Below are 57,671 nucleotides of genomic sequence, written 5' to 3'. Positions count from 1 at the left end.
TGAGGTCACGGCGGTCATGCTGCGGGCCTCTGCTCGGCACGCCCGTCACGCGACGTCTCGACGATGGCGATGAAGGCATCTTCCATCGTCGGTTGGCGTCCGTCCTGGGCCGTGGCATGGGCCCTGATCTCGGCCGGCGTGCCTTCTGCCAGGCTGCGTCCGGCATCGAGGATGATGATCCGGTCGCAATATTCTGCTTCCTCCATGAAATGCGTGGTCACGATCACGGTGACGCCCTGCTCGGAGAGCGCCGTGATCCGGCCCCAGAATTCGCGCCGCGCGATCGGATCGGCGCCGCTCGTCGCCTCATCGAGGAAGAGGATGTCCGGCTCGTGCAGCAGGGCGGTGCCCATCGCGAGGCGCTGCTTGAAGCCGCCCGGCAATTGCCCGCTCGGCAGCCGGGAGAAGGCATCGAGCTCGAATTGCTGCTTCGCCCAGGTGATCCGGTCCGCCTTGCGCCTCCCACGCAGCCCATAGGCACTGGCGAAGAAATCGAGATTCTCGTCGACGCTCAACTGGCCGTAGAGCGAGAATTTCTGGGCGACGTAGCCGAGCCTGCGCCGCGCCTCGGCACGAGATGTCCGCAAATCCGCGCCAGCGACACGCAGCGTGCCGTGCGAGGCTGGCAGCAGCCCGCAGAGCATCCGGAACGTGGTGCTCTTGCCGGCGCCGTTGGGGCCGAGAAGCCCGTAGATCTCGCCGCTCCGAACCTCGAAGCTGACATGATCGACAGCGGTGAAATCGCCGAAGGTGCGGACGAGGTCACGCACCTCGACCGCCATGGCGCCGGAACCCGGGGAGGTGGGCTGGTCGAGCGTCATGGCACTGCTGCGTGTGCGCTCGGCGACGGCAGCAAACAGCACCATGAACCCGTCCTCGAAACGTGGCGGCACGCGGCGATGCCGAAGCGTGCCGTCGCCGAGGGGCAGGGCGCCCGTTTCGCTCGGAGCTGCGAGCACGACGCGGACTTGCCCGGCTTCGGGCACGGCATCGATGACGCCGTCCTGCTGAAACAAGCGTGCCTGCAGCGAACGTGCCGGCATTCCCTTGGGCGTCTCGATGATGAAGGTGCGGCCTTCAGCTTTCGCCGTGATCTCGCTCGGCGTGCCCTGCGACAGCACCTTTCCGGCATGCATGACGACTGCATGGTCGCAGAGCTCGGCCTCGTCGAGATAGGAGGTGCTGACGATGACGGTGAGCCCATCCTCGCGCACCAGCTTGAGCACGATCGCCCAGAGCTCGCGCCGCGACAGTGGGTCGACGCCGACGGTCGGCTCGTCCAGCAGCAGTAGTTCGGGAGCACGGACGAGGGTGCAGGCGAGCCCCAGTTTCTGCTTCATGCCGCCGGACAGCTTCCCGGCCAGCCGCTCGCGAAAACGCCCGAGCTGGGTCATCTCGAAGAGGCGAGGGTAGATGTGCTCGCGTTGGTCGGCACCGACGCCGTGCAGATCGGCATAGAGATCGAGGTTCTCCTGGACGCTCAGATCCTCATAGAGCCCGAATTTCTGCGGCATGTAGCCGATGCGGTCCTGTACGGCCTGGGGATCGTCAGCGACGACAATGCCGAGAACGTCGAGCATACCCTCATCGGGTTTCATCAACCCGGCGATCAGCCGTAGCAATGTGGTCTTGCCGGCACCGTCGGGGCCGACGAGGGCGGTCAGCGTGCCTTCCCTGGCTTCGAAGGAGACATCGTCGAGTGCCTTGACGGTTTCGCCGGTGGCCCGGCGGAACGTCTTGTGGAGGGTCCGCGCCGTGACGGGTGAGACGGGCGCGGCGGGGGTCATGGCTTGGTCTTCCCGGTCTCGGGTACAGCAGCGCTGTTTGCGACCGCAGCCTCGGCTCCCGGCAACATCTTGATGGTGGCTGGCATGCCGAGGCGCAGCCTGTCCTGCGGGTCCTCGACGAAGACACGCATCTCGTAGACGAGGCTCGTGCGCAGATCCTCGGTCTGCACCGTTTTCGGGGTGAACTCGGCGACGGGTGAGATGAAGCCGATCCAGCCTTCGAGCGGCTGGTTCGGAAAGCTGTCCGTGGTGACCTGCATCCGCATGCCAGAGCGGACCTGTCCGAGCTTCGGCTCAGCCACATAGGTCCGCACCCATTTCGTGCCGGTCATGGCCAGTGAAAGCACCGGGCGGCTGGGYGAGGCCATCTCGCCGGGTTCCATCAGCCGCGAGCGAACCACGCCGTCGAAGGGAGCAAGCAGCTGCGCATCGACCAATTGGCGCCGGGCGAGCGCAAGCTGCGCCTGGTTGCCGCGGAGCTGTGCCTCTGCCTGCGCGATGTCCTCCGAGCGCGGGCCGGCGAGAGAAAGGTCGAGGGCGCTCTTTGCGACATCGAGCTTTGCCTTGGAGGTCTCGGCAAGAGCCTTGGCGGCATCGAGGTCCTGCTGGCTGACGGCATTCGCGGACAGGGCGCGCCGCCGCTCATATTGCGCGGCKGCGTTGACCGAATCCGCCCTGGCCGATTCCAGGTTGGCGCGGGCCTGGGCGATCTCCTCGGGGCGAGAGCCGTTGCGCAATCGATCGAGTGCGGCCTTCTGGGCCCCGACAATCGCTTCCATCTGGTCGATCTGCGGTTGCAGGCGGCTCGTATCCAGCTTCGCAAGGACCTGGCCGCTGCGAACGACATTGCCCTCCTCGACAAGGATCGCGGCGATGCGTTCGCTGCCGTTGAAGGCCAGCGAGGCCTGCCTGAGATCGACATTGCCGTAGAGGACCAACTCGGATGTCGCGGCGGGGCGGTGGCTAAACCACCAGGCGCCTGCGGCCCCCAAGAGGGCGATGACAGCCAGTATGCGCGGTGCCTTGCTCATGCCTTCAAGGATAGGCGCGTGGTGCAATATGTCAAATCTGAATTTAAATTCTATCTTTCAAATATTCTTGATCGGCGTTAAGCTCGGGTCATGAAACGAGCGATTCCTCAAAAACGACCCGGTCGCCGCGAGGACGGTGCGGCCACCAAGGCGCAGATTCTCGATGCGGCCGGAGAGGTCTTTGCGGAAAAGGGCTTTGATCGCGCCACCGGCAAGGAGATCGCCGAGCGGGCGGGCAGCAATTCTGCTGCCGTGAATTACTATTATGGCGGMATCGACGGGCTCTATGCCGAGGTGTTGGTCGAGGCGCATCGCCGCCTGCTGACCTATGATCGGCTGCTCAAGCTGGCAGAAGCCCCAGGGACTCCGGAGGACAAGCTTCGCACCCTCATTGGTCTCGTGGTCCGCACGATCATGGGGCCCGCCTCCTCGAGCTGGTCCTTGCGGGTCCTGAGCCGTGAGGTGCTGGCTCCAACACMCGCTTTCGCAGTGCTGCGGGATCGCGAGATTCTCCCGAAGAAGCGCATCGTCACCGGGATCGTCGGCGAAATCCTGGGAGTGCCGCATGATCACCCCGTCGTTGCCCGGTGCTGTCTCACTGTCATCGCCCCCTTCGTGGTGATGCTCGTCGGCAACCGCCAGGTCCTCGCGCAGGTCTTTCCCGACCTGGCGTCGGACCGGGGCGCTGTCGACGAGATGGTCGCCCATTTCCAGCGCTTCGCTTTCGGCGGCATCGCTGCCGTGGCAGCGGAACTCGATGCGCGGGAGGAAGCTCGTTCCGCCTGAGGTGATGTGCTGCCGATCAGGCTTGCATCCATCCGACCTCCAACCGTCGGATCCCGCGCCATTGCCTGTGGTCATCGCTAGACACCATCGTCGCATGACTGCCCGCTCCAAAGCTCCATCCGCTGAAGCGTGGAAATCCGAGCTTCTGTGATCTGCGTCATTGAGTGCGGCCCGGCGCAGGCGCAGAATTCTTGTGGCGGGGGGCTGAGAGTTCATGACCCATTCGGGAGGAACGATCATGCAAGCCCAGAGCCTCACGACACTGGCGGCCGGAACGAAATCCATCAGCGCCTCAGCCATCGAGGCGCTCGCCGCGCAGCTTCACGGAAGCGTGCTCGACGAGACTGATGCCGCATATGACGATGCACGCGCGATCTGGAATGGGATGGTCGATCGCAGACCTGGCCTGATCATACGCTGTGYGGTGGCTGCCGATGTCGTCAGCGCTGTGCGATTTGCGCGTGACAACGGACYATTGCTCTCTGTGCGTGGCGGCGGACACGGCATTGCCGGAAATGCCGTCTGCGATGGCGGCCTGATGATCGACCTGTCACCGATGAAATCGGTCCGAGTCGACGAAGCATCGCAGCGCGCCTGGGTCGAGCCGGGCGCTACCCTGGCCGATGTCGACAGGGAAACCCAGGAATTCGGATTGGCGGTGCCGACGGGCATCAATTCGACCACGGGCATTGCCGGCCTGACGCTGGGCGGCGGCTTCGGCTGGATCACGCGGAAGTTCGGGCTTACCCTGGACAACCTGCTGTCGGTCGAGGTGGTGACGGCTGACGGCGAGCTCAGGCGCGCTAGCCAGTCGGAAAATCCGGACCTGTTCTGGGCCCTGCGCGGCGGCGGCGGAAATTTCGGGGTGGCCACCGCGTTCGAATTTCGGCTTCACAAGCTTGGCCCCCAGGTTTTGGCTGGCCTTGTCGTGCATCCCTTCGATGATGCCGAGGCCGTCCTGAAGGAATATCGTCAGGCGCTCGAAGTGGCGCCCGACGAGTTGACCTGTTGGGTCGTGATGCGGCAGGCGCCGCCCCTGCCGTTCCTGCCGGCCGAGTGGCATGGCAAGGAAGTGCTGGTGCTCGCGATGTGCTATTGCGGCGACATCGCCGAAGGCGAAAAGGCAACCGCCAGGCTGCGTTCCATCGGAAAACCGATCGTCGACGTGGTGGGGCCGGCGCCTTTCGCGACGTGGCAACAGGCTTTCGATCCTCTGCTCACAGCCGGTGCCCGCAACTACTGGAAGAGCCACGACTTCACCGAGCTCTCGGACGCGGCGATCAGGATCCTGATTGGCGCGGTGCGTCGCCTCCCGGGGCCGGAATGCGAGATCTTCATCGGCCATGTCGGTGGGGCGGCCGGCCGCGTTGCGGCGGATGCGACCGCCTTTCCGCAGCGCAGCTCCCATTTCGTCATGAATGTTCATGCGCGCTGGCGCGAACAGGGCATGGATCAGGCCTGCATCGCCTGGGCGCGCGCGCTCTTTGATGCCGCAAGGCCGTATTCAGCTGGAACGGCCTATATCAACTTCATGCCGGCAGACGAGATGGACCGCGTCCAGGCGGCTTACGGAGGCAGTTACCATCGCCTTGCCGAGCTGAAGCGGCGCTACGACCCGATGAACCTGTTTCGCATGAACCAGAATGTGAAGCCGACGGCGAGTTCGCAGGCCGCCTGAGCCCAGCTGCCTGAGCAGTTAGGACGAGGTTGGATGGCTGGCCCAGGCCGCAGGGATCGACGCGTATTGTGTCCCTGCGGGCTGGTGCGTCTCCATGGCTTAATGAGACTCTCCGCCGGCGCCGGGCCGGCTCTCCAAAGCGTGCCTTAGGTCCTAGGCGCAATGCGGCAAGCTGGAGCGCCGCTGGATCAGGTCGTCCTTGGCGAAGAGCTCGGCCAGCCAGTCGACGAAGACACGCACCTTGTTGCTGAGATGACGGTTCGGTGGGTAGACGATGTGCAGCGGCTTGGGGGTCGAGCACCAATTCGTCAGCAGCGGTACGAGCCGGCCGGCGGCGATATCCTCCTGCACCATGAAGGTTGGTGCCTGAACGATGCCGAGCCCCGCCAGCGCGGCAGCGACGTAACCAGCACCTTCGTTCAGCGATACGACGAAACGTCCCCTGATCTCGTGGCTTTCCTTACCGTCGGCATAGGTGAAGGGGGCTGTGCGACTGGTCCCGGCATAGCGGTAGCCGACGATGAAATGATCGCCCTCGAGGTCGGTCGGATGCTGGGGCTCGCCATGGCGCTGGACATAGGAGGGGGAGGCGCAGGTCACGAGATACATCTCGCCGATGCGCCGGGCGATCAGGCTCTGGTCCGTGAGCTCGCCGGCCCGGACGGCGCAATCGAGATTTTCCGCCAGCAGATCGGCAGGTCGGTCACTGAGGCCGAGGTCGAGCTGGATGTCGGGATAGCGCGCATGGAATTCAGGCAGGTTCGGGATGATGACGCGCATGGCCAGCGGCGCGCTGACGTCGACGCGCAGGCGCCCGCTCGGCCTGGCCTGTGACGAGGCCATGCTGCCGTCGAGCTCGTCGATTTCGTTCAGGACCCTGAGCGCGCGCTCGTAATAGGCCGCCCCGTCCATCGTCACCGTCACGCGCCGTGTGGTGCGGTTGAGGAGTTTGGCGTGGAGATGCGACTCAAGCTGCTGGATCTGCTTGGTCACCGTCGGCTTGGGGATGTCGAGCAGATCGGCAGCACGGGTGAAGGTGCCGGCTTCGACGACGCGGACAAAGGCGCGCATGGCGCTGAGCTGGTCCATGGCTTTTTCTAACAGGTCGCTTCTTCGATTGTTTCCATATGGAAATAATGAATGAGCTTTACGGGTATTTATTGCCGAAACACGATGGTCTAAATCAGGTTGCATTGCAACAGAAGCCGCCGGGACACGCCATGTCCGCTCAAACCGCCACCCTCGATCGCCCCATCTCCGTCACATGGCGGGACGAGGTGATCGCTGCCAAGCCAGTCTCGCTGGCAGCGCGTGTGTTCATCCMGGCAGAGCTCAACCGCAACACAGCGCTCGTCATGCACCTGCATGGCGGCACCTTCAACGAGGGCTCGCTGGCAAGCGGAGAGGCGGTCGCGACGATCCTGGCTCGCGCCGGTGCCGCTGTCGTTTCGGTCGATTATCCGCTCGCGCCAATGCACCGTTTCCCCGATGTGCTGGAGGCCGTATTTGGYGGCTTGCTGGCGCTCTACAAGGCGCGCAGCCGCTGGGTCGCGAAAAGCGCCCCATTCTACGTCGCTGGCGAAGAAGCCGGCGGCAACCTGGCCGCGGCTCTCGCCATGATGGCGCGGGACCGGCAGGGACCGCCGCTCGCCGGGCAGATCCTGCTCTCGCCGATGCTGGATTCCTGCCTTGGGACCTATTCGCTGCGCGAGGCCGATGCCGGTCCGGTGGGATGTCGCTGGGCCGATGGCTGGCACGACTATCTGGGTTCGCCTGACAAGGCGGCTCATCCCTATGCCGCGCCGCTCAACGCCTCCCGGCTTGCCGGGCTGGCTCCTGCCCTGCTGATCACGGCGGAGGATGATCCGCTGCGTGACGAATGCGCGAGCTATGCCTGTCGGCTGCAGGAAGCGGGTGTCGCGGTCAGTCGCTACGTGCAGACTGCGCCAACCAATTGGCCCGGTGCMTATGCCGAGGCTCCCAAGGAAGGTTCCTGCCTCTGCCTGGCATGTGACCATGTAACCGAGTTCTTCAAATCCACCGCGCCGTCCTGATCGGGGCCAACGCGACCAACTCGATCCTCTCTTCTCTCGCAAGGAATGAACCCATGATTCAGGGAACGATCCGTCATGGCCTGCTGGGCGGAAGCCTGGCCGCCACCATCTCTCTCGCCGCCGTCCTGCTTGTGATGAACGGCTCCGACAAGGCCCAGAGCGATACCGCTCCGGCGGCCGCGCAGGCGACCCCGGTTTTGGTCGCGCTCGTCGAGCAGCGTGAGCTGACCAACTGGGCCGAGTTCTCCGGCCGCCTGGAGGCGATCGAACGCGTCGATGTGCGCTCGCGCGTCGCCGGCGTCGTCGAGGCCGTGCACTTCAAGCAGGGCAACCTCGTCAAGCAGGGCGACCTGCTGATCAGCATCGACCAGGCGCCCTATCTCGCCGAGTTCGAACGCGCCCAGGCCCAGGTCCTGGCTGCCGAAGCCCGGGTGGCGCTTGCCGCCAACGAGCATGAGCGCGGTCAGAAGCTGATGACGACGCAGAACGTGTCGCAGCGCGATCTCGACGCCCGTCTGAATGCTCTTCGTGAAGCGCAGGCCAATCACCGCGCGGCCCAGGCGGCCCTGCAGACAGCGCGGCTGAACCTCGACTACACCCAGATCAGGGCGCCGATCAGTGGCCGGATCGGGCGGCTCGAGGTCACTGTCGGCAATCTCGTCGCAGCCGGGGCGGGGGCTTCGCTGATGACGACACTGGTCTCGGTCGATCCGATCTATGCCAGCTTCAATGCCGACGAGAACACGGTGCTGAGGGCTCTCGGCTCGCTGCCGGCCTCGGATGGTCCGCGTGCGCTGGAGCGCATCCCGGTTCAGATGGGCACGGCGACGCAGGACGGCACTCCGATCAACGGCAGGCTGCAATTCGTCGACAACAGTGTCGATGTCGGCAGCGGCACCGTTCGGGTGCGGGCGATCTTCGACAATCCCGATGGCACGCTGATGCCGGGCCAGTTCGTGCGCCTGCGCATGGGCCAGGCCCGGACCGAGCCTGCGCTGGTGATCAATGAGCGCGCGATCGGCACCGACCAGAACAAGAAGTTCGTCTTCGTCGTCGGCGAGGACCTCAAGGCGAGCTGGCGTGAAGTGACGCTTGGCTCGGCCAATGAGGGGCTGCGCATCGTCACCGCCGGGCTCAAGCCGGGCGAAAAAATCGTCGTCAACGGCCTGCAGCGCATTCGTCCGGGCGCAGCTGTCGCTCCCGAGCAGGTGCCGATGGCCGAGAAGTCAGAGCTGCGCCGGGTGGCCGGTGCAGGACCCACGGAAATCGCCCAGCGCTGAGCTGGGACGCCTATCAGAACTCGGGTGCTGACGACGTCGCGTGATGGCGCCCGTCGTCAGGCCTGAGGCGCCCGAAGGGGGCATCTCATGAATCTCTCCAAGTTCTTCATCGATCGCCCGATCTTCGCGGGCGTGCTGTCGGTTCTCATCCTGGTCGCCGGCCTGCTCTCGCTGCGTGTGCTGCCGATCTCGGAATATCCCGAAGTCGTGCCGCCGACCGTGGTGGTGCGCGCGCAATACCCGGGCGCCAATCCTCGCGTCATCGCCGAAACCGTGGCCACGCCGATCGAGGAGCAGATCAACGGCGTCGAGGGCATGCTCTACATGTCCAGCCAGGCGACGACCGACGGCGTGATGACGCTGAACGTCACCTTCAAGCTCGGCACCGATCCCGACAAGGCACAGCAGCTCGTGCAGARCCGCGTCTCGCAGGCGGAGCCCCGCTTGCCGGAAGAGGTGCGGCGCCTCGGCGTCACCACGATCAAGAGCTCGCCGGATTTGACGATGGTGGTGCACATCACCTCGCCGAACGATCGCTACGACATGACCTATCTGCGCAACTACGCAGTCCTGAACGTCAAGGACAGGCTGGCGCGCATCGACGGCGTCGGCCAGGTCCAGCTCTTCGGCTCGGGCGACTATTCGCTCCGCGTCTGGCTCGATCCGCAGAAGGTCTCCGAGCACGGGCTCTCGCCGAGCGACGTCGTGCGCGAGATCCGCGCGCAGAACGTCCAGGCTGCTGCCGGCGTCATCGGCGCCTCCCCGAACGCCCCGGGCCTCGATCTCCAGCTCTCGGTCAATGCCCAGGGGCGCCTTCAGAATGAGGAGGAGTTCGGCGAGATCATCATCCGCACCAGCCCGACCGGGGCTGTGACGCGGCTGAAGGATGTCGCGCGCATCGAACTCGGCGCGGCCGACTATGCCCTGCGCTCGCTGCTCGACAACAAGTCGGCGGTCGCGGTGCCGATCTTCCAGGCGCCGGGCTCGAATGCCATCGCCATCGCCGACAACGTCCAGGCGGTGATGCGCGAGATCAAGCAGAACATGCCGGAAGGCGTGGACTACGCGATCGTCTACGACACGACCCAGTTCGTGCGCGCCTCGATCAAGGCCGTCATCACCACGCTGCTCGAGGCCATCGCGCTGGTCGTGCTCGTCGTCATCGTCTTCCTGCAGACTTGGCGGGCCTCGATCATCCCGCTGGTCGCCGTGCCGGTCTCGGTCATCGGCACCTTCGCCGTGATGTATCTCTTCGGCTTCTCGATCAACGCGCTCAGCCTGTTCGGCCTCGTGCTCGCCATCGGCATCGTCGTCGACGACGCCATTGTCGTGGTCGAGAATGTCGAGCGCAATATCGAGCAGGGGCTGGAGCCCCGCCAGGCGACCTACAAGGCGATGCGCGAGGTCTCCGGCCCGATCATCGCGATCGCGCTGGTGCTGGTCGCGGTTTTCGTGCCGCTCGCCTTCATCAGCGGCTTGACCGGCCAGTTCTATCGCCAGTTCGCGCTGACCATCGCGATCTCGACGGTGATCTCGGCGATCAACTCGCTGACGCTGTCGCCGGCGCTGGCAGCCCTGTTGCTGCGTTCGCACCACGCCCCGAAGGATGCGCTGACCCGCGTCATGGACAAGCTGTTCGGCTGGTTCTTTCGTGGCTTCAACCGCTTCTTCAATCGCAGCTCTCAGGCCTATGGCGGCGGCGTGCGCCGCATCCTGACCCGCAAGACGGCGATGATGGCGGTCTATCTCGTGCTCGTCGGCCTGACGGTCGTGCTGTTCCGCACTGTCCCGGGCGGCTTCGTGCCCGGCCAGGACAAGCAGTATCTCGTCGGCTTCGCGCAACTGCCCGACGCCGCCACGCTCGACCGCACCGAGGACGTCATCCGCAAGATGGGCGAGATCGCCCTGAAGCATCCCGGCGTCCAGAGTGCGGTGTCCTTTCCCGGCCTCTCGATCAACGGCTTCACCAACTCGTCGAATGCCGGCATCGTCTTCGTGACGCTGAAGCCCTTCGAGCAGCGCAAGGACCCCTCGCTCAACGGCGCCGCGATCGCCATGCAGCTCAACAAGGAGTTCGCCGGCATCAAGGAGGCATTCATCGCGATGTTCCCGCCGCCGCCGGTGCAGGGGCTCGGTACGATCGGTGGCTTCAAGCTGCAGATCGAGGACCGCGCCGGCCTTGGCTACAAGGCGCTCGATGAAGCGACCAAGGCCTTCATGGCCAAGGCTGCGACGGCGCCCGAACTCGCCGGCATGTTCTCGAGCTTCCAGGTGAATGTTCCGCAGCTCTATGCCGATATCGACCGCACCAAGGCCCGCCAGCTCGGCGTGCCGGTGACCGATGTCTTCGAGACGCTGCAGATCTATCTCGGCTCGTCCTATGTCAACGATTTCAACAAGTTCGGGCGTACCTACACCGTCCGCGTCCAGGCTGATGCGCCCTTCCGGGCCTATCAGGAGGATATCGGCAAGCTCCGGGTCCGTTCGACCTCAGGCGAGATGGTGCCGCTGAGCGCTGTGCTGAACGTGCGTGCCGATGCCGGGCCGGAACGGGCGATGCGCTATAACGGCTTCCTGGCCGCCGACATCAATGCCGGTCCGGCACCCGGCTTCTCGTCGGGGCAGGCTCAGGCGGCGGCGGAGCGCATTGCCAACGAGACGCTGCCGAAGGGCTTTGCCTTCGAATGGACGGACCTGACCTATCAGGAGATCCTGGCGGGCAACTCTTCGCTGATCGTCTTCCCGATCGCGATCCTGCTCGTCTTCCTGGTGCTGGCGGCCCAGTATGAGAGCCTGACGCTGCCGATCGCGATCATCCTGATCATCCCGATGGGCCTGCTTGCCGCCATGGCTGGCATCTGGTGGAGCGGCGGCGACAACAACGTCTTCACCCAGATCGGTCTCGTCGTGCTGGTCGGGCTATCTGCGAAGAACGCGATCCTGATCGTCGAGTTCGCCCGCGAACTGGAGTTCGAGGGCAAGACGCCGGTCGAGGCCGCGATCGAAGCCAGCCGTCTGCGCCTGCGTCCGATCCTGATGACCTCGCTCGCCTTCATCATGGGCGTGGTCCCGCTGGTGATCTCGACCGGTGCCGGCGCCGAGATGCGTCAGGCGATGGGCATCGCGGTCTTCGCCGGCATGATCGGCGTCACCGCCTTCGGCATCTTCCTGACTCCGGTCTTCTACGTGCTGATGCGGGCCCTGACCGGAAACAAGCCGCTGAAGCATGTCGAGGCGGAAGCGGAACTGGCGCAAGCCGCCTGACCGGGGCACAGGCTGCCCTGAGGGGGAGTCTGACGGCTTCAACCAGCCAGAACGCGCCGGGCCCTGTCCGGCGCGTTCTGCTGCGAGGCGCCGGTATTGTCAGCCGTCGGCTCGAGCCAGCCGCGATAGTGCACAACCAGTCCGATTAGCGGCAATGCGATCGGGACATCGAAATGGAAGCGGCCATCCTCCTCCCATTCGCGCGCCAGCGATCGAGGCGCCAGGGCAAGTGGCATGGGGACGGGGCCCAGCCACCAACGCTTCAGGTGCATCGCGAGCCCCTTGTCGTCAGCGAGCAGATCGAAGCCGAAGCGCAGCGGGCCAAAGCGCTCCATGAGCAGCCGCCCCTGCTGCGACAGCCGGCTGCTGAAGCGGCGGCCCGAGAAGTCGCGAATCCAGGTTTCGACGCCGCCACTCTCCGCAAAGGCGACGTGCAGCCCATGCTCCCCTTCAGGCGGAAAGCCGAATAGGGCCGCTATAGCGCGTGCAACCGGGTTGTGCCCGCGCGTCACCATCGCCCGTCCATGGGCGCCGCGATCGCGGAGGACAGTGTGGATCGCGCGGAGGGCCGCAGGCAGGGTCGCGAAGGCATCGCCGAGGACCCGGGCATAGAGCGGGGGAGGCTGCGGCAGCTCTGCCATCTCGTGCCGGATCGCCAGTCGCGTGAAGGCCGGCTCGAACTCTGGCAGTGACAGCATCTCGCCGGCATCGCGGGCCCCGGCTGGAACGTCACGCCTGGCGAGCCTGTCGACGAGGATTGCGGCCGCCAGGCCTGGAATCTCCGGACCATCGCCCTTGCTCGCGATCAATGTCCATCGCCGTTCGACACCCCGGCCGTCAGCGTACCCGAACAGTCGAACCATCATGCCGGAGCGATCGCTGCCCCATGAAGAGCTCAGCCGCTGCGCTTGAAGGACCAGGGGCGCAAAGCGGGTCAGGTTCTCGATCCAACCCCATCGAACAGGCCAGCTTGCCAGCCAAAGCGCACGGTTCTGCCAGCGGAGCTCGGTGCCGGCTCTAAAACTGACGGAGGGCTTTCCCGGAAGGCGATCGGGCAGGAGAGTGAGATCGGGCACATCTGCCAGGGCCACGAGGCGGCCAGCAAGAGGTGGCTCGCCGGCAATCGTAAAGTCTTCGCGCCTGATGTCCTGCCAGCCAAAGCCGTTCGCCCGGCGCGCTGCGCGCCAGAGCGGGATCGGCTTGCCGATATAGGAGAAGATTGCCTTCGTGACCGAAGCGCCCGCGGTCGCGCGGTTTGAAGCGCTGATCGCGAGCTCGACGGCGCTGAGCTGATCCATACCGTCTGCGAGGGCGCGAACCACAGCGCCCGACAAAGCAGGGACGCTGGAGGCGCCCGAGACGACGACCACGTCGGCGGCCAGGGCCGCTTCAGCGAGAGACCCGATGCCGGTGACGAAATCGCGCGCATCGGCGATGTCGAGATAGTGGCACCGCGCGGCGATACAGGCGCGAGCGACCGCATAATCCAGGCCCTGAAAGGGGCCTGCGGCGTCGATCAGGACAGCAGGGCGGTGCTCGGCGAGCGCCAGCGCGATATMGCGGTCCCGGTCCAGGAGAAGCGGGGTGAGGCGCAGTCTGCCAGCGCAGAAGCGTTCCGCCTTCTCCAGGCTGCGCCCGGCGACCAGGACTTCGTGCCCCGTATCGGCCAGCCGCCGCGCGATGCGGGCACCGAAGCCGCCATAGCCACCGAGCAGGAGAACCTTCACAGGATGCGGTCCGCCATATCCGGGGTGGGGCGCCAGCAGGTTTCGCGTCGGCCGAACCAGCGATAGCGATTGCGGGCAACAAGGCGATAGAGCCGGTCGCGGAGCGGTCGTGGAATGACGCGTGCCGCCAGTGCGATGCGCCAGGGCCAGCCCAGCCCTGCCGCAATGGCGATGACAGCGTCCGACCGGCCCAGGATTCGCCCGCCCTCGATCAGCAGCATCGTCTCGAAGTCCGACTTGGGAAGGCCGAGGCGGTGATAGAGTTCCTGGCCAAGGGGCCCTTGCGCGGTGGTGAGCGTGAAGCGGCGTTCATRGTCATTGCGCATGACGAATTGTGCCTGTTGCGAGCACATCACGCATTCACCGTCAAACACGATCACGCGCCTGCCTTGGGTCTGCGCCTCGATTGCGTCGCCCAGCGTGATCGCCGCTGGGGCGGGCAGCCCGAGCCGTTTCAGGGGTGCGCCGATCAAACCGCTGACCATCGCCGCCAGGATGGCAGGGGCCGGCCAGATCCGGGCGAGCGGCCCGACGATCCGATCGCGGAGCAGGGGCAGGATCCGGCTGTCGGATTGATAGACCGGCGTGAACATCGCGCTCATGGTCTGATAGAGCCGGACATGTCGGCGACGCGCGGCGATGGCAAAACCTGGCGCAGTCGTCGTCTCGTTCCCGTCGCGCAGCGCCTTTGCGAGCGCGAAGGCGTCGAGCAACGCCATATTGGCTCCCTGACCGAGCTGCGGGCTCGTCGAATGCCAGGAATCGCCGATATGGATCAGGCCAGGCTCCGTTGGGACGGGCGTGGTCCTATGGGCATAGCGTGCGAAAGTCAGTTGATCCGGCGTTTCGATCTGCGCGAGCAGGGGCGCAGTTGCCGGCCATAGCTTGAGGACGTCCGCCTTCCACGCCGCAAGTCCGGAGCGTTGCCAGTCCGAGAGACGGTCGCAGCGCAGCGACCAGAAGAAGGCTGCCTTTGCGGTCGGCGCTTGGGCCAGCCGGCCGATGGGTAGGACCCCGACCATCGTGCTCGCGCGGATATAGCGCTGTTCCAGCGTCGCCATGTCGAAGCCCGCGTCGTCGGGCCAATCGAGGCTGGCCCAGAGCGCGCCATAGGCCAGCGGCCGGCCCTGATGGCGCGCGAGCGGGCTCATGGTGCCAAGGGCATCCACGACAAGGTCGAAGGGCTCCGTCCGTGTGCCGTCGGCAAAGATGAGCGCGCGCCTGTTCGCCCCGACGATTTCGCTCGAGGCCACGCTGCGGCCTCCCTCGATCGCAATTCCGGCCTCTCGTGCGGCGTCGTGCAGGATGTCGAACAGTGCAGCGCGATGAATGCCGATGCCATGGCCGGCATCCTGCCCAAGTGCCGCATAGCGCACGTCGAGTACGATGCGCTGCGACGGTTCGGCGCGCCCGAAGAGCCGGTCGATCCTGGCCCCCGCCGCGAGGGTGGCTTCGGCGAGCTTCAATTCCCGGAGGACGGCGAGACCGGTCGGCTGGATCATCAGACCGGATCCGACCGGACGAGGCGTCTCGAAGCGCTCGAACAGCCTGACGCGATGTCCGTCGCGATGCAGCATCAGTGCGGCCGCCAGCCCTGCCGGGCCGCATCCCGCTATCGCGATATCCTTGGCTGGCATGAAACCCGACTTGGAGGAAACTGAACCCTTGCACGATAGGCAGGGCGAACCCCGCCGGCAACGGGGCATGCCGCTCGTTTCGCCATTCGGGGGCCGCAACCTGTCCGTGCAATGTTCCAGCAAGCCAACGCGCCGACCACTCCAGGTGATTCACCGTGGAGATTGGGGCGATGCATCTCAGGGAAGAACGATCAGCGGGCCTCGCGGGGCGCGCGTTGCATGCGTATCTGAATCTCGTGGCGCAAACCACGCGCTTCAAGCCGGTGATCCCCGGCGCGCGGCCCTGGGAGCGCAGCCGCGAACCGTTCATCGCCATGACCTGGCATGGCCAGCAGATGTTGAGCCTTGTCGCCCTGGACGGGGCGCCCAAGACAGCCGTGCTGGCCTCGCTCCATTTCGACGGTTCGGTGGTCGCCTCGGCGATGGAGCGCGCCGGCTACCGCGTCATTCGCGGCTCGGGCACGCAGAGCCGGCTGAAGATCCAGGCCAAGCGCGGCGTTCCGGCCTTCATCGAGATGCGCGACGCGCTGCGCGGCGACACCAGCGTGCTGTTGACGGCCGATGTGCCGAAGGTTTCGCGGGTTGCCGGCAAGGGGGCCATCCAGTTGGCGCGGGCGTCGGGCCGGCCGATCTATCTCTTCGCCGCAGTGACGACGGCACGCGTCGATCTCGACAATTGGGACAAGGCCAGCATCGCCTTGCCGTTCGGACGCGGGTGCGTGGTCTGGTCCGAACCGCTCTATGTCCGGGCATGCGCCGATGAACGCGAGATCAACCTGACTGCGCTGGAGATCACCGCCCGGCTCGACGAGTTGCATGCCCTGGCGCATCAGCATCTCGGACATCGCGCCTGACGCGCGCGAGGCGTTCGGTCCGACCGTGCTCGTCTTCCTTTTAGCGTCGGCCCGGCGGTGGGCAATCGGCCGGGTTTGCGCAGATGTTTGCAGGAGGGCGCAGGACGCCGCGATCATTCGCAGGCTCGATGCGGATGCGGCTGAGTTCCCCCGACAATCGCAGGCCGAGCCCGGAGGAGATCAACACGATCCGGGCTCGGTCGGAGGCGAGGACCATCGCATTGGCGCCGGCCACAAAATGCGCGCCGCCGCCGAGGCTGGCATAGACCCCGAAGACGTCTTCATGTCGGTCGAGGCCGTAGACCAGCATGATCACCCGCCCGTAATCGGCCCCGAGCCCGATCCCGACCGAGAGGGCCGACCATGTCACCGGGGAGGGCATGCCGTCGGCGAAGCGAAGCTCACCGACGCCGTGTCGGCCGCCAACGACGAAGGAGCCACTGACCTCTCCGCCGACAATATAGGCGTTCGGCTCTCCGAAGAGCGAAAGGGAGCGCTCGACGGGGATGCTGACCGTCTTGGAAGCGGTGTCGAAGGCCCGTTCGACGAGACCCAGAATGTCGCGCCCCGGGGCGGTCGGCAGTTGCCCCGGCCTGATGGTCTCCTCAGCCCGGGCGCCCTGCGTCAGGCCAAACAGCAGCGCGAGCATGGCGGCCAAGGCGAAGCGCAAGCGCAGCTCTCCCGATCTGGCTCTGTGCGCACTCATGAGACAAGCAGACTCGAGGGAGGGTTGAACGAAGATGGGGATGCAGTCCATGGACATGGACTGCGGGCGCGGTCCCCGGATTCGCAAGCCATAACCGCACAGAGGCTCCGTGACGATTCATAGCTCGACGAGCACCACGACAGTGAAGCGCCTGACGCCCCAGCGCAATCGGGTGCTGTCCGATCCGTGCGCGGCAAATCTTCGCTCCGGGGGCTGCCGGTGATCTCGCTCTCACGCGCCCTGACGATCCGGCTGACGCTTCTCGGCTTCGCCCTCTTCGCGGCGGTCATCGCCGCTGTGCTGGCCTTTACTTTCATTACCGAGGATCCTGGGGCGCTACGCAACGATGTGACCTCCGAGATCATTCGGCAAGGCGTGCGTCAGACTGCGGCTGACGGGTTGCGGGTGGAGAAGACGCCGACCCTGATCAAGATCGAGAGCGCCAGCCCCAGACTCTGGTATCTGGTTTCCGACGGACGGTCCGTTGTCGAGTATGCCCCAGAATTGCGGCCGAGCCTTCCCATCGATGTCAGGCTCGATGGACCGACGATTGCTGCGCAGATGCGGGTCGGTGGTGGCGGCGACAACGGCCTGGCCTTCGACATCATCGAGATGGAAGGCAGCCGCGTCATCGTCGCGACGGGCGGCGGACGTCCGGGATGGGACCTGATTCTTGCCTATTTCCTGCGGGCCATCGCGATTCCGGCGCTGGTCATCTCTTTCATATTCGGGGTCATCATCGCCTCGGCGATCGCCATGTCGGTCTCCTATATCACCGCGCGGCTGCGGAGTGCGGCCGAAGCTGCGGCCAGCATCGATCCCAGGGCGCCGCGAGGCCTGCTGCCGACACAGGAAACGCCGGTCGAGCTGATGCCGCTGACGACGGCGCTGAACTCAGCGCTCGACCAGATCGCCAGCAACATGGATGTGCAACGGCGCTTCATGAACAACGTCGCGCACGAATTGCGCACGCCGCTCGCCGTCATGCGGACCAAGATCGACACTGTTTCCGATGGCGTCGTGCGCACCGCATTGGCGACCGATGTGAACCGGCTGACGACGATCGTTTCGTCGATGCTGCAGCTCGCCCGGCTGCACAGCACCGATCTGCCGTTCGAGCCGGTTCAGCTCAACAGCGTGGCCCGTGACGTACTCGTCGATCTCGCGCCGCTGATCCTGCAGAACGCGATCGACGTGGCGCTCGAGGAGGAGGGCGACGACACGCGAACGATCATGGCCAACGAAGCCACGGTTCGCGCCGCGGTGGCCAATCTGATCGACAACGCACTTCGTCATGCCCAGGCGAAATCCAGCATCATCGTGCGGGTCATCGATGGCGTCGTGCTGGAAGTGGCGGATGACGGGATCGGCATCGCGGCAACCCAGCGTTCGGAAGTGACGGAGGCGTTCAACCGCATGTCGCCGCGCTCGACCGGAGCGGGGCTCGGCCTCACCATCGTACGGGACATCATGACCGCACATCGCGGGACATTGACCGTCCTGGCGACGCGCGGCGGTGGCACGACCGTCCGCCTGCTGTTCTCTGAAGGAGAATGACGGGCTCAACCATCGGCCCGAAACGGGGAATGCGGAGTTCGGGAAAGCCGATGCAAGCACGGACGGCCAGATCATCAGGCCCGATACGATATCTGGACTGATGATCTTGGTCGATTGGTGACAGGGACCGAGCCCGGCGGCCTCACACGGGCTGTTCGGACTTCCTCAGGATGTAGCCGATGCCGCGCAGCGACGAGATCTCGACATTCGCGGCAGCCTCCTTGAGCTTGCGGCGCAGCCGCGAGATCTGGGCTTCGAGCGTGTTGGACTCGATCAGGTCATCGAAGCCATAGACCGCTTCGATCAGGACGTTGCGGGTGACGACACGCCCGGCGCGCTGGACCAGCGCTTCCAGGATCAGCGCCTCGCGCCGTCGCAGGTCGAGCGGAACGGCCGAGACCGAGGCGTTGCGACCCTCGATGTCGATCGAGAGGTTGCCTGCCGAGATCACCAGCGAGCGGCCGGGATAGCGGCGCCGCGCAATGACCCTGATGCGGGCGATCAGCTCGCCCGGTTCGAAGGGCTTGACCAGGTAATCATCCGCGCCGCCATTGAGGCCGTCGATCACGTCGGATTTCGCATCTCGCGCGGTCAGGATCAGGAAGGCTGGACGGGGTTCCGCCGTCTTCATCGCCTTGACGATCGACAGGCCGTCGCCGTCCGGCAGACGCCGGTCGACGACGGCGATGTCGAAGGGCGCCGTTTTGAGGGCGGCCAGCGCCGCTTCGACACTGCTGGTGCGGTCGACAATAAAACCTGCACCAAGCAGGAGGGACGACAGGAACGACATCAGCTCCGGTTCGTCTTCGACAATCAGAGCGCGCATGTCGTTCCTGCCGTAGGCCATGGCTGGAACGCGTCGCAGAAAAGCTCGGGGCAGCTCTTCAAACGCATCACATCCCATCCATGCTCATGAACGGCCCTCTGGGCCGTAGGTTATTCGGGCCCGGAGCGACCGGGCCCCGGATAGTCTAGCGGATCAGAACCGGTAGTTCACACCGGCTTTGACCAGATGTTCATTGACACCGACCTTGGTGCGGGCCGAGCCGAACTGGAAGTTCTGCTTGCCGAGCGAGACGTAGTTGTACTCGACCTTAGCCGACAGGTTCTCGGTGATGCCGTACTCGACGCCGCCGCCGAGGACATAGCCGACCTTGCTCTTCGTCTTCGAGATCCCGTTATTCGTCGCCTTGATGTTGCCATAGGCAAGACCGCCGGTGGCATAGACGAGGACGCGGTCGAAGGCGACGCCGGCGCGGGCCTTGGCGGTTCCGACATAGCGCGTGTCGGCGCTGGTGCCGACGGTGCTGCGCGACGAACCCTTGCCGAAGCCGTTCATCGAGATATCGCCCTCGAGACCATAGACCATGCTGCCGGTCTGGACGTTGTAACCGATCTGGCCGCCAAGCAGCGTCTCGTTGCGGCTCTTCCTGGTCACTCCTGTGAAGCGGTCGAATGCGCCGCCAGCGTGAATACCGGCATAGACGCCGTTCCAATTATAGCGAAGCGGCTGGGTGTGGGTCGGCCATTGCTGGGTGCGCGGCACCGGGCGATCCGCCGCAGCCGCTGGGACCRCAAGCACTGCCAGCAGGCAGAGGCTCATGATCGGGATTGAACGATGCATCGATAACTCCTCGCGGCAGCCGGGGGCCTCGCCGCGTCTCCTTGCTCCCGAATCCGTGGATCGGATCAGTCGAACACCGCGCAAATTGCTGGTGAAGATTACGGCAACGTTGCCCGCCATGCGTGCAGCGGCGGAAGCGCTGGGATGGTGAACGAAGGCTTATCGCGCAGGGGCGGTGCGCGGGCGCCTGGTCCCGATCCAACGCCGGACGCGGCGCTGATAATCGCGATAGGGTTCGCCGAGCGAGGCTGCGAGCACGCGCTCCTCGATCCTGACCTGCAGGGCGATCGCCGCGAATAGCGCCAGCGTCAAAGCAATCTGGATCAGATTGGGCAGCACGATGAAGAGGCCGGTGAACAGGACGGCCTGGCCGACGAAGACCGGATTGCGCGAGATCGCGAAGGGACCGCCATCGACGATGGGTCCAAGCTCGCCCTCGGCCGCGCCGATACGCCAGGACACGCCCATGAAACGCTGCGAGATGATGGCGATGCAGGCGCCGACGACAACAAGAAGATGGCCGAACACGTCGAACCAGGGACCGTCGAGCCAGATTGCCAAAGGGTCGGCCTTGATCGGGTTGCCGAAGATCGCCAGGCCGAGGGGCCAGAGCACGCCGCCGATGAAGGCGATCCGGAAGAGCAGGGCCGGCACGCCCTGCGGCTCCGAGCCCTTGCCGAACAGCCAGATCGGCCGTCCGGCCTCCTTCGCCAGGATGGCCGACATCGCGAGGAAGCTGATGACGTAGACTACGACCATCAGATAGCTCGCGATCTCCATCGGACTCATGGGCAGGCTTCCGTTCCCTTGATCAGCCGGCCTTGCCTGCGTCGAAACGCAGAAGGCGCAGTGCATTGGCCGTGACGATCACGGTCGCGCCGGTATCGGCGAGGATCGCGACCCAGAGCCCGGTATAGCCGAGCACGCTGGTGACCAGGAAGACCGCCTTCAGCCCGAGCGCAATCGTGATATTGGTGCGGATATTGCCCATCGTGGCCCGCGCCAGCCGGATCATCGCAGCGATGTCGCGCACGCGGCTCTTCAGCACCGCGCCATCGGCGGTCTCCAGGGCGACATCGGTGCCGGACCCCATGGCGACGCCAACGGATGCTGCCGCGAGCGCCGGGGCATCGTTGATGCCGTCGCCGACCATCATCACAGGCGCGTCGGCGCCGAGCGCCTTGATCGCCGTGACCTTGTCGTCGGGCATCAGCTCGGCCTTGTGATCCAGGCCGAGTGCGCGGGCGATGGCCGCGCCGGTGCGGGCATTGTCGCCGGTCAGCATGATGGAGCGGACGCCGAGATCCTTCAGCTCTGCGACCGCTGTCGCGGCATCGGCTCTGGGCTCGTCGCGCAGCGCGATCAGGCCGGCGAGAGCGCCGTTCGCGATCACGGCCGCCACTGTCTTTCCAGCCGATTCGAGCTGTTCGACCGCAGCGCTCGCCTTGGCGTCGAATTCGGCGCGCCTGGTCGCGTGACGCGGTGCGCCGACGAAGATCGAGATGCCATCGAGCGTGCCGGTGACACCCTGGCCGGGGATGGCGGCTGCCTCGGAGGCGGGGCGGATCGCGATGCCATCCTGCTTCGCACGTGCCAGAACCGCCTCTGCCAGCGGATGGCTCGAACCGGTCTCGACCGCAGCGGCCAGGGCGATCACATCGGCCTCGGTCTTGCCGAGGCTGATGACCTCGGTGACGCGCGGGCGCCCCTCGGTCAGCGTGCCGGTCTTGTCGAAGGCGACGATCCCGGTCTTTGCGGCGGTTTCGATGACGACGCCGCCCTTCATCAGCAGGCCCTGTCGGGCGCCGGAGGAGAGCGAGGCGGCGATCGCGGCTGGAACCGAGATGACGAGCGCGCAGGGGCAGCCGATCAGCAGCAGCGCCAGGGCCCGATAGACCCAGACCGCCCATTCACCCCCGAAGAACAGCGGCGGGACGAGTGYGACGGCGAGCGCAAGACCGACGATCGCAGGCATATAGACACGCGAGAACCGRTCGATGAAGCGTTCGGTCGGTGCGCGTGCTTCCTGCGCCTCTTCGACCAGCCGGATGATGCGGGCGATGGTGTTGTCCTGCGCCGCCTTGGTCACCCGCACACGCAGCGCGGCTTCGCGATTGACCGAGCCCGCAAAGACCGGTTCGCCGACGCCCTTCGTCTTCGGCACGGATTCGCCGGTGACCGGGCTCTCGTCGATCCCGGAGATACCGTCGGTGATGTCGCCGTCKGCAGGGATGCGGTCACCCGGACGGACGAGGACCGTCTGTCCGATCGCGAGCTTGGCCGCATCGACCTGGCGGGTTGCGCCGTTCTCCTCGACGAGGGCGGTCTTGGGAACGAGGTCGCCAAGCGCGCGGATCGAGGCACGCGCGCGATCGGCGGCGACGCCCTCGAGGACCTCACCGACGGCGAAGAGGAAGACGACGAGGGCCGCCTCCTCCGCTGCGCCGATGAAGAGCGCGCCGGCGGCAGCGATCGTCATCAGCATTTCGATGGTGAAGGGCATGCCGGCGCGGGCGGCGGCGAAGGCGCGGCGTGCCACGGGAGTGACGCCGATCACGCAGGCGAGAATGAAGGCCCAATGGGCTGCGGCCGGCCAGATCAGGCCCGCGGTCCAGGCGCCGCCGAGCAGGGCGCCGGTGCCGAGAACGAGCCGGCCCTTGTTGGTCTGATACCAGGAGACGCCCTTCGGCGTCGCTTCGTGAACATGGCCGGGCAGGCCGTGCCCCTGGTCAGCCGTTCGTGCCGCAGCTTTCGCTTCGCCTGCATCCGAACGGGCATGCGCGTGGCCGTGATCATGATCAGGGTGGCCATGATCGTCATGGGAGCAGCCAGGGCCGTGAACATGCGCCGGCTTGGGTGCGGCGTGGCTGTGATGATCATGGTCGTCATGGGAGCATCCGGGACCGTGAACATGGGCCGGCTTGGGTGCAGCATGGCTATGATGGTCGTGGGCCTCGGAGCCATGATCGTGCCCGCATCCTCCGGGCGCAGCGGTCTCAGCGACGGGCGCTGCTTTCGCCTGGATCGAGGTCGTGGTGTAGCCAAGGCTTGCGACGCGCTTTTCGATTGCCGCCGGCTTGGTGCGGCTCTCGTCGAGGGCCAGCGACAGCGTCTCGGCCATGACGGAAAGCTTGACCTCGCTGACGCCGGGCAGGCGCTCCACCGCGCCACGAATGGTCGCCGCGCAGCTTGCGCAGTCCATGCCGCCAACCTTCCAGCTCAGGAGCTGCGGTTTGGCTTGGGCAGTGCTGGACATGACTTGTCTCCGCTTGACGGGCTTGTGAGACACCCCATGTACAATCTGGAGTGACTAGAGGTTCAAGAGGGAAATCATGCTCGAGGCAAAAAAACTCGAACGGGTGGTTCCGATCGGCGGACTTTCCGATCGGACCGGCGTCAAGGTCGAGACCATTCGCTATTATGAGCAGGTCGGGCTGCTGCCGCCACCCGAGCGTTCGGAAGGCAATCAGCGCCGCTACGGACGACGCCATATCGAGCGGCTCGCCTTCATCAAGCACGCTCGAGATCTGGGTTTCCCCGTAGAAGGCATCCGGACCCTGCTCCGCCTCTCCGACAATCCGGCGATGGCCTGCGATGAAGCCCATGCGATCGCGGTCAGCCATCTCGACGAGGTCCGCGACAAGATCGCGAAGCTGCGCTCGCTGGAGACCGAGCTCGCTCGCATCGCCACCACTTGCTCGGGCGGCGTCAAGGCTTGCGACTGTGCGATCATCGAGGCCTTGGCCGATCACGGACAATGTCGCCACGGTCATTGACAGGGTTGAGCCCGAACCGTCCGGGATTGCCGGCGGTTGCCGAGCATTGCGCGACCGGAGGACCGGGGGTCGACAGCCACTGGCGCTTGCTCCGGGCTCAGGAGCCGTCCTTGGCGAAGGCCAGGGGGATCGCAGTTGTCGACTTGAGCTCCTCCATTGCGAACATGGAGGTCACGTCGTTGAGGTCGACGCGTGAAATCAGCTTCTTGTAGAGGGCGTCATAGGCCGCGATATCGGGCACGAAAGCCTTGAGCAGGTAATCGATTTCGCCGCTCATCCGATAGAAATCGACGATCTCGGGCAGGTCGGCGACGGCGGCGTGGAAGCGCTCGAGCCACTCCATCGAGTGGCGGCTCGTCTTGACCGCGATGAAGACGGTTACGCCGGCTCCCAGCCTTGTACGGTCGAGCAGCGCCACCCGCTTTCGAATGAGGCCGCTGCCTTCCAGCTTCTGCACGCGGCGCCAGCATGGAGTGGCCGAGAGGCCAACCTCTGCGGCCAGCTCGGCCAGCGGCATGCTGGCGTCCCTCTGCAGGCAGGAGAGAATTCTGAGATCGAACTCATCCAGCTTGGCCATGGTCCCTCATGCGATCGCGCGATCCGGTTGCCCATTTGATCATGGAATGGGTAACAGATTTCAAGGACAGAGAACAAATTGGTATGAGTTTCTAGAAGTGGGGAATTTTTGACCGAGATCGCAAACGCGTTTCCCGTCTCCCGAGTTATCCTTGCTGCAAGCGATGGAGAGGGGAGTTCGCGTCATGCAGGGGTTCTTGAGCGAGGGCAGGCGCGCAGACGTGCTGCAGGTCCTGCGGACGGATAGCGGCACGCTTTCCCGCGATTACCTCAAGGCGGCCCGCGCGGTGCTCGAAGAGATCGTTGCCAATCCGGAAGCCATTCTGCGCCTGCCCCTGGAGCGCAAGCCCGGCAGCTATGCCCGGAACCTTCTCGTGGGTGACGATGGCGTCAGCGTCTGGGCGATGGTCTGGAGCCCCGGCGCAGCGACGTCGATCCACGATCACCATTGCTCCTGCTGCTTCGGGGTGGTCAGCGGAACGGTCACCGAGACCTGGTATCGCGCCGTCGACGAGAGCCGTGCCGTCCCCACCCAGGAGCATGCGCGCATGCCGGGCTTCGTGGGCTGCATGCTGCCCTCAGGTCCCAATATCCACCGCATGCAGAACMTCGGCAGCACGGACGCGATCTCGATCCATATCTACGGCTTCGATCATCAACGCCACGCCTCGTCGATCGAGACTGAGTTCACCGTCCTGACGAACTGAACTGCGCTGCAGGCGAGCGCGGCCGGCAGGGATCGAGGCTTAGGCCAGGCGCCTCGGTCGGCGGACGGCTCTCACCTTGCCACTGTTTCCGCCTCCGCAGAAGAACTGATCACCGCCATCGGCCTCGAGCCCTGACACGCCCATGCCGGGCGGCAGATCGAGCACCTCCAGGACCTCTCCCGTTCGAGGGTCGACTCGTCTCAAGTCGCTCTCGTCACCGTCCCATGTGCCGTGCCAGAGTTCCTGGTCGCTCCACGTGACTCCGGTGACGAAGCGATTGGATTCGATTGTGCGAAGAATCGTCCCGGTCTCGGGATCGATCTGATGGATTTTGCGGTCCCGGTACTGCCCCACCCAGAGTGTCCCTTCGGCCCAGGCGAGCCCCGAGTCGCCGCCGCCGCCCGGAGCGGGGATCGTCGCAAGCACATGACCGGTCTTCGGATCGATCTTCTGAATGCGGCTTTCGGCAAGCTGAAACAGGTGTTGGCCGTCGAAGGCCGTTCCGGCATGTGCTGCCACCTCGATCGAGCGAACCGTCTTCCCGCTGGCAGGGTCGAGCGCGCTCAGCTTGTCGCCGGACGCGAACCAGACGTGCTGGCCATCGAAGGTCAATCCGTGGACGTGGTCGACACCCGGAAAGGGACCATACTCACGGAGAATTTCGGCTGCTGATTTTTCCATGCCTCTCATCCTAGTCGCTTGGCAGCGGAGCGGGGAGTAACAAGGTTGTCGTGAATCCCGGCATCGGCGGGGTGATCCAGCGCCGCGCCCGTCCGTGACCGAAGGATTGCACCTTTCCGGTTGCCGCAAGCGCGTCCAGCGCCCGCTGCACGGTCCGCTGGCTGGCGCCAAGCGCAAGCGCGAGCGCGGAGCTCGACCACGCCTCACCATCGGCAACGAAAGCCAGCACGTCCGCATGCCGTTCCTCAACGGGCCGGGCCAGGACGGCGACATCGCCAGCGTGGTGCAGCGCTAGCGAGAAGCCTTGTTTCGTCGCGCTTAAGCCGGCCAGCCCCCGCAGCAATCGGCGCAGCCGCCCAATTTCGACCCGCAACCGGGCGCGGTGCGATTCGTCGGCCTGCTTCGCTCCGAAGGCCCGCGCGACGAGCATGTCGCGCGATACGTCCCCGGGCCACGCTTCGGCCAGTGTCCGTGCCAATGCGAACAAGACCGGGCGGGTGGCGAGTGAGACAACCCTGTGCGGGGCGCGCACCACATATCGGCACGCATCCACCACGAGAGCATCCGACGCCTGCAGCGTCTCGACATCCTGGAGCAGGAGCGGGCGCTCCTCGCCACGCGCGATCAGCCGTGCTGCCGTTGTGCTCAGCAGGAGGGCCGCGCTTTCGACCTCTGCGGTCAGCGCCGGGATACCGGCACGGCGCGCCGCATCTTCGGCATGCGCAAGCGCAACACGCGCCGCCTTCGTCCGGAGGCGTCGCATCGCGATTCCTGCCGCCACCAGTTCGTGGACGGTCCGCGATGCGGGCGGAAGGGGGATGGGGTCGAGTTCGGCAAGCTTGCGCTCGGCCTCGTCGAGGCGCCCGATCAGCAGGAGCCGGCGCACCTCGAGATGCCGCGCATGGGCGCCGTTCAGCCGGTCACCGTGCTCCTCGAGTGTCGCGCGCGCTGCATCGAGCGCCTTCGCAGGCCAGCCGAGATCGCGGGAGGCGAGCGCGATCTCGGCCTCGGCGACAATGCACCGTGCTCTCGCCACGGCCTCTTTCGGGCCGAAGGAACGGGCCGCGCGCCGCAGGAGACCCTTCKCCCGAACGAGATCCCCGAGCTGGGCCATCGCGATGCCCCGCAGCGCGAGCGCGGGCGCATCGTCGCGCAGCGCAACCCGGTTCAAGGCGCCGAGGGGATCGCCTGCGGCAAGCGCGCGCGCCGCCGCGGTGATCAGAGAGTCCATCGGAATCCCGTCACATTTGTCACTCCCACCCCTCGAGGCGCTGTCCCTATCAATCTCATCACCGCCGACCACCCGTCGCTTCGCAAGAGGGGCGAGCGGCGAAGGTCACCTGACGACAGGAGCTGCGACAATGACGATACATATCACCGGGACGCGTGAAGAGTGGCTGGCCGCCCGGCTCGGGCTGCTCGATGACGAGAAGGACCTGACACGGCGCAGCGACGAACTGGCGCGGCGGCGCCAGGAACTGCCCTGGGTGCAGGTCGACAAGGAGTACCGCTTCGAGACCGATGATGGCAGCGCCGCACTGACGGACCTCTTTCGAGGGCGCTCGCAACTCCTCGTCTATCATTTCATGTTCGGGCCCGACTACAAGGCGGGGTGCCCGTCCTGCTCTGCAATCGCCGATGGGTTCAACGGCTTCTACCTGCACCTCGCGAACCACGATGTGACGCTCACGGCGGTGTCGCGGGCGCCGCTCACCAAGCTGCAGGCCTACAAGCAGCGGATGGGGTGGACGTTTCCCTGGGCATCCTCGGCCGGCGGCGACTTCAATTACGACTTCAACGTCTCGTTCACCGAGGACGTGCAGCGCGCGGGGGCGATAGACTACAACTATCGGCGCAGCGGTTTCGTAATGGACGCACTGCCGGTCACGGGCCCCGTCGCCGATTTCGCGGCCATGTCCGGGACCGATGTGCCGACATATACGCGCGACAGGCCGGGCATGAGCGCCTTCGTGCGCGACAATGGCGTCGTCTACCACACCTATTCCACCTATGCGCGCKGGGTGGATGGCATCTGGGGCATGTATCCCTGGCTCGACCGCGCACCCAAGGGGCGCAACGAGGCCGGTGGTCCCTGGTGGCGCCGCCACGACGAATACGAGCAGGGGTGAGTGAGGTCATGGCGATCCGTTCCGAAAGCGGCGGCGTGGCGGCTCACGGTGCTGCCGACTGGCTATGCCTCGCGGCAGCGCCGACCTTCGCGGTCATGGCGCTGCTCACCGGCATGAATGGCGGTGGTCAGCTGGATATCCTCTGCACGGCCGCACAAGGCGCATCTCCGTTGAACGGAATGGTGCCGATGTACGTGCTGATGAGCGCTTTCCACATGGCGCCCTGGCTGAAGCTGATCGCCAGTCGGCAGGAGCGGCGGCGCACGCTGAGGACTTGGCGCTGACGTTCACGATGACGATGGCGGACACCGGCCATAATGCCCGAGTCCGGCTTTGCGCCACAACGGCCTCCCTGCGGGGGGCATCAAGCGATTTCGTGCCGTTGGTATCCGCTCGCACGCCGGTGCGCGGGCGGTTATCCCCGCCGGAGCTCACCCGGGCATCGCGTAAGCCGCGCGGTCGATGCCGTGACGGGCGAGCTTGTCGTAAAAGGTCTTGCGCGGGATGCCCAGCATCTCGAGGGTTGCGCGGACATCGCCGCGATTGGCTTCCAGCGCCTCGCGGATCAGGTTCGCTTCGATCGCGGTGAGGCGCTCGGGCAGGCTGGAGGGCACGGCATCCTCGCGCGCCTGCGCAGCCGGCATGTCGCCGGAGAGCCCGAGCGCCACGCGTTCGGCGAAATGGACCAGCTCACGGACATTGCCCGTCCAGGCATTCTCGACCAGGTGACGCTCGACGCTGCGGTCCAGCGCCGGCACCTCGCGCCCGTATTTTCGCGCCGCCCGGGCGAGGAACTGGGCAAAGAGCAGCGGCACGTCGCGGCGCCGCTCGCGCAGGGGAGGGATGCGCAACGTGACCACGTTGAGGCGGTAATAGAGATCCTCGCGGAAATCGCCGCGCTGCGCGGGGTCGCCTAGATCGAGCTTCGTCGCGGCGACGACGCGCAGGTCGACGCGGCGCAGGTCGTTGGAGCCGAGCGGCGTGATCTCGCGCATCTCCAGCACGCGCAGCAGCTTGACCTGGGCTGCGGGCGGCATGCTCTCCAACTCGTCGAGGAAGAGCGTGCCGCCGCTGGAATGCTCGATGCGGCCGATCCGTCGCTTCTGCGCGCCGGTGAAGGCGCCGGCCTCGTAGCCGAAGAGCTCGCTCTCGATGACGCTCTCGGGCAGCGCGCCGCAGTTCAGCGCGACGAAGGGCTTGTCGCGGCGGCGACCGAGCCGATGCRGCAGATTGGCGACGACCTCCTTGCCCGTGCCGGTTTCGCCCAGCACCAGGACGTCGACATCGACATCGGCGAGATCGCGAATGGTCTGGCGCAGGCGCAGGATGGCAGGCGCCTCGCCGAGCAGCGCGGTCTCCTCGTCGGAGCTGGCGGCAAGCGCACGCAGGCGACGGTTCTCGATGATGAGCGCGCGCTTCTCCACCGCACGGCGCAAGGTTTCGACCAGGCGCTCGGTCGAATAGGGCTTGGCGATGAAGTCATAAGCGCCTTCGCTCATCGCCTCGACCGCCATGGCGATATCCGCATGACCGGAGATCACGATCACCGGAATGTCCGGATCGAGGGCGCGCAGTTGCCTGGACAAGGCGATGCCGTCCATGCCGGGCATACGTACATCGGTCACGACGACGCCGGCATAGTCCGGGCCGATACGGTCGAGCGCGGCCTGGGCCGAGCCCAGTGGCACCGCACGGAAGCCGGCGAGGCGCAGCGCCTGCGCATTGGCGTCTCGCAGATCGGGATCGTCATCGACGAAGGCGACCTCGATGATGCCGTGGGTGCTGTCGGGACCGGTCATGCGGCTCTCTTCAGGCTGATCGTGAAGGTGCTGCCTTTTCCGGCGCGGCTGGCGACATTAAGCGTGCCGCCGAAGGCCGCGACGATGTCGTGGGAGATCACCAGCCCGAGGCCGAGCCCGCGCGATTTCGTGGTGCGGAACGGGGTGAAGAGCGCCGCCAGGGCCTCCGCGTCGAGCCCCGGTCCGTTATCGACGATGGCGATCTCGACGTGCTCGGCTTCAGTTGCGATGCTGATGGCGAGCCGCGGTGCCTGCCCGTTCCGGCGCTGGGCCATGGCCTCGATGGCGTTGCGCATCAGGTTGACGAGGACCTGTTCGAGTTCGACCGGGCGGGCAAGCACCGAGACCGGCGGGGTCAGCGCCGGGACCACCGGCGTGACGCCGGCCTGGCGCAGCGCGGCATCGAGGATCATCAGCGCGCCGTCGATCGCCTCTCGAAGATCGACCGGCCCAAGCGGCCCCCCGCCGCGCCGCGCGAAGCCGCGCAGCGTGTCCGTGATGGTGCCGATCCGCTCGGTCAGCCTGACGATCTTGCCCAGCGCGCCGTCGACGCTGGCCGCATCCGTACGCTCGAGGAAGGCGCGGGCATTCTCGGCATAGGTCCGCATCGCGGCGAGAGGCTGGTTGATTTCGTGGGCGACGCCGGCCGTGACCTGGCCCAAGGTTGCGAGTCGGTTGGCCTTTGCCAACTCCTCGCGCGCATCGGAGAGGCGCTCCTGCGCCCGCGTGCGCTCCGCCATCTCTTCGACGAGCCGGGCATTCGCTCCGGCGAGCGCGGYGGTGCGCTCGGCGACGCGCCGTTCGAGCTCGTCCTTGATCCGCGCCTCGGCGCTGCGCCTGGCGAGGTTGACCTGACGGCGGCGCAGCGCCAGCGCGCCGAGCGCGGCGCCCGGCATGAGCAGGAGYGCGATGAGCGTCTGCAGTTCCGCCCGCTGGTCGCGGATCGCCTGGTCGACCGGGAGGAGCACCTCGAGCCTCCAGTCGGTGGTCGGGATCGGGATACGCGAGGCGACATGCGCTCCGGCAACAGCGCCGGTGCCGCGGACGATTTCGTCCTCGCGCTGCAAGGGCAGCAGCGTCAGCGGCGCGGCGCCGAATTGCAGGGACTGCCGGATCTCAGCTGCTGTCTGTGGGGCCAGGGCCTCTTCGACCCGGAAGCGCCAGTCCGCAAATGTGGAGAGCAGCACGACGCCGCGCTTGTCGACGACGAAGGTCTGCCCGCCGAGCGCCCGCCAATCGGCCTCGACCTGGTCGAACTCGACCTTGACCACGATCACGCCGAGCGCGGTCTCGCCGTCATCCACGCGGCTGGTGATGTAGAGGCCGGGCGCTTGCTGACCGTGCCGAGCGCAAACTGCTCGGCCGCGCCGCCGGAGACGGCAGCGCTGAAATAGTCGCGGAAGGCGTAGTCGTTGCCGACAAAGCTCGTCGGCTCGCGCCAGTTGCTCGCGGCGATCGTGATCCCGTCCTTGCCGAGCACATAGATCACGGCGGCGCGGGTCTCGCGCGCGATCGCCTCCAGCTTGCTGTCGAGGGCCTGCCTGTCGCCATCGACCAGGGCCGCGCGMACATCGGGATCGCGCGCCAGGATGACCGGCAATGCGCGCTGCTTCTCCAATTCGCCGCGCAGGATCGCGAGCGCCAGCGTGCCGGCATCCTCGGCGCGAGCGTGCGTGGTCGCGATGGCGCGGTTGCGGCCGATATCGCCGGCGATCACGAAGGCGACGACGGCGATGACCGCGACAAGCAGCCCGAAGGCGATCCAGCGGCGCCTGGCCGCCCAGCGGTCGCGCTCTTCCGGCGGGGGTATGGTCATGTCCCATCATGTGCGGAAATCCGCACAAATCAACCTTTCGCTGTGCGGGGGATCGCCAGGGTGCATCGCCGCGAGAAGCGCGTGGCCGGTCAAGCCTTTGAATATACGCAATTAAATTCGTCTTCAGGGCTTGGCACGGCGATTGCCAACAGCGCGGCCAAGCGGCGTCCAGAACAGCAAGAACACCGCGAGACCGACCCCAAGGAGGAAGTCATGGCGATCACGCTCGACCAGGCGCCGGCCCAGCCGGCCCCTGCCAGGAAATTCTATCAGCATCTCTATGTGCAGGTGCTCGCGGCCATCGCGGCCGGCATCCTGCTCGGCCATTTCTGGCCGGAGCAGGGCGCTGCCCTCAAGCCGCTCGGAGACGCCTTCATCAAGCTGGTGAAGATGATCATCGCGCCCGTCATCTTCCTGACGGTCTCGACCGGCATCGCCGGAATGAGCGACATGCAGAAGGTCGGGCGCGTCGCCGGCAAGGCGATGATCTACTTTCTGACCTTCTCGACGCTGGCGCTGATCATCGGGCTTGTGGTCGGTAACTTGCTGCAGCCGGGCGCCGGCCTGCACATCAACCCCGCCAGCCTCGACGCGAAATCGGTGCAGGGCTACGCGACCCAGGCGCATGATTCCAGCGTGGTCGGCTTTCTCCAGAACATCATCCCGAACACGATCGTCGGCGCCTTCGCCTCCGGCGACATCCTGCAGGTGCTGTTCTTCTCGGTGCTGTTTGGCCTGTCGCTGTCGATGGTGGGCGAGCGCGGCAAGCCGGTGGTCGACTTCCTGCAGGCCCTGTCGGCGCCCATCTTCAAGCTCGTCGCCATCCTGATGAAGGCGGCCCCGCTTGGCGCCTTCGGCGCCATGGCCTTCACCATCGGCCGCTATGGCATCGGCTCCGTCGCCAATCTGGCGATGCTGATCGGCACCTTCTACCTGACCTCGGCGATCTTCGTGCTCGTCGTGCTCGGTGCGGTCGCGCGCTATAACGGTTTCTCGATCCTGGCGCTGATCCGCTACATCAAGGAAGAGATCCTGCTGGTGATCGGCACGTCCTCCTCGGAGGCAGCGCTGCCGACCCTGATGGAGAAGATGGAGCAGGCCGGCTGCAAGCGCTCCGTCGTCGGCCTCGTCGTGCCGACCGGCTACTCGTTCAACCTCGACGGCACCAATATCTACATGACGCTGGCGGCGCTCTTCATCGCCCAGGCCATGGACATCCACCTGCCGCTCGGCGACCAGATCCTGCTGCTGCTGGTGGCGATGCTGAGCTCGAAGGGAGCGGCCGGGATCACGGGCGCTGGCTTCATCACGCTGGCCGCCACCCTGTCCGTCGTGCCGGCCGTCCCGGTTGCCGGCATGGCGCTGATCCTCGGCATCGACCGGTTCATGTCGGAATGCCGTGCGGTGACCAACTTCATCGGCAACGCCGTCGCCACGATCGTGGTGGMGCGCTGGGAGGGCGAGCTTGATCAGGACCGGCTCAAGGCCGCGCTGAGCGGCGATCTGCCGGACCTGCTCGACGAGCCCTTGCTCGCCCCGGCCGAGTGATCCTTGCCGCCGCTGGCACGTGAGCGGACCGGCCCCAGCCGGGCTGCGATCTACAGGCGGCGATCGGCCGCTCCTCCCTTGAAGGCCGCGAGCGCGATGGCGACGAAGGCGCCGACGCTTCCGAGGCTGCGGGTCTCCCGGCGCGTGACCAGATACTCTCCGGCCATGACATCGAAGTCGCGGACGGTCAGCGCGCGCAGCCGGGGGTCGAAGCCGCGCTCGCGGTCGAGCACGATTCCGACGCCGATGCCGGCCGCTACGGCCTCCTTGACCGCCTCCCGGCTGCCAAGGATCAGATGCGGCGTGATCTCGATGCCGTGGTCGGCCAGCGCCGTCTCGAAGAGATGGCGGGTCATTGAGCCGGCCTCGCGCGTKACGAGGCGCTGACCCACCAGTTCGGCTGCCTCGACCTGGCTGCGCTCCCACCAGGGATGGCCGGCATGGACCAGGATCTCCAGCCGCTGATCGAGCAGAAAGTTGCAGGCAAAATCCGGATGCGGCTCGCGCAGGGTCGCGATGCCGATGTCGACGCGGTGCTGCGCGACGAGGTCCAGCAGGTTGCTGGAATTTTCGAGCCGCAGGTCGAGCTGCACTCCCGGATGCTCGACGGCAAAGCGCTTCAGGATCGGCATCGCCACATAAGGCGCGCATAGACCGATGGAGAGATGACCCACGGCAAGGCTGCGGCCGTTGCTCATCCGGGCTGAGATATCGTCGAGCATGAGGATTGCCTGCCGGACTCTCGGCAACAGGTCGAGTGCGTCCGGCGTCAGTTCTACACCGCCCGCCATGCGCAGGAACAGGCGCGTCCCGACGGCATCCTCAAGGGATTTCACGTGCTGGGTGATCGCAGGCTGGCTGACGCCCAGCGCCTGGGCGGCGGCTGAGAACGTGCGATGGCTCGCGACGGCGTGGAAGGCACGGAGTTGGGACAGGTTCATGGGGCGGGCCGGCGTTAGAATAAGTGAAGCTTCATTTCAGTGTCACACAATTTAGCAACACTTATATCACGACAGCTCCTAAAGGCACGGAGACATTCATGCCAAGCCCCAGCATCAAAGGCCTCACACGGATCGCCGCCATCGCGGCGGCGGCGTTCACCCTGGCAGGCGGCGCCGCACACGCCAGGGAGGTCGTGATCTACAACGCCTCCGACAGCGTCAACACCGCGCTGGTCGGCGCCTTCAAGAAAAAGCATCCCGATATCGAGGTGAAGTTCGTATCGGGTTCGACCGGCCCGATCGCCGAACGCGCGATCGCCGAGAAGGCCAAGCCCCAGGCCGACGTCGTCTATCTCGTCAACAACGCCGCTCTGGAGCAACTCAAGCAGGCCGGCGTATTCGAGCCCTACGAGCCGAAGGGCTCGAAGATCCTGCCCGCCTTCCGCGACGCTGATGGTTTCTACAACAAGTACTTCGCCACGACGATGTGCATGGTCGTCAACAAGGAACGGTTGGCGCAGAAGGGCCTGCCGATGCCCGCGACCTGGGAAGACCTGATCAGGCCGGCTTATCGCAAGGAGATTTCGCTGCCGTCGCCGCTCAAATCGGGCACCGGCGGCGCCATCCTCACCACTTTCGTCGACGCYTTCGGCTGGCCSTTCGTCGAGAACCTGAACGAGAACGTCTACCAGTATTCCGATGGAGGTTCCGGTGGCGCGCAACTGGCCGGCGCGGGCGAAGTCGCGATCGGCCTGACCTTCGATACCACCTGTTTCGAGACCAAGGCCTCGGGCAAGCCGGTCGAGATCGTCTATGGCCGGATCACGCCCAACGTCACCGAGGGCGGTGGTCTCGTTGCCGGCGGTCCCAACCCGGCCGAGGCCAAGGTCTTCCTCGATTTCATGGCGAGCGACGATGCCGCCGCTGTGCTCGGCAAGGTGGTGGGCGCGACCGCGGTGCCCGGGCACGGTCTGGTCGATCTGAAGCAGATCACGCTCTGGCAGATGCGCCGCCCCGTCGACATGACAGCGTTCCGGCGCGAATTCGCCAGCCGCATCCTCAAGCAGTGACGGATTTGGCCACCGTGATCGAACTGGCGGCCTCGCCCTTTGCCGCAGAGCGACCGGCCCTCGTGAGGGGCCGGCCGCATCTGGCCGTGCGCGACATCGTCAAATCCTATGGCGGTTCCGCCCGGGCGGTCGATGCCGTCTCGCTCGATCTCGCCAAGGGAGAATTCGTGACCCTTCTCGGCGATTCCGGCTGCGGCAAGACGAGCTTGCTCCGGATCATCGCCGGCTTCGTGCGGCCGGATGGCGGGCGCGTCCTGCGCGCGGAGCAGGATGTCACCGACATGGCTCCAGCGCGGCGGCGCATGGGCTTCGTCTTCCAGTCCTATGCGCTGTTTCCGACGAAGACCGTCGCCGAGAATATCGGTTTCGCGCTCATGATCGCCTCGCGCGGCCGCGATGAACGGGAGCGCCGCGTCGTCGAATTGGCACGACTCGTCGAGATGGAGCGACTACTCGAACGCTATCCGCACGAATTGTCGGGCGGTCAGCAGCAGCGCGTCGCACTGGCGCGCGCGCTCGCATCCGATCCCGAGGTGCTGCTGCTCGACGAGCCGATGTCGGCACTCGATGCTCGCATCCGCGTCAAGCTGCGTAACGAGCTGCGGTCGATCATCGACAGGCTCGGCATCACAACCCTCTATGTGACGCATGATCAGGAAGAAGCCCTGGCCCTGTCCGACAGGGTCGCGGTGATGTGCAACGGACGCTTCGAGCAGATCGGCACGCCCGCGGAAATCTATCACCGCCCCGGTTCCCTCTTCGTCGCGCAGTTCATCGGCGTCTCGAACCTGATCGAAGGGCATGCGGTGGCCGGCGGCGTGGACGCCTATGGCGAGATCTGGCCCATGGCGCTCCCGCCCGATATCCGATCCGGCGAACGCGTCACCGCTGTCTATCGGCCCGAGCATATTGGGGTCGCCTCAGCTGCCCACCCTGGGGTAAGCGGGCTCCCTGGGCGGATCGCGGGCGCGGCCTTCCTTGGTGCCGTCGTGCGCCTCACCGTGACGCTGGACTCCGGGCGGACCGTCATTGCCGATTGCCCGTCGCACGAGGCTGAGCGGATCGGCACACGCGGCGCGCCGGTCATCGTCATGCCAGATGCTCGGCGCGCGGCGCTGATACCGGCGCGGGGCCGGTCATGACGCGCCTGCTGCGCCAAGTGCCGCGTGCACTCGCGAGCGGCGTCGTCACGCTGCTGCTGCTGGTCTTCATCGGCGTGCCGATCGGCGCCGTGCTCGTCAATAGCTTCGTCATCTCCGGTCCGATGCCTCTGGTGCGCCTGAAGGCGGTCACGGTCGAGGCCCTGGACCAGCTACCGACGGAAGACAGGGCAATCCTGATGCGCCGCTGGAGCGAGACGGCGACCGAGCCGGAACGCGTCGAAGGGAGCGCTGCGGCCTTCCGGCTCGCCGGGCTCACCCCGCCCTGGGATCGCACCGCGCCCTATTCCGAACAGGCTCAGGCGATGCAGGCCGCACTCACCGCCCTTGGGCCGCAGGACAGGGCCGAGGTGGCCGACAATCAGGCGCTCGCGCATGTGATGTTGCACAAACGGACTGCGCTCGCCTTCAGGGTGAAGAGCTTGATCGGCCAGCAGGCGTTCGACACGCTGCGCAATGGCTCCGAGGAGCGCTGGGGGCTCGACCACTACCTGAAGGTCTTCCAGGATTCCTATCTTCGAAACGCTGCATTCAATAGCCTGACGCTTGCCGGCCTGTCGGTGGTCTTCACGGTGCCCCTGGCGTTTGCGTTGGCTTACGGCATCAATTGCGGCGGCGTGCCCTGGCCCTCTGTGATGAGAGGCGTCTTCCTGATGCCGCTGGTCGCACCACCGGTGCTGATCGCGACCGCGACCGTGATGCTGTTCGGCCGGCGCGGGCTGGTGACGCATTCGCTGCTCGACCAGGGCCTCGGGCTGATCGACGCTGATGAGAGCAATCTCTACGGTCTTCTCGGCGTCGTGCTGGCACAGACATTGTCCTTCATGCCAGCGACGCTGATCATTCTCGACAACGTCCTGCGCCGGCAGGACGGGCGCATCGACGAGGCCGCAGCCGGACTTGGCGCTGGTCACTTCACCACCTTTCGCCATGTCACGCTGCCGCTGGCCTTGCCCGCGATCAAACGCGCGATCGTGCTCGTCTTCATCATGAGCCTGACGGATTTCGGCAATCCGCTGATTCTCGGCCGGGATACCCCTGTTCTCGCCGGGATCGTCTATGACGAGATCACCGCCTACAGGAATACGCCGCTTGCCGCCGCGCTTTGTGTCTGGCTGATCATCCCCTCGCTGCTGCTCTATCTCGGCCTCGAGCTGTTCGGGCGCCGCAAGGGCTACTCGAGCGCGAGCATCGCGGGGCGCTCCGAGCTGCCCATGCCGCGCTCCTGGCGCATCGGCCTGGCCACGCTGGCCGGGATGGTGGRCGCGCTCATCTTCGCGGTCTACGGCACCATGGCGCTGGGTGCTGTGACAAAGGTCTGGGGCACCGACTGGAGCCTGACGCTCGGCCATTTCACGGGAGAAGGCGCAAAGGTCGGCCTTGCCGGCACGGGCTATGGCAGCTCCGAGCGCGGTCTCGAACTCGTCTGGGAAAGCCTGCGTATCGGTGTGATCGCGGGCCCGGTGGGTGGATTGTTCGCCGTGGTGATCGCCTATGTCGTCGAGCGCCTGCGGCCGCCGGGCGCCAACCTCATCGTCTTCCTCGTGCTGGTGCCGGCGATCCTGCCCGGCATCATCTTCGGCATCGGTTATATCGTCGCCTTCAACATCCCCTTCGGCATTCCGAGCCTGTCGCTGACCGGCACCTCAGCGATCCTCGTCGTCAATATCCTGTTCTCGAACATCTTCGTCGGCGTGCTGGCCGCCCGCGCAGCCCTGCAGCGCGTGGACGGTTCCATCGACGAAGCAGCAGAAAGTCTTGGCGCCGGCCTCGTCCTGCGCTTCCTGAACGTCACGCTKCCGATCTTGCTGCCGGCCCTGCTGCTCGGCATGCTCTATGTCTTCATCGACGCGCTGACGACACTGTCCTCGGTCATCTTCCTGGTCTCCGGCAACCACAAGCTCGCTTCGGTGGCGATCTTCAACCACGCCAGCTCTGGTGAATTCGGCTATGCCGCCGCCAAGAGCCTCGTCCTGCTGGCCTTCGCGCTCGCCGCCATCGGCCTCGCAAGATTGATCGAAAAGCGCAGGGAGCCTGGTCGGCACCGGCTCTCGCCACTGCGTTGGCTGACGTTGCCGCGCTTCTCAGCATTCTCGAAATGACGATGGCCATGGAAGACAATCTCGTATCGCGCGACGCAACTGCCTTCTTCCACCAGAAGGGATCGAGCCCCTGTTTGTCGGCACTGCGGGCCGCGGAGGGCATCTGGCTCGAGGATAGCGAGGGGCGCCGCTTCATCGACCTGCACGGCAACACCGTCCACCATATCGGGCATGGTCACCCCGAGGTGATCGCGGCGTTGAAGCGTCAGCTCGATACGCTGCCCTTCGCGCCGCGCCGCTTCACCAACGAACCCGCAGTTGGGCTGGCCGAGAAGCTGCTGGCGTACTGGCCCGGTGCGCGGGCCAAGGTTCTCTTCGCGACCGGCGGTTCGGACGCCATGGAGATCGCCCTGAAGCTGGCGCGCGTGACGACGGGCCGCCACGAGACGATCTCGCTGGAAGGCTCCTATCACGGGCACGGCTTCGGCGCTTTTGGCCTGTCGAAAGCCGCAGCGGACCCGCGCCTCGGCCCCTTCCTGCCGGGGCGTCGGCACGTGACGCCCTATTGGGCGCCGGACGGCGCGCAGCGCATGCTCGCGGAGATGCGCGAAGCTCTTGGGAGGTCCGAGACCGGCATCGCGGCCGTTGTCGCTGAGCCGATCCGTTCCAACTGCCATGTCCCGCCGGACGGGCTCTGGGCCGAAGTGCGCGATCTCTGCAACCGGCACGGCGCACTGCTGATCTTCGACGAGATTCCATCAGGCCTCGGCAAGACCGGCCGCTTCTTCGCCTTTGAACATGTCGGCGCCATACCCGACGCGGTGGTGCTCGGTAAGGCGCTGGGTGGTGGGCTCCTGCCGATCGCCGCCGTCATCGCCGACGCGCGGCTGGACATCGCCCCCGAGCTCGATCTCGGTCACTACACGCATGAGAAGAACCCGCTCACCACGCGAGCCGCCCTGACCATGATCGATATCGTCGAGCGTGACGGGTTGGTGCGGCGCGCTGCCGAGCTTGAACGGCGCATCAGGTCGCGCATCGCCGCTCTCGCAAGCGAGGCCCCCGCCATTCTCGGCGTACGAGGGTGCGGATTGCTGCTCGCCATCGAGTTCGACCCCGCCGCTTTCGGCATGAATCCCGGCCCGGCATTCGCGGCCAGGCTCGTGTCGCGCTGTTTCGAGTTCGGCCTTTCGACGACGTCCAAAGGGCCGGCCAGCATCGGCTTTTCTCTGCCCATGACCGTGACCGATGCCGAACTCGAACTGTGTTTCGAACGGCTCGAAAGGGTGGCCGCGGCGCCTCCTTGCTGAAATCGCACTGCTGTCGCAGCGTACCTGCAAGATGCCGCGTCCGGTCTGCGGGAGGGCCAGCAACATGGTCAGAGGCATCCCCGAGGGCAAGTGTCCCGCTGGCTCTCCGCTACGGGAGGGAGCGCGAGGAAAGCGCTTGATAGAACCTTTTAAACGGGTATAGGCGGTTACATGGATGCCAACGACCTGCCGCCCCCCAGCCGCGCTGTGAGTTTGCCGCTTATCGCCAGCGAGCTCGCCTTCGATTTTGTCAATTCTGTCGCGGATCGGGGAGGGACGCAGCATGCCGAGTATCTGCATAACGGGGCCGATATCGTCCTCTGGGCGCATCTCGCAAAACTGCTTAGTGACACGGACAGGGATGCGGCCCTGGCAATGGTCGCTGCCGACGAGGTTCTCGCTTCCCGGCTGCTGAGCGAGGCCCATGCGCTTCGGGAAACCGTCTACGAGATCGGCGCGGCATTGGCCCGGCGCGATACGCCGCGGGAGGAGGATCGCGCGGCGTTGACGGCGGTTCATGCCCATTGCCTGAGCCGGGCGCGGCTCTCGACCTCAGGCGGTGGATTCGCCTGGACATGGGACCCCTACACGGCCCTCGTGGAGGCGGTGCTCGGGCCGATTGCGCTCTCGGCTCTCACCGTGATGACCCAGCAAGATCTCGCGCGGGTCAAGCGCTGCGAGGGAGACCATTGCGGCTGGCTCATGTTCGACACGACCAAGAATCGGCGGCGACGCTGGTGCGAGATGGAGGTTTGCGGCAACCGCGCGAAAATGCGCGCGTTTCGAGCCCGGAAGTTCGAAGCCAGCTGAAGCTGTATTCCAACCGAAGACGTCCTGGCGCCTGATGCCGCGATGGAATGAGCAACGATGCCGATCTCTCTCGCACGTCGGGTCGATACTGAGAGTACTTGCGCGTGATTGTGGATTGACGCAAAGGGACTTGGTGGGGGCGAGGGCAGAAAATGGCTGAGGACTGGGTCAGKGAGCGGGCCGAGAAGTCGCTTTCGCAGATGATCGACTGGATCGGGCGGCATGATAGCCGCAGCGCCGGGCTGATGGGCATCACAGTTGCTATGATGGGCGCGCTCTCGGCTGCAACGCCTGCCGTAAAGCAATGGAACGGCATTTTTATGTTTGCCCTGGCCGTTGCGGCGGGCGGGTTCGCGACGGTTCTGTACCAGTTGATGCGCGGGCAGATTCCTCGCCTGCGGGCTGGAAAACCATCGCTCTCCTTTTTCGGTACTGTCGCAGGCCTCCCGCAGGACGAGTTTCGTTCTCGCTTCGTCAAGATGACGGAAGAAGAATACCTCGATGACGTGTTGAACCAGTGTTACGTCAACGCCCGGATACTGCGTTCGAAGTTTCGCTGCCTCAAGCGGGGGCTGATTGCACTCTTGTTGACTGCCGTCCCGTGGACATGGGCCATATCTTTGGCCAAGTCACTTTAATCGGAGCTTGGAAATCTTCTCCGGCATGTTGCCTAAAAGGCACAGCCGGACGGTAGGTCATCCCCTAGTACCTGTAACCAGCAAAAGCTAGTTAGACGGTTTTGGATTGCTCCGGGGGCTTCACCATGTTCCGCCGCGTCGTTCGCCGGGGATTTGCCGGCCTCATGGTTGTGGCCGCAACGTCGACGGCGGGATCGGCCCAGGAGCCTGTACCGCGATCGACGCCTCGCGCCGGCGCCATCGTCTCCGCAAAGGGGGGCGAGGAACTCCAGCTGCAGCGAGAGCCGCGCTGGCACCCGGCCGTCGTGCGCCAGGACGTGGTTGGTGGCGATACGCTGCGTACCGGTGAGATCGGGACGCTCGGCATCACCTTTCAGGACCAGACGACGATCCGCGTCGGGCGCCAGTCGACGCTCGTCGTCAACCAGGTCGCAGCGGCGACGGGCACGACCGAATTGACAGTGCCGAATGGCAATGTCTGGGCTCGTGCCTCGCGCGGCGGTACTGGCGTGACCGTGAAGACGCCGGCCGCCTCGGCCGCGATCCGCGGCACCGACTGGTCGCTGTCGGTCCAGGGCGACCGCACGTCGCTGGTCGTGCTGGAAGGCACAGTCGAGTTCAGCAACCCCCAGGGCTCGGTCACGGTCCAGCAAGGCGAAGGCGCAACGGCGCGTATCGGAGAACGTCCGACCAAGACCGTTCTGGTCAGGTCCGACGATCGCGAGCAGATGCTGTTCTACATGGAGCTGCGCGGCCTGTTCCGTGGCCTGCCGGCGACCCGCCTCGACGGTGCGGCACGGCGCAGCGAGCGCGCGCGGCTCGCCGCCATCCCGATCCCGGCGCGCACGACTGAGGATTGGGTCGCGATTGCGGAAAATGGCATGGGTCATGATCCGCGCGAGATCGTGCTGCAGGCGGTGGCGGAGGCGCGCCGGCGCCTCGGCCAGCGTCCGGCTTTCATCCCGGGCCCGGACGAGGACTGGACTGCGGCGCGGCGCGGTACGGGCGAGACGCAGGCGAACCGTTCCAGCCAGAGCGCCCGCCTCGATCTCGTCGAGGCGATGCTCGCGGGTTCGGCCAAGCGCTACAAGGAAGCAGCCGCGCTGTTCGCGCGGGCGGCACGTGGCACGACGGGGCGCCAGCAACTGACGGCGCGATGCGGTTATTACGCCGCCGCCACGATGGCCGAACCCAAGCGCGTGCTGCCAATGCCACGCGTCGGTGGAGCGGACCAGAATGTCTGTGCCGCCTATGTCATGGGCTTCGGCAAAGGCCTGGAAGAGGCGGCAAACGTGCTGCGTCAGACGGAGAAGGCGGCGCCCCGCCACCTGCTCTCCTCGATGGTGTCGGCGCAGGTCTCGTTGCTCCTGAACCGACGCGACGAGATGCGGGCCACCGTCGAGCGCATGCGCACCATCGATCCCGACAGCCCCGAGACGCTGCTGGCCTCCGGTTACCTCAAGAGCAGCATCGACAGCGATCTCGATGGGGCCGTTGCCGATTTCACGCGCGGCACGGAGGTCGCTCCCGGYGAGGCCACGCTTTGGAACGGCCTTGGCCTCGCCGAGAGCGCCCGCGATGCGCCGCTTGAGGCCGAGCGTGCCTTCCGGCGGGCTATCGCGGTCGATCCCGATGATCCTGTTGCCTATGCGAATCTCGCCACTCTCTTGCTCGACCAGAGCCGCGTCGATGAAGCCGGAAGGCTGATCGAGAAGGCACTGGCGCTCGATCCCTCGCTCGATGCCGCCTACACCGCCAAGGGGCGCTACTACCTGCAGAAGGGCGACATGGCGAAGGCGCTGGAGTTCACGCTCGCCGGAAGCGCCGCCAATCCAGCTGACGCGCAGAGTCTGCTCGCGGTCGCCATTGCCCAATATCAGAKTGGTGACCTGGAAGTGGCTGGCCAGGCGCTCGACAATGCCGACCGTCTCGACAAGAACGATCCCATCATATCCATCACCCGGACTGCCATCGCCGTCGACCAGCTCGAGGCCGATGCCGCCATCATCAATGCGCGCGAGGCTGTGAGACGCTATCGCAACCGTGGGGGCTATTTCGCGGCGCTGGCGACGACGAAGACCGGTGGTTCCTATCTCGGGCAGGCCTATCGCCTGCTGAGCCTCGAGGATTGGGGGCGCTATTACACCGACCGCGTCGCCGATCCGTTCAGCGCCACGAGCTATTTCGACCAATCGGCAGCGCGCCGCGCCCGGCCGCTCTTCGCCCGCCCGACGCTCGACCAGATCGAAGGCGGTACCGCCGATGTCGCCGGCAACCTCATCCTGCAGGGCTTGTTCTTCGATCCGCTGGCGGTCTCCGGCCGTATCGGCCGCATCGATCTGCTGCGCCGGCCCTTCATCGACATCGAGTTCGGCGGCTCTCTCATACGCCGCAACGGCCGCAACGGCTGGCAAAGCGAGGCCATGGTCCAGGCCTTCAGCAACGAGCCGGTGCCGACATCGGTTTCCCTGTCCTATAACCGGATCGACACGGGCAATCGCCGCGGCCGGGCCGGCGGCGAAGACGGCCAGTCGGCGGCGGCATTCGTCGGTATCGCGCCCAGTGCGGCCGATCGCTTCCTGCTCTGGGGCACGGTGAACTCAGCCAAGCCGGATCTGATCGCTCCGGCGATCAACCTCTTCGACGCTGATACCAATTCCGTGAAGACCTATCAGGCCGGCGCCGGCTGGAGCCACACATTCGGCTACCGCAACGTGCTGACCGGTGCAGTGGTCGCGACCGGGGCTGATCAGTCACAGCGTCGGACTGTGACGAATGCCGCCGTCATCGACGATCCAACCTTCGGGCCGTTCTTCCTGTCGCTCGACACGCGCGAGCGGAAGGACACGAAGGTCGATTCAGTCACGGCCGCGCTCAGCCATACCTTCGGCTTCGGCGATTTCACCTTGCGCAGCGGCCTCGAAGGCCAGAGCGGACGCATTCGCAGCTTCATCGCGCAAGGCGCGACGCTGTCCATTCCCCTCATTTCGTTCCTGGAAAGCAACGACACCTTTGACGGCACCCGCAGCAATTTCACGGCCGGTCGCGCCTATACCAATCTGCAATGGCAGCCCTCCGACAAGATCCAGATCGAGGGTGGCATCCAGCTGCTCGGCGCCGATATGGGGCCGTCGCGGTCCAAGACCTATGCCGATCCGCGCATCGGCATAGGTTTCTCCCCGATCGATAACCATTGGCTGCGCGCGGCCTGGCGGCGCGACACCGAGTTGCCGAACGGGTTCACATTGTCACCGGTGACCACGGTGGGGCTGGTTCCGAACGCCCTGCCGGTCCAGCTCGGCGGCAACAAGGAAACGGTGGCGCTGCGCTGGGACGCCGAATGGACCCAGAACATTTTCACCGCAGTCGAGTACCAGAACCAGCGAGCCCGAAACCTGCGGCTCGATTTCCCCGACACGCTCGACAGCTTCGACCTGAACAAGGCCAGGATCGACTATGTCACGGCGACCGCGAATATCTGGCTGACGCATGGCATCGGCGTCTTCGGCACCATCGGCATGGCCAATTCCAGTACGATCGACGCGARCGGCCTGGAAGTCGACGTGCCGTTCGTGCCGCGTCGCTTCGCGCGCGCCGGGCTGACTTTCGTCCATCCCAGCCGCATCAAGTTCTCGGTGATCGAGAACTATATCGGTGAGCGCTACGACAGTCCCGGCGGCGTCAAGCTCGATCCTTTCTGGACCACCGACCTCGCGGCCAGCTACGAAACGCCGGATCGGCGCTTTCTGCTGGGACTCTCCCTGCTCAACGTCTTCGACAGGCGCTACGAGCAGGTCGCCGCGCGCGTCGGCACCAGCGAAGCGATCCTCGGTGCGGGCCGCACGATTGCCGGCTCGCTCAAGGTCCGGTTCTGATGGCGCGCGCAGCGCCTGCTCAAGGCCGGGTCGCCGCGGCTCTGCTTCACCGCTACAGGGCCCTGCAGATCGAATTGCGCGGGCGCCCCCGCCTGCGCAACATTTTACTGGCAGCGCTGGTTTCGCTTCTCATCGTGCCGCTGCATGGCCGCGCCGGCATCAGGATCGTCGAGGCCAGGGTCTTCGATATCCTGACCATGATCGCCCCGCCCCAGCCGGATCAGCCCGGGGCCGTGATCGTCGCAATCGATGAGCCGTCCTTCGCCGAATTGTCCGAGCGCTGGCCCTGGTCGCGCGCAACTCACGCCCGCCTGGTCCAGAGCCTGAAGCAGGCAGGCGCGAAGGTCATTGGCCTCGATATCATCTTCTCGGAACCGTCGGGTGAAGCCGCCGATGCCGCTCTTGCCGCTGCGCTCGCACCCGGCATGGTGCTGGCGGCAGATCGCGAAGTCATCGCCATGGACCATGGCACGCAGGTCTCGCTGGTCGAGCCCCTGCCGGCGTTCACGGAAAACGGCGCGGAAACCGGTGTGACCTCCGTCGATCTCGACAGCGACGGCGTCCTGCGGCGAATGCCACGCATCGAAGGCAGCTTTGCCGCCGCGCTCCTTGGCCAGATTGGCGAACCCCTGCCCGCTATCCCCGAGCGTGTCCTGATCCAGTATCTCGGCGGACCACGCACCTATCCGACGGTCTCCTATTATCAGGCGCTCGACCCGGCAGCCTTTCTTCCGCCAGGSCTCCTCAAAGACAAGGTCGTGCTGGTTGGGTTCAACCTGAAGGCGGCCCCGACTGCTGCTTCCGGTGCGAACGATGCGTTTTCCACCCCCTACACCACGAAAACCGGAACACTGACGTCGGGCGTCGAGATCCACGCGACCCTGCTCGATAATCTCAGGCATGGGCTCTGGATCAGACCCGCACCACTCAGCGCGATCGCAGCCGTCGTCCTGGTTTGCTCCCTGATCGGCTGCGGCACGGGCTCGGCGGCCATCACCTGGCGCACGGGCGTGATCGCGGCGGCAAGCGTCATTGCCATTGCCGCCGGCAGCTGGCTCCTGCTGCGCTACGGCCGAGTCTGGCTGCCGCCGGTGACGCCGACGCTTGCGGCCTTCATAGGGTTCGGCGCACGCTTTGGCATCGACTACGCCCGCGAGCGCCGGCTGCGCGCCGCCGTTTCGCAGGCTTTTTCCCGCTACGTCACGCCCGATCTGGTCGAGGAACTCGCGCGCAATCCCGATTCGTTGAAGCTGGGCGGCGAGCGGCGCGAGATCAGCGTCCTGTTCTGCGACGTGCGTGGCTTCACCAGCCTGTCGGAGCGCCTGAAAGATGACCCGATCCGGCTGACCAGCATCATCAACCGCCTTCTCGATGCGCTATCGGAACAGGTCCTGGAGGCCCGTGGCACAATCGACAAATATATGGGCGATTGCGTCATGGCATTCTGGAATGCGCCGCTGTCCGATCCGAACCATGCGAGTGCTGCCATCGCCGCCGCGCTAAGAATGTCGCAGGCGGTCGAGCGCTTGAATGGGGAACTCCAGATGGAGGAGCCCGGTCTGCCGCCGCTTGCCGTCGGAGTGGGGGTCAATACCGGCATGTGCGTTGTCGGCAATATCGGGTCGCGCTGGCGTTACGACTACTCTGTTCTGGGCGATGCCGTGAATCTCGCGTCGCGATTGGAGGGCGTGACCAAGGATTACGCGGTGCCGGTCGTCATCGGAGACGGGACCGCGCGCGCGATCGAGGACGCCTTCTTTGTCTTTGAACTCGACCGCATCGCCGTTCGCGGGCGCACCGAAGCGACGCCGATCTTCAYGGTGCTGGGCGAGGCAAGCCTGCGCAATACGCCAGAGGGGCAAGCGCTCCTGTCAGCCCAGGCACGACTGCGTCCTGCATTGGCCCAGGGCGACACGATGTCGTCCCTGGCCGAACTCGACGTCATCGCCTCGGTCTGGCCGAGCTTGACGGACTACACTGAGAAGATGCGCGGGGCCGTGACGGCACGCGCAGAGCCTGTCTGACGGTAGCAGCGGTCGCGAGCGCGATGGGAGGACGGAGCGATCAGTCCGTGAGGCTCGGTTTCAGCACAATGTGACGATCTGTGATGGGGTGGCTGTCCGATCGGTATTTCCAAGGGACGGATGCCGGTCCTTGGATATCGGCGATGGCGAGCTGTGAGAACAGGCATACCGGCCGCCCACGTACCGCCAAGCGGGTGTGTAACCCATGCTCACATTGATTTGCGTGATTTCAGGCGTGTTGGGCTGGTGCTGCGAGAGAGGATTGAACTCTCGACCTCTCCATTACCAATGGAGTGCTCTACCACTGAGCTACCGCAGCAGGACCGTAAGCCTTGAAGCGCCGTTCAATCGCGAAATCGGCGATGGCAGGCGCGGCGTCGTTCCGAAGCGGCGTCCTGATGCCACAAGCCCCCGCCGGACGCAACCCGTAGCGGGCAAACAGCATGTGAAAAAGTCGGAACCGGTCCTTCTCGGCGATCCTGCTGCTGTCGAGCACTCCATTGGTAATGGAGAGATTGCTTCAGCTCAGAGCCGGGTGCGCTGGCGCTCTCCGGGAACGATGGCCCCGCATCAGTCCGCCAGCAGCAACTGCCGATCGATCCGGAAGAGCCTGCCGTCGCCGAGCATATGCGCCGTCAGACCGTCGCGAAAAAGCGGACGGAAGGCGGCATCGCGAAGGTTCAGCCCGCCGGCATAGGCGCCCATGGCCGGGAGGATGCAGCGCCGCCCGGAGAGCGCGAAACTGCGGCGACGCAGGGCCCGCCCGCGCATCCTGATCTTGGCCGCCGGGTGGAGATGCCCGGCGATCTCGAAGCCGGCCTCAGCCGCATCGGGTTCGTGGCGCAGCACGACGTCTGCAATCGCGAGGCAGGCCGCAGTTTCGCCGCCCATCGTCCGGCTGATCGCGGGGTCGTGGTTGCCGGTCACCCAGAGCCAGTCACGGCCCTTTTGCAGCAGGTGCAGGGAGCGCAGATCGTCACTGCTGATCCGCTCCTCCGCGCCGCGGTCGTGAAAGCTGTCGCCAAGCGCGATGACGCGCGCTGGAGCGTGACGCAGGATCGCGGCCGTCAGCGTCGCCAGCGTCGTCGCGGAATCATAGGGCGGCAGGAAGATGCCGCGCGCCGCATAGGCCGAGCCTTTTTCCAGATGCAGATCGGCTACGACGAGCGTGCGCTCTTCGGGCAGCCACAGCGCGCCCGAGAGATCGGGGACGATTGCGAGCCGCCCGAGCATGAGTGCTCCCGCCTCACGGGCTGAAAATTCGTTGGTTGCGGGCAGCGTCACGCCATCGCCTCTTCGAGCATCATCGCTTCAGCCTCCGCCAGGATCTCGTCGGCTGCCTCGCCATGAACCGCCTCGCGTCCGATTTCGAGCATTACCGAAACACTGAGCGGCGAAACATGGTCCAGCGGCTGATGCACGATCCGGCCGCTGATTCGTGTCAGCATTTGAGCGAGCCGCTGGATATCGAGCAAGCCTGTTGCAGCGTCGGCCCATGCGGCTTTCAGCAGCACGTGGTCAGGCTCGTGCTGGCGCAGCACGTCGTAGACGAGATCGCTCGACATCGTGACCTGCCGGCCGCTCTTCTCCTGCCCGGGGAAGCGGCGTTCGATCAGCCCGCCAATGATGGCGCAGGCGCGAAAGGTGCGCTTCATCAGAGCCGATTCGGCGAGCCATGCCTCGAGATCGTCGCCGAGCATGTCCTGGGCGAACAGTTCGTCGAGCGAGAGCGCTCCACGGGCGACCGCCGCCGACATGTCGCCCAACGTCCAGACCGCGATACCGTAATCGTTGCAGACGAAGCCGAGCGGTCTCATGCGGGCCCGCTCCAGCMGCCGCGTCAGCAGCATGCCGAGCGTCTGATGGGCGAGGCGGCCCTCGAACGGGTACGCGACAAGATAGAACCGCCCACCGCGCGGAAAGGTCTCGACCAGCAACTCGCCGGGTTTGGGCAGGCGCGACTTCAGCCTTTGCGCATGCAGCCAGGAGGACACCTCGTCCGGCAGCCTGGCCCATTCCTGCGGCGAGGCGAGCATGGCGCGCACGCGGGCCGCGAGGAAGGTCGAGAGGGGGAATTTGCCCCCGGCATAGGACGGGATCTTTGGGTCGGTGCCCGGATTGGTGCGCGAGCAGACGACCTCGTTCTCGGTGATACCCTCGAAGCGGAGCACCTCGCCTGCGAAGACAAAGGTGTCGCCGCTCGTCATCGTCTCCGCGAAATACTCCTCGATCTCACCCAGGATACGGCCGCCGCGGCTCAGCATGCCGGGCTGGCCGGGCCTTGCGCTGCGCAGCCGGCCAAGCCGGACCTTGAGCATGGTCGATTCGACGATGGTGCCGACATTCATGCGATATTGCTGGATCACGCGCGGGTTGCTTGCGCGGAAGAGCCCGTCCTTGCCCCGCCGGAGCTTGGCGAAGCGTTCATAGCTGCGCAGGGCATAGCCGCCGGTCGCGACGAAATTGACCACGGCGTCGAAATCGACCCGCGCAAGGCCGGCATAGGGCGACGCGGTGCGCACCTCCTCGTAGAGCGCGTCCGGAGCAAAACCGTCGGAACAGGCGATGCCGAGCACGTGCTGGGCCAGCACATCGAGCGCGCCGATACGGGGCTCAGGCGTGTCCTGAGCGGCTTCAGCGACAGCGTCGAGGGCGGCGCGGCATTCCAGAAGTTCGAAGCGATTGGAGGGAACGAGCAGGGCCTGCGACGGCTCGTCCATGCGGTGATTCGAGCGGCCGATGCGCTGCATCAGCCGGCTCGCGCCCTTCGGCGCGCCGATATTGATGACCAGGTCGACATCGCCCCAGTCGATGCCGAGATCCAGCGTCGAGGTGCAGACGACGGCCTTCAGCTTGCCCGCGGCCATCGCCGCCTCGACCTTGCGGCGCTGCTGGGCGTCGAGCGAGCCGTGATGCAGCGCGATCGGCAGATTGTCGTCATTGATGTTCCACAGGCCCTGGAACATGAACTCGGCCTGCATGCGCGTATTGACGAAGACCAAGGTCAGGCGGTGATCGCCGATCGCCTTGTAGACGTCGCGAATGGCATGGCCGGTGGTGTGCCCGGCCATCGGCAGGCGGTTGGCGGATTGCAGGATGCCGATCCGCGCGCTTGCCCCGCCCTTGACGGCGACCAGCCCGGCCGAAGTCCCGACCCCGCCGAGATAGCGCTGCAGGTCGGCCGGCTCGCGCACCGTCGCCGAGAGGCCCACAGCCGAGAGTTTTGGCGCGAGTTTGCGCAGCCGCGCCAGGTCGAGCGAAAGCAGGTCGCCGCGCTTCGAGGTGACGAGCGCGTGCAACTCGTCGAGCACGACGCGCCTGAGGCTGGCGAAGAACGGCTTCGCATCCCGGTGCGAGACCAGGAGGGCGAGCTGTTCCGGCGTGGTCAGCAGGATGTCCGGCGGTCGCGCGATCTGCCGGGTGCGCTTGGCGGCGGAGGTGTCTCCCGTGCGGGTCTCGACCGTGACCGGCAGCGCCATCTCCCGGATCGGCGTCTCGAGATTGCGGGCGATGTCGACAGCGAGAGCCTTGAGCGGCGAGATGTAGAGGGTGTGCAGGCCGTCACGGCGGCCATTGCCCTCGCTGAGCTCGACCAGCGAGGGCAGGAAGCCCGCAAGCGTCTTGCCGGCGCCGGTCGGCGCGACGAGCAGGGTCGAGCGCCCGGCGCGCGCCTCTTCCAGCAATGCAAGCTGATGCGGGCGTGCAGTCCAGCCGCGATAAGCGAACCAGTCGGCGAATCCTGGCGGGAGGGAGGCGGCGGGGGCATCCATGCGGGATAGAGATAGGCGGTGCGGGGCGAGAGTGAAATCCCGCCCCTTTGGGCCATGGGACCCTGAGACCTTGCGTTGGCCTAAGCGCGCGCCGCCACCACAACCAGCCCCGGCACCGGCTTCCCGCGGTCCTTCCGCGTGCTTGCGGCCTCCAGCAGGAGCGGCGTCAACCGAGCTTCGGACAACTGCCGCCGGAGCCAGCGTTCGCCATGGGCGAAACGACGATCCTCACCGACGATCACGTCCTCGCCGTCATGATCCTGCACGGTGAAGGCAACCAGGCCCGTGGCTGTCAGAACCCGCGCCGTTTGAGCGAAGGCCGGCGCAAGTTCGCCGAGATAGACGAAGACATCGGCCGCGATGACCAGATCGGCCGACGCATCGCGGCGGCTTGCGAGGAATTCGACGAGGCCCGCCACGGCGAGCTTGTCATAGAGCGGGCCTCCGTCATCGCGTGACTTGGCGCGCGCCTTCTCGATCATCCGGGCCGAGAGATCGCAGCCGGCGAGAAACTCGGTTTCGGCTCTGATCGCTTCGCCCATCAGCCCGGTGCCGCAACCGAGATCGAGTGTCATGGCGAAGGACAGGGCGCGGTTTTGCGCTGCACAGGCCCGCGCAAGTGCGTCCTTCAGCAGGGCTGGACCATGATAGGACAGGGATTCTACGAGGTGACTATCGAAACGTTCGGCGTATTCGTCGAAGAGACGGCCGGAGAATGCATCGGAGGCGGCCAGTTCCGCCGGAATCGCGCCGATGCGCGCGAGATCGAGCCTGGCGCCGAGATGATCCGCATCATCGAGAACCAGGCATTGCCGCCATGCTTCCGCGGCCTCCTCCTTGCTGCCAAGTTTCGCCTTGGCCTTGCCGTAGAGATGCCAGGCCGCGACGAAACCCGGCGCCTCCCCGAGCGTTTGATCGAGGAGATCGACGGCTGTTGCGGCGTCTCCCTCGGAGAGCGCGGCGGCCGCCCATTCATAGCGGCGGTCGAGTCGGGGATCGCCGGACGACGTCGAGAAACGAGGCTGGATTTTTTCCATGAGCGATCGACTTTATCTCACGCCCATGCACCAGACCAGACAATGCGCCCTTCGGAGCTGTTGATCCCGACGCCGGCCGGCCTCTATTGCCCGCTGGCTGACATTCATATCGATCCGGTTCGCCCGGTGGCGCGGGCGCTGATCACCCATGGCCATTCCGACCATGCGCGGGCGGGACACGGCGCCGTCCTGGCGACGCGCGAGACGCTGGCGATCATGGCCTTGCGCTATGGCGAGGGCTTTACGCAGAGCCGGCAGGAGGCGGTGCCGGGCGCGATGACGTCGATCGGTCCGGTCGATATCCGCTTCGTCCCGGCAGGGCATGTCCTTGGCTCCGCCCAGATCGTGGTCGAGAGCAAGGGGCTGCGGATCGTCGTCTCCGGCGATTACAAGCGCGAACGCGACCCGACCTGCGCCGGTTTCGAACCGGTTTCCTGTGATGTCTTCATCACCGAGGCGACATTCGGCCTGCCGGTGTTTCGCCATCCGCCGGCCGGTGCCGAAATCGCCAAGCTGCTGGAATCGGTCAGGCTCTTTCCCGAGCGGACGCATATCGTCGGCGCCTATTCGCTCGGCAAGGCGCAGCGTGTCATGGCTCTGATCCGCGAGGCCGGCTACGAGCGGCCCATCTATATCCATGGTGCGCTCGAGACCCTGACGGAGTTCTACGCTTCGGAAGGAGTTCCCGTCGGGGAGACGCGCCTGGTTTCGGCGAGCGATCGGAAGGCGCTGGCCGGAGAGATCGTCATCTGCCCGCCAAGCTCGATTCAGGATCTCTGGGCGCGGAAATTTCCGGACCCCGTGACCGCCTTCGCGTCTGGCTGGATGCGGATCCGGGCGAGAGCGCGGCAGAGGGGCGTGGAATTGCCGCTGATCGTTTCAGATCATGCCGACTGGGGCGATCTTCAGGCAACGATCAGAGAAACCGGCGCCGGCGAGATCTGGGTCACCCATGGTGAGGCCGACGCATTGGTCCATTGGTGCGGGACGGTCGGACTGAACGCGAAGCCGCTGCATCTTGTCGGCTATGGCGACGAGGGCGAGGCCGAAACCGTGAGCGAGACGGCCGATGCCGCGCAGCTCTAGCAGCCGGCAGCCGCCTCTACTGTGCGGCCTGCGCGGTGTGGGAGCGGCCGGGCAGCGTCATGCCGAGCAGCGAGACGGCCATGTCCCGCGCCAGGCAATCGTAACCGGTGTCGCTCATATGGAAGCCGTCACTGGCGAGCACCGCGGCGAACGCATTGGCGTCGCGCCGATGCCAGTCGCGCATCGTGTTGTAGCGCGAGAGAACGGKGATCGAGCGGCTGCGTGCCGTGTCTGCGATGGCCTCGACAAAGCTGCGATACCGTTCGGGATCCTTCACCGTCGGAAAATACTGCGGGTCGAGGATCACGAGACCGGAGCCGGCCTGGCGGACTGCCGTGATGCCGTCGGAGACCATGGCCTCGAAGGCGGCGAGATCACCACCCTGCACCGCATCATTGGTGCCGACCTGCCAGATGACGAGATCATAGCGCCGCTCGCTCAGGGCCCTTTTCAGGCGCGCGATCGTCTGCGGGGCGGTTTCGCCCCCGATCCCGGCATTGGTGACGCTGATGGCGGCATTGGGCCAGCTCTGACCAAGCAGCTTCTGCAGACGGGCGGGGTAGCTCTTGTCCTTGGAGGACGCGCCGATCCCTTCCGTGGAAGACGAGCCGATGGCCAGGATGTCGAGCTTATGCTCGCGGCTGATCTTGGCTGCGACGGCAGGGAGCGGTATCGCCGCCTGCATCATCGGCGTTTCCCGGCATTCAAAGGACGCGGCTGCAGCGCTGCCGATCTGCAACGTTGCGAATGCCAAGGCCACAATGAGATTCACGGCAAAGAACCGCATCGCGGCGCGCATCCCGACATCCTCATGACTGCTCCCTTGGCTGGTAAGGTTTCGTTCATGAATGGAGACTGAACGCCGGTGAATGGCCTGATGAGGGAATTTCGGGACAGGCAGGGCCCCGGCGCCAGCCTTGACGTTTGCCTGAAACTGCTGCGGGGGAGGGCAGGATGAACCGTTTCGCCTGGTTGCTCGACAGGCTTGCCTATGAACCGCGCCGCAATGCGAAGCTCGCGCTGATCGCGGATTACCTGCGCACTACGCCTGATCCGGACCGGGGGCTGGCACTGGCCGCGATGACCGGCGGCCTGGTGTTCCAGAACGCCAAGCCGGGCCTGATCCGGGCGCTGATCGCCGAGCGTACGGACCCGGTGCTGTTTGCGCTATCCTACGACTATGTCGGCGATCTCTCGGAGACCATAGCCCTGATGTGGCCGGCCCGGCACGGTGCGAATGCGGCGCCACACCTGCCCGATGTCGTCTCGGGCCTGCGAAACTCCGGCAAGACGGACTTGCCCCGCCTGATCGCGTCTTGGCTCGATGCGCTCGATGAGACCGGACGCTGGGCATTGCTCAAGCTCATCACCGGCGCATTGCGTATCGGGGTCTCCTCCCGGCTCGCCAAGACGGCAGCGGCGAGCCTCGGCGGTGTCGAGCCCGACGAGATCGAGCAGGTCTGGCACGGGCTGGAGCCGCCCTATGAGCCGCTCTTCGCCTGGCTGGAAGGCAGGGGACCGCGGCCGGCCGCGACGGATCCGGCGCCCTTCCGCCCCGCCATGCTCTCGCACCCGATCGAGGAGGGCGATTTCGACAAGCTCGTTCCGGCGGAGTTCCAGGCCGAGTGGAAATGGGACGGAATCCGCGTTCAGGCGGTCAGCGGCACGCGCGCCGATGGGGCCCGCATCACCCGGCTCTATTCACGGACCGGCGAGGATATCGGCGCCTCCTTCCCGGATGTCACGGAGGCGCTCGTTCTCGACGGCGCACTCGACGGCGAATTGCTGGTGCGCCGCGAGAATGCCGTCCAGAGCTTCAACACGCTTCAGCAACGGCTGAACCGCAAGAGCGTCACCGCGAAGATGCTGGCGGAGTATCCGGCTCATATCCGGGCCTATGACCTGCTCGTCGATGGCGAGGAGGACATTCGCGACTTGCCGCTCGCCGAACGCGGCAAGCGGCTCGTGGCCTTTGTCGCGCGGCTGTCCTCCGCAGTGGTGGATCTGTCACCGCCGATCGCCTTCAGCGATTGGGAGGAACTGGCGGCCGCGCGCGCAGACCCCGAGGCCTCTGGAGCCGGCGTCGATGCCGAAGCCGTCGAGGGCTGCATGATCAAGCGCCTTGATTCGCCCTATTTGCCCGGCCGGCCGAAAGGGTATTGGTACAAGTGGAAGCGGGATGCGCGGCTGGTCGATTGCGTGCTGATGTACGCCCAGCGTGGTCACGGCAAACGTTCGTCCTTCTATTCGGATTTCACCTTCGGCGTCTGGCGAACGACGGAGGAAGGCGAGGAACTCGTGCCGGTCGGCAAGGCMTATTTCGGCTTCACCGACGAGGAGTTGCTGGAGCTCGACCGCTTCGTGCGCCGCAACACGCTGAACCGCTTCGGCCCGGTGCGAGAGGTCACGCATGAAGCCGACAAGGGACTGGTGCTGGAAGTCGCCTTCGAGGGGCTGCAGCGTTCGACCCGGCATAAATCCGGACTCGCCATGCGCTTTCCCCGGATCAGCCGCATTCGCTGGGATAAGCCGCCGCGTGAGGCGGACCGTATCGAGGCGCTGGAGACGCTCCTGCCGGTGCAGGGCTGAAGTGTCGGTCCGGAGTCTAAAGGCGAATATTCTGTTGCGTTGCCGCAAGCGCCATTCTGGTTCACAGGCTTCCGTGCCGGTTTGCAGCGCTCATACCGTCTTATCGGCTTGAAATGCTTGAGCCTGCGCCCGCCTATGGGGCAGAATAGGCAGGGCTGTGGAGGGGATGACAGCATGAACCGGCAAACACCGACGCATATCGTCATCGCAGATGACCACCCGCTCTTTCGCGGCGCCTTGCGTCAGGCCGTATCGCATGCGTTGGAAGGGGCGGAAGTGAGCGAGGTTGGTTCGCTCGAGGCTTTGACGAAAGCGCTGGCCGAGGACGGGGACGCCGATCTCGTCATGCTCGATCTGACGATGCCCGGCGTCCAGGGTTTTTCCGGCCTGCTGTTCCTGCKGGCCGATCACCCGGAAATCCCGGTCATCGTCGTCTCGGCCAATGACGACCCGGCTGTGATCCGCCGTTGCATCGAGTTCGGGGCGCTTGGCTTCCTGCCGAAGACGGCCGAGGTCGAGCAGATGGGCGAGGCCATTCGAGCGGTGCTCGAGGGCAACGTCTGGACTCCGCCGGGGGTCGATCTTTCAGCGCCGGTCGATGCCGAGATCGCCGACATGGTGCGGCGGCTGTCGACGCTGACGCCGCAACAGGTCCGTGTCCTGATGATGCTCTCGGAAGGGCTGTTGAACAAGCAGATCGCCTATGAGCTCGGGGTCTCCGAGGCGACGGTGAAGGCCCATGTTTCGGCCATCTTGACCAAGCTCAATGTCGACAGCCGTACGCAGGCCGTGATAGCCGCCTCGAAGATCGCGGGAACGGCATGGGCGACGGCGGGCGCGTCGGCGACGATCTGAGCGTTCCGATGAGGCGGCTGTTCGCCATTCAGGCGCGGTTCAACCGTTCTATGGCCCGTCTCGTCTATCGATAGGAATTCCGGCAATGGCCAATGGCAATCTCGATCACTTCCTGGGCGGTTCGTTTCTCAGCGTTCTTGTCCGGCTGATCTTCATTTCACTGCTCGTCGGCGCCGCCATGGCCTTTCTCGGGCTGACGCCGCGCGGACTTTTCGACGCCGTGGCGCGCTTCCTGCGGTCGCTTGGTGATCTCGGTTTTGGCGCCGTGCGCGAGGTCGGCCAATGGGTGCTCGCAGGAGCGCTGGTCGTGGTCCCGATCTGGCTGCTCTCTCGCCTGTTCGCCTCGCGGCGCTAAAGCATCGGCCCGAAAAGTGGATTGCGGCTTTCGGGAAAGCCGATGCAAACACAGAAGGCTAGAACATCGGATGCGGCGCAAGCCGGCCATGGCGTGAGCGCCACGGCCCGAGACGCTGGCTGCGCCTTACAGCCCCTCTCCCCGCGCGATCGCCTCGGCATCGCGGCCGACTAGGTCCGCAATCCGGCTCGCCCCGGCACGGCGGGCCTCACGCACCAGCCCCGTCTTGACCTCGCTCACGAGGGCGGGCCCCTTGAAGACCATCGCCGAATAGAACTGCACCAGGCTGGCGCCGGCCCTGATCTTGGCGAAGGCGGCGGAAGCGGAGTCGACGCCGCCGACACCGACCAGCGGGAACTGCGTCTCGACGCGCCGATAGGTCTCGGCGAGGATGCGGGTCGAGGACGCAAAGAGCGGTCGGCCCGAGAGGCCGCCGGTTTCGCCGCGAGAGGCTCCCCGCAGGCTGTCCGGCCGTGCGACAGTGGTGTTGGAGACGATCATGCCGTCKATCGCACGCCTGCGAGCCACGGCCACGATGCCGTCGAGTTCAGGCAGCGTCAGGTCAGGGGCGATCTTGAGCAGAACGGGCGTGCGGCGGCTTGTGGCCTGTCCGGCCTCGTCGCGGGCGGCGAGCGCTCGCGCGATCAGGTCGTCCAGCGCCGATTCCGCCTGCAGATCCCGCAGGCMGGGCGTGTTGGGCGAGGAGACGTTGACCGTGAGGAAATCGGCAAGCGGCGCGAGCCGCCTGGCCAGGATGGCGTAGTCGGCGGCGCGGTCGGCGGAGTCCTTGTTGGCGCCGAGATTGACGCCAACGATGCCGCCGCGCTTGCGGCGGGCTGCGAGCCTGGCCGCGACCGCTTCCATGCCCTCGCTGTTCAATCCGTACCGGTTGATGACGGCTTCGTCTTCGGGCAACCGGAAGACACGCGGGCGCGGATTACCGGGCTGCGGCAGCGGCGTCACGCCACCGACCTCGACAAAGCCGAAGCCGAGCCCCAGGGCGCCATCGACCGCCTCAGCATGTTTGTCGAAGCCGGCCGCCAGGCCGATCGGGTTCGCGAAGGCGAGCCCGAAAGCCTCGGTCGCCAGGAT

The 57,671-nt window shown here is 65.8% G+C and carries 47 protein-coding genes and 1 tRNA gene (1 of these 48 running past the window's edge); 24 read left to right on the top strand and 24 right to left on the bottom strand.

Annotated elements, in window-relative coordinates:
- The 3 genes in view from AC1DJT_RS01240 to AC1DJT_RS01230 are tightly spaced (each overlapping or abutting the next) and all read right to left on the bottom strand, a layout consistent with a single transcriptional unit that may run on beyond the window.
- Positions 1-18 carry the beginning of an ABC transporter permease gene (locus AC1DJT_RS01240; RefSeq protein WP_441490181.1) on the bottom strand. Its footprint begins 1,128 nt before the window's first position, so 18 of the gene's 1,146 nt are visible here — the first part of the coding sequence; it begins with the start codon at positions 16-18; the stop codon falls past the left edge of the window.
- Entirely contained in the window at positions 15-1,787 is a 1,773-nt protein-coding gene (locus AC1DJT_RS01235) for an ATP-binding cassette domain-containing protein (RefSeq protein WP_441507252.1), read from the bottom strand. The genes AC1DJT_RS01240 and AC1DJT_RS01235 overlap by 4 nt, the downstream gene beginning before the upstream one ends.
- Positions 1,784-2,818 carry an HlyD family secretion protein gene (locus AC1DJT_RS01230; protein ID WP_441490179.1) on the bottom strand — a complete coding sequence of 345 codons (1,035 nt, stop codon included), beginning with the start codon at positions 2,816-2,818 and terminating at the stop codon, positions 1,784-1,786. Before AC1DJT_RS01230 ends, AC1DJT_RS01235 begins: the two co-directional genes overlap by 4 nt.
- 90 nt (positions 2,819-2,908) lie before the next feature.
- On the opposite strand from AC1DJT_RS01230, the gene AC1DJT_RS01225 reads away from it, so the two are divergent.
- Both AC1DJT_RS01225 and AC1DJT_RS01220 read left to right on the top strand, forming a co-directional pair.
- The gene (locus tag AC1DJT_RS01225) at positions 2,909-3,604 is read left to right on the top strand and encodes a CerR family C-terminal domain-containing protein (RefSeq protein WP_476833374.1); all 696 of its coding nucleotides are present in this window, start codon (positions 2,909-2,911) and stop codon (positions 3,602-3,604) included.
- A 238-nt stretch (positions 3,605-3,842) separates the two neighbouring features.
- Positions 3,843-5,282, top strand: a complete 1,440-nt coding sequence (locus tag AC1DJT_RS01220) for an FAD-binding oxidoreductase (protein ID WP_476833373.1) — start codon at positions 3,843-3,845, stop codon at positions 5,280-5,282.
- A gap of 153 nt (positions 5,283-5,435) precedes the next feature.
- On the opposite strand, the gene AC1DJT_RS01215 is transcribed toward AC1DJT_RS01220, so the two are convergent.
- Positions 5,436-6,371 carry a LysR family transcriptional regulator gene (locus AC1DJT_RS01215; protein ID WP_441490176.1) on the bottom strand — a complete coding sequence of 312 codons (936 nt, stop codon included), beginning with the start codon at positions 6,369-6,371 and terminating at the stop codon, positions 5,436-5,438.
- A gap of 131 nt (positions 6,372-6,502) precedes the next feature.
- On the opposite strand from AC1DJT_RS01215, the gene AC1DJT_RS01210 reads away from it, so the two are divergent.
- The 3 genes from AC1DJT_RS01210 to AC1DJT_RS01200 all read left to right on the top strand — a co-directional run bounded on the left by AC1DJT_RS01210 (position 6,503) and on the right by AC1DJT_RS01200 (position 11,880).
- Positions 6,503-7,336, top strand: coding sequence for an alpha/beta hydrolase fold domain-containing protein (locus tag AC1DJT_RS01210; protein WP_476833372.1), 834 nt, complete (start codon positions 6,503-6,505; stop codon positions 7,334-7,336).
- Positions 7,337-7,389: 53 nt separating this feature from the next.
- The gene (locus AC1DJT_RS01205; RefSeq protein WP_476767789.1) at positions 7,390-8,616 is read left to right on the top strand and encodes an efflux RND transporter periplasmic adaptor subunit; all 1,227 of its coding nucleotides are present in this window, start codon (positions 7,390-7,392) and stop codon (positions 8,614-8,616) included.
- Between the two features lie 87 nt (positions 8,617-8,703).
- Entirely contained in the window at positions 8,704-11,880 is a 3,177-nt protein-coding gene (locus AC1DJT_RS01200; RefSeq protein ID WP_476833371.1) for an efflux RND transporter permease subunit, read from the top strand.
- Positions 11,881-11,918: 38 nt separating this feature from the next.
- Here the strand turns inward: AC1DJT_RS01200 and AC1DJT_RS01195 are convergent, their stop codons facing one another.
- Positions 11,919-13,607 (bottom strand): SDR family oxidoreductase, encoded by a 1,689-nt coding sequence (locus AC1DJT_RS01195; protein ID WP_476833370.1) that lies wholly within the window; start codon positions 13,605-13,607, stop codon positions 11,919-11,921.
- Entirely contained in the window at positions 13,604-15,244 is a 1,641-nt protein-coding gene (locus tag AC1DJT_RS01190) for a DCC1-like thiol-disulfide oxidoreductase family protein (RefSeq protein ID WP_476833369.1), read from the bottom strand. Before AC1DJT_RS01190 ends, AC1DJT_RS01195 begins: the two co-directional genes overlap by 4 nt.
- Positions 15,245-15,414: 170 nt before the next feature.
- Between AC1DJT_RS01190 and AC1DJT_RS01185 the strand changes: the two genes are divergently transcribed.
- Positions 15,415-16,098 (top strand): lysophospholipid acyltransferase family protein, encoded by a 684-nt coding sequence (locus AC1DJT_RS01185; protein WP_441507248.1) that lies wholly within the window; start codon positions 15,415-15,417, stop codon positions 16,096-16,098.
- A gap of 40 nt (positions 16,099-16,138) precedes the next feature.
- Here AC1DJT_RS01185 and AC1DJT_RS01180 read toward each other — a convergent pair whose 3' ends face one another.
- A complete protein-coding gene (locus AC1DJT_RS01180) occupies positions 16,139-16,768 on the bottom strand; it encodes an EipA family protein (protein WP_441507247.1) in 630 nt (209 codons plus the stop codon).
- 255 nt (positions 16,769-17,023) lie between these two features.
- Between AC1DJT_RS01180 and AC1DJT_RS01175 the strand changes: the two genes are divergently transcribed.
- Positions 17,024-18,361 (top strand): sensor histidine kinase, encoded by a 1,338-nt coding sequence (locus AC1DJT_RS01175; protein WP_441507246.1) that lies wholly within the window; start codon positions 17,024-17,026, stop codon positions 18,359-18,361.
- Positions 18,362-18,503: 142 nt separating this feature from the next.
- On the opposite strand, the gene AC1DJT_RS01170 is transcribed toward AC1DJT_RS01175, so the two are convergent.
- From AC1DJT_RS01170 to AC1DJT_RS01155, 4 genes are all read right to left on the bottom strand, one after another.
- Entirely contained in the window at positions 18,504-19,187 is a 684-nt protein-coding gene (locus AC1DJT_RS01170) for a response regulator transcription factor (protein ID WP_441507245.1), read from the bottom strand.
- Positions 19,188-19,340: 153 nt separating this feature from the next.
- Positions 19,341-19,985, bottom strand: coding sequence for an outer membrane protein (locus AC1DJT_RS01165; protein WP_476833368.1), 645 nt, complete (start codon positions 19,983-19,985; stop codon positions 19,341-19,343).
- A gap of 159 nt (positions 19,986-20,144) precedes the next feature.
- Complete coding sequence (locus AC1DJT_RS01160; protein ID WP_441507243.1) at positions 20,145-20,774, bottom strand: methyltransferase family protein; 630 nt, start codon at positions 20,772-20,774, stop codon at positions 20,145-20,147.
- A gap of 22 nt (positions 20,775-20,796) precedes the next feature.
- Complete coding sequence (locus AC1DJT_RS01155) at positions 20,797-23,241, bottom strand: heavy metal translocating P-type ATPase (RefSeq protein ID WP_476833367.1); 2,445 nt, start codon at positions 23,239-23,241, stop codon at positions 20,797-20,799.
- A 103-nt stretch (positions 23,242-23,344) separates the two neighbouring features.
- Between AC1DJT_RS01155 and AC1DJT_RS01150 the strand changes: the two genes are divergently transcribed.
- On the top strand, positions 23,345-23,761 hold the full coding sequence (locus tag AC1DJT_RS01150) for a MerR family transcriptional regulator (protein ID WP_441490493.1): 417 nt from the start codon (positions 23,345-23,347) through the stop codon (positions 23,759-23,761).
- Positions 23,762-23,858: 97 nt separating this feature from the next.
- On the opposite strand, the gene AC1DJT_RS01145 is transcribed toward AC1DJT_RS01150, so the two are convergent.
- Positions 23,859-24,329 carry an Lrp/AsnC family transcriptional regulator gene (locus AC1DJT_RS01145; RefSeq protein ID WP_441490492.1) on the bottom strand — a complete coding sequence of 157 codons (471 nt, stop codon included), beginning with the start codon at positions 24,327-24,329 and terminating at the stop codon, positions 23,859-23,861.
- 193 nt (positions 24,330-24,522) lie between these two features.
- Here AC1DJT_RS01145 and AC1DJT_RS01140 point away from each other — a divergent pair, with 193 nt between their 5' ends.
- Positions 24,523-25,044: a cysteine dioxygenase gene (locus AC1DJT_RS01140; protein WP_476833366.1), complete on the top strand. Its 522-nt coding sequence runs from the start codon at positions 24,523-24,525 to the stop codon at positions 25,042-25,044.
- A gap of 39 nt (positions 25,045-25,083) precedes the next feature.
- Here the strand turns inward: AC1DJT_RS01140 and AC1DJT_RS01135 are convergent, their stop codons facing one another.
- Together AC1DJT_RS01135 and AC1DJT_RS01130 are read right to left on the bottom strand one after the other, a co-directional pair.
- A complete protein-coding gene (locus AC1DJT_RS01135) occupies positions 25,084-25,725 on the bottom strand; it encodes a Vgb family protein (RefSeq protein ID WP_441507241.1) in 642 nt (213 codons plus the stop codon).
- Between the two features lie 10 nt (positions 25,726-25,735).
- Entirely contained in the window at positions 25,736-26,956 is a 1,221-nt protein-coding gene (locus AC1DJT_RS01130) for a helix-turn-helix domain-containing protein (RefSeq protein WP_476833365.1), read from the bottom strand.
- Positions 26,957-27,086: 130 nt separating this feature from the next.
- Here AC1DJT_RS01130 and AC1DJT_RS01125 point away from each other — a divergent pair, with 130 nt between their 5' ends.
- Both AC1DJT_RS01125 and AC1DJT_RS01120 read left to right on the top strand, forming a co-directional pair.
- On the top strand, positions 27,087-27,854 hold the full coding sequence (locus AC1DJT_RS01125) for a DUF899 domain-containing protein (protein ID WP_476833364.1): 768 nt from the start codon (positions 27,087-27,089) through the stop codon (positions 27,852-27,854).
- An 8-nt stretch (positions 27,855-27,862) separates the two neighbouring features.
- Positions 27,863-28,138, top strand: coding sequence for a hypothetical protein (locus tag AC1DJT_RS01120; protein ID WP_476767783.1), 276 nt, complete (start codon positions 27,863-27,865; stop codon positions 28,136-28,138).
- A 147-nt stretch (positions 28,139-28,285) separates the two neighbouring features.
- On the opposite strand, the gene AC1DJT_RS01115 is transcribed toward AC1DJT_RS01120, so the two are convergent.
- The 3 genes from AC1DJT_RS01115 to AC1DJT_RS01105 are packed head-to-tail and all read right to left on the bottom strand — an operon-like array spanning position 28,286 to position 31,469.
- Positions 28,286-29,653, bottom strand: a complete 1,368-nt coding sequence (locus AC1DJT_RS01115) for a sigma-54-dependent transcriptional regulator (RefSeq protein WP_476833363.1) — start codon at positions 29,651-29,653, stop codon at positions 28,286-28,288.
- Entirely contained in the window at positions 29,650-30,957 is a 1,308-nt protein-coding gene (locus AC1DJT_RS01110; protein ID WP_476833362.1) for a sensor histidine kinase, read from the bottom strand. Before AC1DJT_RS01110 ends, AC1DJT_RS01115 begins: the two co-directional genes overlap by 4 nt.
- Complete coding sequence (locus AC1DJT_RS01105) at positions 30,927-31,469, bottom strand: cache domain-containing protein (RefSeq protein WP_476767781.1); 543 nt, start codon at positions 31,467-31,469, stop codon at positions 30,927-30,929. The genes AC1DJT_RS01110 and AC1DJT_RS01105 overlap by 31 nt, the downstream gene beginning before the upstream one ends.
- Positions 31,470-31,682: 213 nt before the next feature.
- Between AC1DJT_RS01105 and AC1DJT_RS01100 the strand changes: the two genes are divergently transcribed.
- The gene (locus AC1DJT_RS01100) at positions 31,683-33,017 is read left to right on the top strand and encodes a dicarboxylate/amino acid:cation symporter (RefSeq protein WP_476833361.1); all 1,335 of its coding nucleotides are present in this window, start codon (positions 31,683-31,685) and stop codon (positions 33,015-33,017) included.
- Positions 33,018-33,067: 50 nt separating this feature from the next.
- Here the strand turns inward: AC1DJT_RS01100 and AC1DJT_RS01095 are convergent, their stop codons facing one another.
- Positions 33,068-33,958: a LysR substrate-binding domain-containing protein gene (locus tag AC1DJT_RS01095; protein ID WP_441507235.1), complete on the bottom strand. Its 891-nt coding sequence runs from the start codon at positions 33,956-33,958 to the stop codon at positions 33,068-33,070.
- Between the two features lie 98 nt (positions 33,959-34,056).
- Between AC1DJT_RS01095 and AC1DJT_RS01090 the strand changes: the two genes are divergently transcribed.
- The 8 genes from AC1DJT_RS01090 to AC1DJT_RS01055 all read left to right on the top strand — a co-directional run bounded on the left by AC1DJT_RS01090 (position 34,057) and on the right by AC1DJT_RS01055 (position 46,887).
- Positions 34,057-35,028: an extracellular solute-binding protein gene (locus tag AC1DJT_RS01090; RefSeq protein ID WP_441507234.1), complete on the top strand. Its 972-nt coding sequence runs from the start codon at positions 34,057-34,059 to the stop codon at positions 35,026-35,028.
- Positions 35,025-36,170 carry an ABC transporter ATP-binding protein gene (locus AC1DJT_RS01085; RefSeq protein ID WP_441507233.1) on the top strand — a complete coding sequence of 382 codons (1,146 nt, stop codon included), beginning with the start codon at positions 35,025-35,027 and terminating at the stop codon, positions 36,168-36,170. Before AC1DJT_RS01090 ends, AC1DJT_RS01085 begins: the two co-directional genes overlap by 4 nt.
- A complete protein-coding gene (locus AC1DJT_RS01080; RefSeq protein WP_476833360.1) occupies positions 36,167-38,290 on the top strand; it encodes an ABC transporter permease in 2,124 nt (707 codons plus the stop codon). The genes AC1DJT_RS01085 and AC1DJT_RS01080 overlap by 4 nt, the downstream gene beginning before the upstream one ends.
- 2 nt (positions 38,291-38,292) lie before the next feature.
- Positions 38,293-39,540 (top strand): aminotransferase class III-fold pyridoxal phosphate-dependent enzyme, encoded by a 1,248-nt coding sequence (locus tag AC1DJT_RS01075; RefSeq protein ID WP_441507231.1) that lies wholly within the window; start codon positions 38,293-38,295, stop codon positions 39,538-39,540.
- A 171-nt stretch (positions 39,541-39,711) separates the two neighbouring features.
- The gene (locus AC1DJT_RS01070) at positions 39,712-40,350 is read left to right on the top strand and encodes a CGNR zinc finger domain-containing protein (protein ID WP_441490151.1); all 639 of its coding nucleotides are present in this window, start codon (positions 39,712-39,714) and stop codon (positions 40,348-40,350) included.
- Between the two features lie 152 nt (positions 40,351-40,502).
- Entirely contained in the window at positions 40,503-40,988 is a 486-nt protein-coding gene (locus AC1DJT_RS01065; protein ID WP_476833359.1) for a Pycsar system effector family protein, read from the top strand.
- A 125-nt stretch (positions 40,989-41,113) separates the two neighbouring features.
- Positions 41,114-44,863 (top strand): FecR domain-containing protein, encoded by a 3,750-nt coding sequence (locus AC1DJT_RS01060; protein WP_476833358.1) that lies wholly within the window; start codon positions 41,114-41,116, stop codon positions 44,861-44,863.
- On the top strand, positions 44,863-46,887 hold the full coding sequence (locus AC1DJT_RS01055; protein WP_476833357.1) for a CHASE2 domain-containing protein: 2,025 nt from the start codon (positions 44,863-44,865) through the stop codon (positions 46,885-46,887). Before AC1DJT_RS01060 ends, AC1DJT_RS01055 begins: the two co-directional genes overlap by 1 nt.
- A gap of 244 nt (positions 46,888-47,131) precedes the next feature.
- Here AC1DJT_RS01055 and AC1DJT_RS01050 read toward each other — a convergent pair.
- The 4 genes from AC1DJT_RS01050 to AC1DJT_RS01035 all read right to left on the bottom strand — a co-directional run bounded on the left by AC1DJT_RS01050 (position 47,132) and on the right by AC1DJT_RS01035 (position 51,694).
- Positions 47,132-47,206 (bottom strand) — tRNA-Thr (locus AC1DJT_RS01050).
- A gap of 251 nt (positions 47,207-47,457) precedes the next feature.
- Positions 47,458-48,120 (bottom strand): ligase-associated DNA damage response endonuclease PdeM, encoded by a 663-nt coding sequence (gene pdeM / locus AC1DJT_RS01045; RefSeq protein WP_441506134.1) that lies wholly within the window; start codon positions 48,118-48,120, stop codon positions 47,458-47,460.
- Between the two features lie 47 nt (positions 48,121-48,167).
- Positions 48,168-50,657 carry a ligase-associated DNA damage response DEXH box helicase gene (locus AC1DJT_RS01040; RefSeq protein ID WP_476833356.1) on the bottom strand — a complete coding sequence of 830 codons (2,490 nt, stop codon included), beginning with the start codon at positions 50,655-50,657 and terminating at the stop codon, positions 48,168-48,170.
- Between the two features lie 80 nt (positions 50,658-50,737).
- Positions 50,738-51,694, bottom strand: coding sequence for a class I SAM-dependent DNA methyltransferase (locus AC1DJT_RS01035; protein ID WP_441490147.1), 957 nt, complete (start codon positions 51,692-51,694; stop codon positions 50,738-50,740).
- 42 nt (positions 51,695-51,736) lie between these two features.
- On the opposite strand from AC1DJT_RS01035, the gene AC1DJT_RS01030 reads away from it, so the two are divergent.
- Positions 51,737-52,780, top strand: coding sequence for a ligase-associated DNA damage response exonuclease (locus AC1DJT_RS01030; RefSeq protein WP_441490146.1), 1,044 nt, complete (start codon positions 51,737-51,739; stop codon positions 52,778-52,780).
- Positions 52,781-52,796: 16 nt separating this feature from the next.
- Here AC1DJT_RS01030 and AC1DJT_RS01025 read toward each other — a convergent pair whose 3' ends face one another.
- Complete coding sequence (locus tag AC1DJT_RS01025) at positions 52,797-53,579, bottom strand: SGNH/GDSL hydrolase family protein (protein WP_476833355.1); 783 nt, start codon at positions 53,577-53,579, stop codon at positions 52,797-52,799.
- Positions 53,580-53,734: 155 nt separating this feature from the next.
- Between AC1DJT_RS01025 and AC1DJT_RS01020 the strand changes: the two genes are divergently transcribed.
- The 3 genes from AC1DJT_RS01020 (at position 53,735) to AC1DJT_RS01010 (ending at position 56,579) form a co-directional block, all read left to right on the top strand.
- Positions 53,735-55,369 carry a cisplatin damage response ATP-dependent DNA ligase gene (locus tag AC1DJT_RS01020; protein ID WP_441506024.1) on the top strand — a complete coding sequence of 545 codons (1,635 nt, stop codon included), beginning with the start codon at positions 53,735-53,737 and terminating at the stop codon, positions 55,367-55,369.
- A gap of 174 nt (positions 55,370-55,543) precedes the next feature.
- Positions 55,544-56,224, top strand: coding sequence for a response regulator (locus AC1DJT_RS01015; protein WP_476833354.1), 681 nt, complete (start codon positions 55,544-55,546; stop codon positions 56,222-56,224).
- An 85-nt stretch (positions 56,225-56,309) separates the two neighbouring features.
- A complete protein-coding gene (locus AC1DJT_RS01010; protein ID WP_069877667.1) occupies positions 56,310-56,579 on the top strand; it encodes a DUF6460 domain-containing protein in 270 nt (89 codons plus the stop codon).
- 126 nt (positions 56,580-56,705) lie between these two features.
- On the opposite strand, the gene AC1DJT_RS01005 is transcribed toward AC1DJT_RS01010, so the two are convergent.
- Positions 56,706-57,671 (bottom strand): quinone-dependent dihydroorotate dehydrogenase (locus AC1DJT_RS01005; RefSeq protein ID WP_476833353.1); only part of this gene is annotated, 966 nt, incomplete at its 5' end.

This window comes from Allobosea sp. 05T422_2, assembly GCF_056396265.1.
This window is presented reverse-complemented; position numbering and strand designations above follow the sequence as displayed.

Excerpts from the sequence above, each read along its gene's own strand:
- AC1DJT_RS01075 (WP_441507231.1), top strand. The coding sequence starts at position 38,293 with ATGGCCATGGAAGACAATCTCGTATCGCGCGACGCAACTGCCTTCTTC.
- AC1DJT_RS01035 (WP_441490147.1), bottom strand. The coding sequence starts at position 51,694 with ATGGAAAAAATCCAGCCTCGTTTCTCGACGTCGTCCGGCGATCCCCGA.
- AC1DJT_RS01205 (WP_476767789.1), top strand. The coding sequence starts at position 7,390 with ATGATTCAGGGAACGATCCGTCATGGCCTGCTGGGCGGAAGCCTGGCC.
- AC1DJT_RS01010 (WP_069877667.1), top strand. The coding sequence starts at position 56,310 with ATGGCCAATGGCAATCTCGATCACTTCCTGGGCGGTTCGTTTCTCAGC.
- AC1DJT_RS01030 (WP_441490146.1), top strand. The coding sequence starts at position 51,737 with ATGCGCCCTTCGGAGCTGTTGATCCCGACGCCGGCCGGCCTCTATTGC.
- AC1DJT_RS01070 (WP_441490151.1), top strand. The coding sequence starts at position 39,712 with ATGGATGCCAACGACCTGCCGCCCCCCAGCCGCGCTGTGAGTTTGCCG.
- AC1DJT_RS01135 (WP_441507241.1), bottom strand. The coding sequence starts at position 25,725 with ATGGAAAAATCAGCAGCCGAAATTCTCCGTGAGTATGGTCCCTTTCCG.
- AC1DJT_RS01170 (WP_441507245.1), bottom strand. The coding sequence starts at position 19,187 with ATGCGCGCTCTGATTGTCGAAGACGAACCGGAGCTGATGTCGTTCCTG.
- AC1DJT_RS01215 (WP_441490176.1), bottom strand. The coding sequence starts at position 6,371 with ATGGACCAGCTCAGCGCCATGCGCGCCTTTGTCCGCGTCGTCGAAGCC.
- AC1DJT_RS01235 (WP_441507252.1), bottom strand. The coding sequence starts at position 1,787 with ATGACCCCCGCCGCGCCCGTCTCACCCGTCACGGCGCGGACCCTCCAC.
- AC1DJT_RS01185 (WP_441507248.1), top strand. The coding sequence starts at position 15,415 with ATGCATCTCAGGGAAGAACGATCAGCGGGCCTCGCGGGGCGCGCGTTG.
- AC1DJT_RS01120 (WP_476767783.1), top strand. The coding sequence starts at position 27,863 with ATGGCGATCCGTTCCGAAAGCGGCGGCGTGGCGGCTCACGGTGCTGCC.
- pdeM (WP_441506134.1), bottom strand. The coding sequence starts at position 48,120 with ATGCTCGGGCGGCTCGCAATCGTCCCCGATCTCTCGGGCGCGCTGTGG.
- AC1DJT_RS01160 (WP_441507243.1), bottom strand. The coding sequence starts at position 20,774 with ATGAGTCCGATGGAGATCGCGAGCTATCTGATGGTCGTAGTCTACGTC.